This is a genomic window from Streptomyces sp. JHA26, assembly GCF_002005565.1.
GTDB lineage: Bacteria > Actinomycetota > Actinomycetes > Streptomycetales > Streptomycetaceae > Streptomyces.
In genome coordinates, this window is record NZ_BDJC01000004.1 from 56,273 (window position 1) to 112,436 (window position 56,164).

Consider the following 56,164-nt stretch of genomic DNA (forward strand, 5'->3'; position numbering starts at 1 on the left):
TGGACCCTGCCGTCCTTGGTGACGACCCCGTGGCACAGCGGTCCCGGCAGGCCCTCGTAGCCCTTGCGGCAGATGTCGACGGTCCGCGCGCTGCCCCTGGTGACCGTGTGGTGGATCATCACGCCGTGGACGGGGCCCCACGGGCCCTTGTGGTTGCGGTTGTGGTGCCGCCAGTCGCCGACCTCGACGACGGTGAGCCCCTCCGCCTTCAGGGCCTTGAGGAAACTGCTCGCGGACATGGGTGAGGCCATGGCCGGCTCCTTCACGCTGCGCGACGACCGCCGGGCGCGACCGCCTCGTACGGTGCTTGTACCGAAACGGAGCCGCCCCTATGACTTGTTCGGCCCGTGTGCGAGCCGATCCGGACAATCCCGGGGCGACGGCACGGCGCGGCCTCGCGCGCACGGGCGAGCCCTTCTCCCTGCCCCGGCCGGTGAAGGTCCATTCCCGCTCTTTCGGGTAATAGCACCGGCACACTCCGTGATGAAAGCTGGTTCCCGCACATCGATGCCGGGGCGCAGGCGCCCGGCATGACCGGGAGGGCAATTCCTTATGTCGGTAGGCGAAGAGGTCCGCACCGAGCAGACCAGGCCGCAGCAGAGCCTCGGCACGGCGGCCGCGCGGAACCTGGCCACCACGACCAAGTCCGTACCCCAGATGCAGGAGATCAGCTCGCGCTGGCTGCTGCGCACGCTTCCCTGGGTGGACGTCCAAGGCGGCACGTACCGCGTGAACCGACGTCTGACCTTCGCCGTCGGCGACGGCCGGGTGACGTTCGTGAAGACCGGCGACCGCGTCGAGGTCATCCCCGCGGAACTGGGCGAGCTGCCGGCCCTGCGGTCGTACGAGGACGACGAGGTGCTGTCGGAACTCGCCCAGCGCTGCGAGCAGCGGGAGTTCGGCCCGGGCGAGGTGATCGCCTCGTTCGGCGGTCGGGCCGACGAGGTCTACCTGCTGGCGCACGGCAAGGTCGAGAAGATCGGCACCGGTCCGTACGGCGACGACGCGGTCCTCGGAGTCCTCGCCGACGGCGCCTACTTCGGCGACCGGGCGCTGCTCGACGGGGACGCCATCTGGGAGTACACCGCCCGCACGGTGACCGCCTGTACGGTGCTCGTGCTGCCCCGCCAGGAGGTGGAGCGGGTCGCGGCGCGTGCGGACTCCCTGCGCGAGCACCTCCAGCGGCAGCGTTCGATCCCCGAGCAGCGCACCAACAAGCACGGCGAGAAGGCCATCGACCTCGCCGCCGGCCACCGCGGCGAGCCGGACATCCCGCACACCTTCGTCGACTACGAGGCGCGTCCCCGTGAGTACGAACTGAGCGTCGCCCAGACCGTGCTGCGCATCCACTCGCGCGTGGCCGACCTCTACAACCAGCCGATGAACCAGACGGAGCAGCAGATCCGGCTGACGGTGGAGGCGCTGAAGGAGCGCCAGGAGCACGAGCTCATCAACAACCGTGAGTTCGGGCTGCTGCACAACTGCGAGTACGACCAGCGGCTCCAGCCCCACGACGGCGTGCCCGGTCCGGACGACCTGGACGAACTGCTCAGCCGCCGGCGCGGCACCAAGCTGCTCCTGGCCCACCCGCGGGCGATCGCCGCCATCGGACGCGAGCTCAACAAGCGGGGCCTGGTCCCCGAGACGATCGACATCGCCGGCAACCGGATCCCCACCTGGCGCGGTGTGCCCATCTACCCCTGCAACAAGATCCCGGTCACCGAGGCCCGCACGACCTCGATCATCGCGATGCGTACCGGCGAGGCGGACCAGGGGGTCATCGGTCTGCGGGCCACCGGCATTCCGGACGAGATCGAGCCGAGCCTGTCGGTGCGGTTCATGGGCATCAACGAACAGGCCATCATCAAGTACCTGGTCACGGCCTACTACTCGGCCGCCGTCCTCGTGCCCGACGCGCTCGGCGTCCTGGAGAACGTCGAGATCGGCCGCTGGCGGTGACGCCTGTCTCCCGAACGCCGTGTTCCCGCCCGCCCGGGCGGGTACACCCCCGGGGTACGGAGGCGGACACATGGGGGAGGTGAGCCGATGACGGAGGCAGCGCACGGCGCCGCCGAGGCGCCCCGTCCCACCGGAACTCTGGAACGGCACGGCACCATCGGCGGGCAGCGGGCACAGGGGCCGGGCGCGGCCCCCGCGGGGCCCGGTCCGGTGGTGTCCGGCGGCCACGAGGACACGGCGCCCGACGGGCACGAGGCGGTGGAGCTCCTGCACCGGTCGAGGGCCTCGGTCGATCCCGAACTGCGGTCCGCCCTCGCGTCGCTCCCCACCGCCATGCGCCGGGTCGCGCTCTACCACTTCGGCTGGCAGCACGCGGACGGCACACCCGCCTCCGGGAACGCGGGCAAGGCGATCCGTCCCGCCCTCGTCCTCACGTCGGCCGCCGCGCTCGGCGGGGCCGGGGCCCGGGCGGCGGCGGTGCGGGCGGCGGCGGCGGTGGAGCTGGTCCACAACTTCACGCTGCTGCACGACGACGTGATGGACCGGGACGTCACCCGACGCCACCGTCCGACCGCCTGGACCGTGTTCGGCGACGCCGACGCGATCCTCGCGGGGGACGCCCTGCAGGCGCTGGCCCTGCGGCTGCTCGCGACGGACCCGCATCCGGCGGCCGCCGCGGCGGCCGCCCGGCTGGCGGACTGCGTCATCGAGCTGTGCGAGGGGCAGCAGGCGGACACCGCCATGGAGCGGCGCCGCCCCGACGAGGTCACCCTCGCCGAGACGCTCGCGATGGCCGAGGCGAAGACCGGCGCGCTGCTGGGATGCGCCTGCGCGCTCGGCGCGCTGTACGCCGGCGCGCCCGACGAGGACGTCAGGGCGCTGGACGCCTTCGGCCGCGAGGCCGGCCTGGCCTTCCAGCTCATCGACGACGTCATCGGCATATGGGGCGACCCGGGCCGCACCGGGAAACCGGTCGGTGCGGACCTGGCCGCCCGCAAGAAGTCGCTGCCCGTGGTGGCCGCCCTCGTCGACGGCACCCCGGAGGCCGCCGCGCTCGCCGAGCTGTACGCGGAACCGTACGCGGAGGACGAGGAGGACCTGGAACGCACGGCGCTGGCCGTGGAGCGGGCGGGCGGCCGGGACTGGGCGCAGGCCCAGGCGGCCGACCGGATGGCGCGGGCCGTGCAGGAGCTCGCCCGTGCGGTGCCCGAGCCGGAGGCGGCGGGCGGCCTGCTCGCGCTGGCCGAGTTCGTGACCCGGCGCAGCACCTGACGGCCGCGGCAGCGCAAGACCCCGGAGCCCGTACAGGGCCGTTCGGTACCTGACCGCCGTACGGCCGCACCGCCTGGGGCTCCGGTCCGGCGGGCCCCGCACTTCCCCACGGTGTGCGGGGCCCGCCACCCAGGCGTGCCGTTAGGCTCAACAGCCCTACATGCGGCTGCTGTTGAGGCGAGAGGGCGGGCGGGACATGGGTGTGGCGATCCGGACGGCGGGAGAGGACGACCGGGAGCTGGTCGTGCGGCTGCTGGACGAGGCGTTCCAGGACGACCCGGTGAGCGGCTGGGTCTTCCCCGGCGAGGAGTACCGCCGCAGGACCCACCACCGCCTCATGGCCGCCTTCACCGACGCCGTACTCGCGGACGGGTGGATCGACGTCACCGAGGACGGCGCGGCCTGCGCGCTGTGGCTGTCCGTGTCCGTGTCCGGGGACGGGGACGGGCACGAGGGCCCCGCCGGCGACGAGGACGCCGACGGGCCCGCCCAGGTGCGCGAGGCGGTGGACCCGGACAACGAGCGCGTCGAGCAGATAGCCAGGCTGACGGAGGGCGTCCACCCCTCCGGCCGCGCCCACGCGTACCTGTGGATGATCGGCGTGGCCCCCGGACGGCAGGGCGAGGGTCTGGGCACCGCACTCATCGAGTCGGTCCTCGAGCGCTGCGACCGTGAGGGACTGCCGGCCTATCTGGAGGCGAGCAGCGCCCGCAGCCGGGGGCTGTACGAACGCCTCGGCTTCGAGTTCACCGGCCGCGCCCTGGACCTGCCGGACGGCCCCCGGATGTGGCCCATGTGGCGCGAGCCGCGGCAGGAGGCGCGTCGGGCCCCGTCGTCCTAGACCTCCTCCTGGACCTCCGGCGCCACGTTCCGCTCCGCCGGCCCGTCCGGGACGTCCACCGTGGGCGGTACGCCGTTCGGGTGTCCGGCAGGGCCGGGTCCTCCAGGGCCGGCCCGGGCGCCGAGGGCGGACGACGAAGGGGCCCGGCCGCGCATGCGGCAGGGCCCCTCCGGGCTGTCCGTCGGCCTGCGATGGTGCACCGATCGCCGGCGTACGGAGACGTCGGCCGGACGTCAGGCCTTCTTGGTCTCCCAGAAGATCTTGTCGATCTGGGCGATGTAGTCCAGCGCCTTCTGGCCGGTGGCGGGGTCGGTCGACGCCTTGGCGGCCGACAGGGCCTTCAGGGTGTCGTTGACCAGCTGGTGCAGCTCCGGGTACTTCTCGAAGTGCGGGGGCTTGAAGTAGTCGCTCCACAGCACGGAGACGTGGTGCTTCGCGAGCTCGGCGCGCTGCTCCTTGATGACCGTGGCACGCGCCTGGAAGTGCGGGTCGTCGTTGCCGGCCATCTTCTCCTGGACGGCCTTCACCGACTCCGCCTCGATGCGGGCCTGGGCCGGGTCGTACACGCCGCAGGGCAGGTCGCAGTGGGCGCTGACCGTGACCTTGGGGGCAAACAGGCGGGAAAGCATGGAGCGTTCCTTCCTCGTGATCGTCTTCTCAGGGGGGACATTACTCCCTGGGAGGCCCGTTTTCGCGAGTGCCCCCGTGGGCTTAGGACAAAAGTCCGGGGTGAGACTGAGACTGGTGGAGGAAAGACCGGGGAGGTGCCGGGTGATGCCGGAGCTGTCGCAGGAGACCGAGCGGGCGAGAGGGCCGCTGCCGTTCGGGCCGGCCGAGGTGACCGGTCCGTCGATGGTGCCCACGCTGCACCACGGGGACGTGCTCCTCGTGCACTGGGGGGCCAGGGTCAGGCCCGGCGACGTGGTCGTGCTGCGGCATCCCTTCCAGCAGGACCTGCTGGTGGTCAAGCGGGCGGTGGAGCGGCGCGGGGCCGGCTGGTGGGTGCTCGGGGACAACGCCTTCGCCGGCGGCGACAGCACCGACTACGGGGTGGTCCCCGAGGACCTCGTGCTGGGCAGGGTGAGGTTCCGCTACCGGCCGCGGCGGTCCGGTCAGCGCTCGCCGTTCGCCGTGGCCCGCTGGGCCTTCTCGGCACTGAGGCCGGTGCTGTCCGACCGGTCCGCCTCCAGGCGTTTGCGGGCGCGGTAGGCCGCCACGTTGGCGCGGGTGGCGCAGCGGTCGGAGCAGTAGCGCCGGGAGCGGTTGGTGGAGGTGTCCAGGTAGGCGTTGCGGCAGGGGGACGCCTCGCACAGGCCCAGGCGGTCCACGCCGTACTCGGTGAGGTGGAAGGCGAGGCCCATCGCGGCGATGGCCGCGTACCCGGAGGTCGCGTTGGACGGGTGGTCCGCCAGGTGCATGTGCCACAGGGGGCGGCCGTCGTCGTCGCGGTGGTCGTGACCGGAGATCTGCGGGCTCACCGGGAACTCCAGCAGCAGGGAGTTGAGCAGGTCCACGGCGAGCGTCTCGTCGCCCTCGTCGGCCGCCTCGAAGACCGCGCGCAGCCGTCCCCGGACGGAACGGAACCGGGTCACGTCCGAGTCCGTGGCCCGGCGGGCCGCCGACTGGTTGGCGCCGAAGAGCTCGCGGACGGCCTCGACCGAGGTCAGGGAGTCCTGCCCCCGTGCCGGTTCCTCGGTGTTGACGAGACGCACGGCGTAGTCCGAGTAATAGGCCAGTTCCACTTGTAGTCCTTACGAAGGGGCTCTAGGGTCGTGCCTGCGGTCAGGTAACGGCTGATCGTGCCTACAGGGTATTACGCACACCGCCGCGACGGAGGGGTTCGATGACGGATGCGGGGATCACCGCGACCGGTGCCGACTGGAACGCCTGGCAGGAGAGCTGGGACCGGCAGCAGGAGTGGTACATGCCGGACCGCGAGGAACGGTTCCGGATCATGCTCGACATGGTCGAGGCGCTGACCGGCCCCGCGCCGCGGGTGCTCGACCTCGCCTGCGGCACCGGCACCATCACCGCGCGGCTGCTCGCCCGGTTCCCGGACGCCGTCAGCACCGGCGTGGACCTCGACCCCGCGCTCCTCACCATCGCCGAGGGCACCTTCGCGGGCGACGACCGGGTCTCCCTCGTCGCCGCCGACCTCGAGGACCCCGACTGGCCGGCGAAACTGCCGTACGACTCCTACGACGCCGTCCTGACCGCGACGGCCCTGCACTGGTTCCACGCCGAACCCCTCGCTGCCCTCTACGGTCGGGTCGCGGAGCTGGTCCGCGACGGCGGAGTCTTCATGAACGCGGACCGCATGATCGACGAGACCACGCCCCGGATCAACGCGGCCGAGCGCGCGCAGCGGCACGCCCGCATGGACGACGGCAAGCGGGACGGCGCCCTCGACTGGGCCGAATGGTGGCAGCTCGCCGCGAAGGACCCCGTCCTCGCCGAGCCCACGGCCCGGCGCTTCGAGATCTACGGCGAGCACGCCGACGGCGACATGCCCTCGGCGGCCTGGCACGCGCGCGTGCTGCGCGAGAAGGGCTTCGGCGAGGTGCGGCCGGTGTGGTGCTCGCCGTCGGACACGCTGCTGCTGGCGCTGAAGTAGGACCACGCGCCGAGGGGCGGTACGGAGATCCGTACCGCCCCTCGGCATGCGCGTGCGCTCAGAGGACCCTCAGAGGACCTTGGACAGGAACGACTTGGTCCGCTCGTGCTGCGGGTCGGTCAGCACGTCGCGCGGGTTGCCCGACTCGACCACCACGCCGCCGTCCATGAAGACCAGGCTGTCGCCCACCTCGCGGGCGAAGCCCATCTCGTGGGTGACCACGACCATCGTCATGCCGGACTCCGCGAGATCGCGCATGACGTCCAGGACGTCACCGACCAGCTCCGGGTCCAGCGCCGAGGTCGGCTCGTCGAACAGCATCAGCTTCGGGTCCATCGCGAGGGCCCGGGCGATGGCGACGCGCTGCTGCTGGCCGCCGGAGAGCTGCGAGGGGTAGTTGCCGGCCTTGTCGGCCAGGCCCACGCGGTCCAGGAGCTGCATGGCACGCTCCCGGGCCTGCGCCCTGCTGACGCCCTTGACCTGCACCGGCGCCTCCATGACGTTCTCCACGGCCGTCATGTGCGGGAACAGGTTGAAGCGCTGGAAGACCATGCCGATGTCCCGGCGCTTGAGGGCGACCTCGCTGTCCTTGAGCTCGTGGAGCTTGTCGCCCTTCTGGCGGTAGCCGACCAGCTCGCCGTCGACGTACAGACGCCCGGCGTTGATCTTCTCGAGGTGGTTGATACACCTGAGGAAGGTGGACTTGCCGGAGCCGGAGGGGCCGATGAGGCAGAACACCTCGCCCTGCTTCACCTCCAGGTCGATGCCCTTGAGGACCTCGACCGCGCCGAAGGACTTGTGGACGCCCTCGGCCTTGACCATGGCGTGGGAGGACTGCTTCATGCCGCGGCTCCCTTCGGGCGGCGCGTGGGCAGGACCGCGGCCTTGAAGCGCTGCAGCGGAGTCGGCGGCAGGGAGCGGCTCGACCCGCGGGCGTAGTAGCGCTCGACGTAGTACTGACCGACGCTCAGGATCGAGGTCATGATCAGGTACCAGGCGGCGGCCAGGAAGTACATCTCGACCGGGGAACCGGCGTTCTGGCCGATGTCCTGGGACTGCTTGAACAGGTCGTAGAACTGCACCGCCGAGACGAGCGAGGTCGTCTTCAGCATGTTGATGACCTCGTTGCCCGTCGGCGGCACGATGACCCGCATCGCCTGCGGGATCACGATCCGGCGGAGCGTCTTGGTGTGGCTCATGCCCAGGGCGTGCGACGCCTCGGTCTGCCCCTCGTCGACCGAGAGGAGACCGGCCCGGCAGATCTCGGCCATGTACGCGGCCTCGTTGAGACCCAGGCCGAGCAGCGCCGTCAGCAGCGGCGTCATGAAGGACGACCAGTAGTCCTTGTAGATCGGGCCCAGGTTGATGTACTCGAAGACCAGGCCCAGGTTGAACCAGACGAAGAGCTGGACCAGGACCGGGGTGCCGCGGAAGAACCAGATGTAGAACCACGCCACCGACGAGGTCACCGGGTTCTTCGACAGCCTCATCACGGCGAGCAGGATGCCGCCGGCGATGCCGATCACCATCGAGAGCACCGTGAGGACCAGGGTGTTCCAGACGCCGTCGAGGATGCGGTCGTCGAAGAAGTACTCGGGGATCGCGCCCCAGTTGATCTTGCCTTGCGCGAAGGCGTAGACGACCGAGGCCAGGAGGGCGAGCACGACGACCGCGGACACGTACCGCCCCGGGTGCCGGACCGGAACGGCCTTGATGGCCTCCGGTCCGGCGGGCGGCCTCGCGTCGGGACCGGTCGTCTTGTTGACGTCAACAGTCACGGATGGAGCCTTTCAGAGCCGCGTCTCAGAGCCGCGTCGAACGGGACGGTTCAGGAGCCGCCGTTGATCTTGGCCTCGGTGATCGCGCCGTCCGCGACACCCCACTTGTCGATGATCTTCTTGTACTCGCCGCTGTCGATGACGGCCTGCACGGCCGCCTGGAGCGCGTCGCGCAGCTGGGTGTTGTCCTTGGCGACGGCGATGCCGTACGGGCCCGCCTCGACCTGGTCGCCGACGATCTCGAAGTACTTGCCGCCGCCGGAGTTCTTCACCGAGTACGCGGCGATCGGGAAGTCGGCGGAGACGACGTCCGCGCCCTTGGAGCGCATCCGGGTCTCGGCCTCGGGGTTGGTCGCGAAGTCCTCGATCTTCAGGGTCTTCTCGCCGGCCTTCTCGCACTTCTGCGCCTGTTCCTTGGCGAGGTCGTGGGAGAAGGTGTTGCGCTGGACCGCCATGGTCTTGCCGCACAGGTCGTCCCAGGTCTTGATGCCCTGGTCGTCGCCCTTGTTGGTGTAGAGCGAGACGCCCGCGGTGAAGTAGTCGACGAAGTCGACACCGGCGCCGACCTTCTTGCCGGTGTCTTCGTCGATGCCCTCCTGCCGCTCCTTGGTGTCGGTCATGGCCGACATGGCGATGTCGTAGCGCTTGGACGCGAGGCCGCCGACGAGGGTGTCGAACGTGGCGTTCTGGAACTCGAACTTCACGCCGAGCTGCTTGCCCATGGCGGCCGCGAGGTCGGGGTCGATGCCGGCCGTCCTGCCGGAGTCGTCCTTGAACTCGACCGGAGCGTAGGCGATGTCGGATCCGACCCGGATGACGCCCTTGTCGCGTATTGCCTGCGGCAGCTTTTCGGCCAGCGGGGCGTTCGAGGCGGACTGGCTGTCGCCGCCACCGTCGTTCTTCTTGGTCTGGTCGCCGCATCCGGTGAGCAGCAGAGCGCCTGCGACCGCGATCGCACCGACCGCTGCTAGCCGGGACTGCGCGGCGGTCGTACGACGGGTGGAGCTTGCGGTCATGGTGGTTCCTCCGGCGGATGATGGAGTTGCCGATGGGACGGGACGCCGGCCGGGGACCGACAGACGCCGTGGGTCGACGAGAGCACACACCTTCGAGTGCCGCGACCTCGTGTGATTACGGCATCTTGCCATTCGGACTCGTCCATCCAGGGGAGTCGTCATGTCAAAATCGGATAACGGGTGACCCCCCGAACTGCACCAGGTCGGTACATCACGACCGAACCTTTACGGGAATCGGCCCTTCCAGCCGGAAGATCTTCGGTATTTCTCGATATGCGGACACGGTTCGCGACTATGCGCCCCTGTCGAGGTGTCGCCTTCCGGGATTGTCAAGAGGCTCCGGGAAGTTGACCGGATACCTCGCTATGAGTCATGTCACCGGCATGCGACGTGCGGGGTCCGGCATGTGAGCTCGCCCTTATCGGACTCGTCGCGGGAGGCGTCCGTCGGGTAAGAAGGTTCTTTACACCCCTCATCAGGGGCTCAGGGCGCGTGTGCGGCGCGCCCGTCGCGCAGGGACCCGTGCGCACCAACGTGCCCATGTCCCCGTGCGGTGCCCGCCCGCTCCTCACCAGGAGCGGACAAACCCTCAAACCATGAACACTTAAGGGGTAAGACAAAGTGGCAGCGGAGATCGTCAATCCTCGCAGCGACAGTGACGTCGGTACGGACCAGGAGGCCGGGGCCGAGCCCCTCGACCCCTTCGACCCGGCGTTCGCGCTGCACCGCGGCGGCAAGATGGCCGTGCAGGCCACCGTGCCGATCCGCGACAAGGACGACCTGTCCCTGGCGTACACGCCCGGCGTCGCGAAAGTGTGCAGCGCGATCGCCGAGCAGCCCGACCTCGTGCACGACTACACCTGGAAGTCCTCGGTCGTGGCGGTCGTGACGGACGGTACGGCGGTTCTGGGACTCGGGGACATCGGGCCCGAGGCCTCCCTTCCGGTGATGGAAGGGAAGGCGATCCTCTTCAAGCAGTTCGGCGGTGTGGACGCGGTTCCGATCGCGCTGGACTGCACGGACGCCGACGAGATCGTCGAGACGGTGGTGCGCCTCGCGCCCTCGTTCGGCGGAGTCAACCTGGAGGACATCTCGGCGCCGCGGTGCTTCGAGATCGAGCGCAGGCTCCAGGAGCGCCTCGACATCCCGATCTTCCACGACGACCAGCACGGCACGGCGGTCGTGACGCTGGCGGCGCTGCGGAACGCCGCGCGGCTGAGCGGGCGGACGCTGGGTGAGCTGCGGGCGGTGATCTCGGGCGCGGGCGCGGCCGGTGTCGCCATCGCCAAGATGCTGGTCGAGGCCGGCATCGGGGACGTCGCGGTCGCCGACCGCAAGGGTGTCGTCTCGGCGGACCGGGGCGACCTGACGCCGGTGAAGCAGGAGCTGGCCTCCTTCACCAACAAGGCCGGGCTCTCCGGCTCGCTGGAGGACGCCCTCGCGGGCGCCGACGTCTTCATCGGCGTCTCCGGCGGCACGGTGCCCGAGACGGCGGTGGCCTCGATGGCGAAGGGCGCGTTCGTCTTCGCCATGGCCAACCCGAACCCCGAGGTGCACCCGGAGGTCGCCCACAAGTACGCGGCGGTCGTGGCGACGGGACGGTCGGACTTCCCGAACCAGATCAACAACGTGCTGGCGTTCCCGGGCATCTTCGCGGGCGCGCTGCAGGTGCGGGCGTCGCGGATCACCGAGGGCATGAAGCTCGCGGCCGCGGAGGCGCTGGCCTCCGTCGTGGGCGACGACCTCGCGGCGGACTACGTCATCCCGTCCCCGTTCGACGAGCGCGTCGCACCGGCCGTCACGGCGGCGGTGGCGGCGGCGGCCCGCGCGGAGGGTGTCGCACGCCGGTGACGGTGTGATGCGTGTGCGGTGAACGGCCTCGTCCTCGGTGGGCGGGGCCGTTCGCTGTCGGGCGGGTGCGCGGGGGTGTGCGGTGCCGGTGCCGGGCGGGGTGACCGTCCGCAGTCCGCGTGGCGGTGTGGCAAGAGGGCGTGTGTCACAGGGCGGCGTGGTTCCGGTCGGCGGAGGCGGAACCTATCGTCAAGGTCATGTTCGCTGCCTACGCCGCCCGAATCGACCGCGACCAGCCGCTGAACGGACTGGAGCTGGGGGAGCGCCCGGCCCCCGAGGCCCGTCCCGGCTGGAGCGTCGTCGATGTGCGGGCCGCCTCCCTCAACCACCACGACCTGTGGTCCCTGCGCGGTGTCGGCCTTCCGGAGGACCGGCTGCCGATGATCCTCGGCTGCGACGCCGCCGGTGTCGACGCCGACGGCAACGAGGTCGTCCTGCACTCCGTGATCGGCCAGACGGGCCACGGGGTCGGACCCGAGGAGCCCCGCTCCATCCTCACCGAGCGCTACCCGGGGACGTTCGCCGAGCAGGTCGCCGTGCCGACCTGGAACATCCTGCCGAAGCCGAAGGAGCTCTCCTTCGAGGAGGCCGCCTGCCTGCCCACCGCCTGGCTGACGGCCTACCGGATGCTGTTCACCAACGCCGGGGTGCGCCCCGGTGACTCGGTGCTGGTGCAGGGCGCCGGCGGCGGGGTCGCCACGGCCGCGATCGTGCTCGGCAAGGCCGCCGGGCTGCGGGTCTTCGCCACCAGCCGGGACGAGGCCAAGCGGAAGCGGGCCCTGGAGCTGGGCGCCGTGGAGGCCGTCGAGCCCGGGGCGCGGCTGCCGCAGCGGGTCGACGCCGTCATCGAGACCGTGGGCGCCGCGACCTGGTCCCACTCGGTGAAGTCGCTGCGGCCCGGGGGCACGCTCGTCATCTCCGGCGCCACCAGCGGCGACCGGCCCTCCCACGCCGAGCTGACCCGGATCTTCTTCCTGGAGCTCAAGGTCGTCGGTTCCACGATGGGCACCAAGGACGAGCTGGAGGACCTGCTGTCCTTCTGCGCCGCCACCGGTGTCCGTCCGGTCATCGACGAGGTGCTCCCGCTGGACCGGGCCCGGGAGGGCTTCGAGCGGATGGCGTCCGGCGAGCTGTTCGGCAAGATCGTGCTCAACGCGTCCTGAGCCCTCCTTCCTCCCGAACGTCCGCGGCGGGTCCGGTTCCTCCGGGCCCGCCGTTCGCTTTCCCGCCCCTCGCGATCCAGTTGTCAACTGGGGTTGACGACACCGGTCGTGTCAACCTAAGTTGACTTTATGAGCGAAGCAACGGATCTCGCCGCGCGTGCGGGCGACCGCGACCCGCGAGTCGGGCTGCGGGCCGTCGCCGCACTGCGACGGCTGCTGGAGCAACTGGAGGCGGTGCAGGTGCGCAGCGCGCGTCATCAGGGCTGGTCGTGGCAGGAGATCGCCACGGAGCTCGGGGTCAGCAGGCAGGCCGTGCACAAGAAGTACGGGAGGCATTGATGTTCGAGCGGTTCACGAAGAACGCCCGCGCCGTGGTCCAGGGCGCCGTCGAGCACGCCGAACGGACACGCGCGGGGAGCGTCGGCGCCGAGCACCTGCTGCTCGCCCTGCTGGACCGTGAGGGGAGCCGTGCCTCCTTCGCGCTGACGGCGCTCGGGGGAGGCGAGGGCCGGGAGTCGGTGCGCCGGGCCCTGGAGGAGGCGCGGCGGCGCGCCGGTCTCTCGCAGGCCGAGGCCGACGCCCTCGCCGGGCTGGGCATCGACGTCACGGAAGTCGTCGCCCGGGTGGAGGAGACCCACGGCGTCGGTGCCATGTCCGGCGGGTGGTCGGGCCGGCGCTCGCGGTCGGGGCGCCCCGGCTTCGGCCGGGACGCCAAGGACGTCCTGGAGAAGTCCCTGCGGATGGCCCTCGCCCGGCGCGAACGGCACATCGGGGACGAGCACCTGCTGCTCGCCCTCACCGTCCGCCCGGGAGTGCCCGCCGAAGTGCTCGCCGACCACGGCGTGACCCACGATTCGCTGACCCGGGTGCTCGGCGGTGCGGGGGAGGCCTGCGCCTGACCCGGACGGACGGGTCCTGTGGCACGGGCAGGGGAGGGCGCCGCCCCTGCCCTCGCCGGGGGGTCAGTCCTTCGGTGCCCGCAGTATCGCCCCGATGCGGGCCGCCGCGGCCGACAGCTCGTCCCGGGCGTCCCGGAGCTGGTCGGCCGTGACGCCGTGGTCGCGGGCCGCGTCGCGGATGCCGTCCCGGAAGCGGTCCAGCAGCCGGTCCAGATCGCGTGCCGGGTCGCCGGTGGACTCCGCGGTGTCCCCGTGGGCCCACGCCGGCTCGTACCCCGCCGGGAAGTCCGCGGGGGTGCGGGAGTGGTCCGGCCGGGAGGCGGACGTGCCGGTGCCGGTGCCGGTGCGGCCGAAGCCCCAGTCCCTGCCGAGGTCCTTCCCGAAGTCCTTGCCGAACTCGCCGACCTCCTTGAGCAGTTCGCCCAGGCCCTCGCGCAGTCCGGTCGGCCAGTCGCCCCGCGAGAAGTGGTCCTGCATCTGCTCCTGGACCCGGTGGGCGATGCGCTGCACCTCCTCCTGCGCCTGGGCGCGGGCCCGCTCCTGCGCCTCCTTGGCCTGGCGGCGGGCCCGCTGGGCCTCGTCACGGGCGCGGCGGCTCTCGTCCTTGGCGCGGCGGGCCTGTTCCTTCCACTCCTGCTTGACCCGGCGCATCTCCTCCTTGGCCAGGCGCCACGCCTCCTTGTCCCCGAAGTCCGCGGTGTCGCCGAGGTCCCCGGCCCCTTCGGCCCAGGTGCCCGAGCCGGTGCCGCGGCGGGCCTCGCCGGCCGCCGCCCGCATCTCGCGGCGCAGGTCACCGGCCGCGCCGCGCACGTCGGCCCGGATCTCGGCCGCGAGCTCGGCGACCGAGTCACGGATCTCCAGCTCCAGGTCGGCCAGCTCGCCGCTGCGGTCGGCCAGCTCGGCGCGGCCCGCGTCGGTGATGGCGTACACCTTGCGGCCGCCCTCGGTGGTGTGGGTGACCAGGCCCTCGGCCTCCAGCTTGGCCAGGCGCGGGTACACCGTGCCCGCCGACGGCGCGTAGAGGCCCTGGAAGCGTTCCTCGAGGAGCCGGATCACCTCGTAGCCGTGGCGCGGGGCCTCGTCGAGCAGCTTCAGGAGGTACAGGCGGAGGCGGCCGTGGGCGAAGACGGGGGGCATGTCAGAGCACCTTCTTGTCGGTCGTGCCGTCGGCCGGGGCGCCGGGGACGCCGTCGTCCCGGCCGGAAGCGGAATGGTCCCCCGAGTCGCCCTGCGGACCGCCCGCCGGGCCGGTGTTCTCCGGCGCCGGCTCCCACGGCGTCTCCTCCGCCGGCGGCCGGCGCAGCAGGGCGATCGAGCCGGAGACCGTCGTGGCCTTCAGCCGGCCGTTGCCCGCGCCGAGCCGGCCGGTGATCCGCTTGGCGCCCCACTGGCCGGTCACCCGGAGGTCCTCGAAGGCGCTGGAGAGCGTACCGCCGGCGGTGTTCGCCTCCACCTGGGCGTCGGCCGGCTGGGGCAGCCGGATGGCGATCTCGCCCGAGACGCCGGTGAGGCTGATGTCGGTGGGCCCGCCGGCCGGGTCGAGGTCGACGATCATCGAACCGCTCACCGAGTCCGCCTTGACGGACGAACCGGCCTCCACCACGGTCAGGTCCCCGGAGACGGAGTTGAAGCGGAGCTCCCCGGTGAGCGCCTGGGCCTCCAGGCTGCCCGAGACCGTGGTCGCGCGCACCGGTCCCGTGAGGCCCACCAGCGTGGTGTCCCCGGTGACGCCTCTCACCTCCGTGCGGCCGTCGACGCCGGAGACGACGGCCGCGGCACCGACGACGCCCACCTCCACGCGGGTGCGGGAGGGGACGGTCAGGGAGACCACCGCGCGGCGGCGCCGGCTCTTGCGGTCGAGCCACGTGAGGAACTCCTTCCAGGGCAGGTCCTCGTAGGCCACCGTGAGCGTGCCGTCCTGGTGGGTCACGATCAGGGGCGGGCCCTCGATCTCGGACACCTCCAGGCGGGCGGAACCTTCGTCCGTGCCCACGACGTTCACCGTTCCGTTGACGATGCGCACCTGGAGCTCGCTCACGGACTCGTCGAAGGTGAGCTTCTCGGGCTCCGCGACGGACCACTCGGACATGGTGCAGACCTCCCGACCGAACGCGCCATATCGCGTCCCTCGTTAGTCACGATATATCTCGGTTAGGGAAAGTCAAGACACCCTTTCCGGTGAACGACGATCACCGGAAGACCGGCACGGGTCCGGTGCGCGGGCACGCCGAAAGGGGCGCCGCCTCCGCCCTGGGTCAGATGTTCTGTCGCGGCGGCACACCGCCGCACCGGCGCGCTGCCGTGTCGGCGTACCGCCGTACTGGCGCGCTGCCGTACCGAGCCGGTCGGGGTGCGCGCCGGCCGGGTCACGTCCGTACAGCCGGAATCCTGTGCGGCCCGCGCTCACGTGCGTGACCCGCTCTCGCGCCCCTCACGCGCGGAAGCCGCTCCCCCCGGGGGTACTCCCGGTGCCGCGCGGCCCCGGCTGCTCGCCGACTACTCGTCGTCGTCCTCGTCGTCCAGCCGCGCCAGCCACGTCGCCAGCCGCTCCACCGGCACCTCGAAGTCCGGATTGAGGTCGACGAAGGTCCGCAGCTGCTCGGCGAGCCACTCGAAGGTGACCTCTTCCTCGCCGCGCCGCTTCTCCAGTTCCTCGATGCCGCGGTCGGTGAAGTACAACGTGCTCTCCGTCGGATGGGTCGACTGGGTCGAACGGGTCGGATATCGGGTGTCGGTACCAGGATAGGGGCGGTCGGCGGCCGCCCGTCCCGCCGTGGGCGGGAGCACGCGGAGGGGCCCGTCCCGCGTTCGACGAACGCGGGACGGGCCCCTCCGCATCAGGCCGGTCCGGGGGATCAGGCCTCGAACACCTCACGCACCAGCTGCTCCTGCTCGGCCTGGTGCCGCTTGGCGGAACCCACGGCCGGGGACGAGCTGTGCGGACGCGAGATGCGGCGCAGGCGCTCGCCGTGCGGGACGTCGGCGCCGACCGCCAGGTCCAGGTGGTCGATCAGGTTGAGCGCGATGAACGGCCAGGCACCCTGGTTCGCCGGCTCCTCCTGGGCCCACAGGTACTTCTCGGCGTTCGGGTACTTGGCGATCTCCGCCTGGAGCTCGGCACCCGGCAGCGGGTACAGGCGCTCGATGCGGATGATGGCCGTGTCCGTCACGCCGCGCTTCTTCCGCTCGGCCTCGAGGTCGTAGTAGACCTTGCCGGCGCAGAAGACGACCTTCTTGACCGCGGACGCCTCGACCGAGTCGTCGCCGATGACCGGCTGGAAGCGGCCCGTCGTGAACTCCTCCGCCTTCGAGGCCGCCGCCTTCAGGCGCAGCATCGACTTCGGGGTGAAGACGACCAGCGGCTTGTGGTGCGGGTTGTGCACCTGCCACCGCAGGAGGTGGAAGTAGTTCGCCGGCGACGTCGGCATCGCGACCGTCATGTTGTTCTGCGCGCACAGCTGGAGGAAGCGCTCCGGGCGGGCCGAGGAGTGGTCCGGGCCCTGGCCCTCGTAGCCGTGGGGGAGGAGGAGGACCACACCGGAGGTCTGGTTCCACTTCTGCTCCGCCGACGAGATGAACTCGTCCACGACCGTCTGCGCGCCGTTGACGAAGTCGCCGAACTGCGCCTCCCACATGACCAGGGCCTCGGGACGGGCCAGCGAGTAGCCGTACTCGAAGCCCATCGCCGCGTACTCGGACAGCAGGGAGTTGTAGACGTTGTACCGGGCCTGGTCCTCGGCCAGGTACAGCAGCGGCGTGAACTCGTTGCCCGTCTCGCGGTCGATGATGACCGCGTGCCGCTGGCCGAAGGTGCCGCGCTGCGAGTCCTGGCCCGCCAGGCGCACCGGCACGCCCTCCAGCAGGAGGGAGCCGACGGCGAGGGTCTCGCCCATGCCCCAGTCGATCGTGCCGTCCTCGACCATGGCCGCCCGGCGCTGCAGCTGCGGCAGCAGGCGCGGGTGGACGGTGACGTGGTCGGGGATGTTGACCTGGGACTCGGCGATCCGCTTGACGACCTCGGCGGAGACCGCGGTGTTCACGGAGACCGGGAACTCGGCCTGCGGGTCGGAGGGCGCGGCGGCCGAGGGCTGCGAGGTGGCCTCGCGGACCTCGGTGAAGACCTTCTCCAGCTGGCCCTGGTAGTCCTGCAGCGCCTGCTCGGCCTCCTCCAGGGTGATGTCGCCGCGGCCGATCAGGGACTCGGTGTACAGCTTGCGCACCGAGCGCTTGCGGTCGATCAGGTCGTACATCAGCGGCTGGGTGAAGGCCGGGTTGTCGGACTCGTTGTGACCGCGGCGGCGGTAGCAGATGAGGTCGATCACCACGTCCTTGTTGAACGCCTGGCGGAACTCGAAGGCCAGGCGCGCGACGCGCACGACGGCCTCCGGGTCGTCGCCGTTCACGTGGAAGATCGGGGCCTCGATCATGCGGGCCACGTCCGTCGCGTACATGGAGGAACGCGAGGACTCGGGGGCCGCGGTGAAGCCGACCTGGTTGTTGATGACGATGTGGACCGTGCCGCCGGTGCGGTAGCCGCGCAGCTGCGACATGTTCAGGGTCTCGGCCACCACGCCCTGGCCCGCGAAGGCCGCGTCGCCGTGGATCGCCACCGGCAGGACGGTGAAGTCCGTGCCGCCCTTGTTGATGATGTCCTGCTTGGCGCGCGCGACGCCCTCCAGGACCGGGTCCACCGCCTCCAGGTGCGAGGGGTTGGCCACCAGCGAGACGCGGATCTGGTCGCCGTCCAGGCCGGTGAAGGTGCCCTCGGCGCCCAGGTGGTACTTCACGTCGCCGGAGCCGTGCATCGACTTCGGGTCGAGGTTGCCCTCGAACTCGCGGAAGATCTGCGCGTACGACTTGCCGACCACGTTGGCCAGCACGTTCAGCCGGCCGCGGTGGGCCATGCCGATGACGACCTCGTCGAGGCGGGACTCGGCGGCCGAGTCCAGTACGGCGTCCAGCAGCGGGATGACGGACTCGCCGCCCTCCAGGGAGAACCGCTTCTGGCCGACGTACTTGGTCTGCAGGAAGGTCTCGAAGGCCTCCGCCGCGTTCAGCCGGCGCAGGATGCGCAGCTGCTCCTCGCGCTCCGGCTTGGAGTGCGGGCGCTCCACGCGGTCCTGGATCCACTTGCGCTGCTTGGGGTCCTGGATGTGCATGAACTCGATGCCGGTGGTGCGGCAGTACGAGTCGCGCAGCACGCCGAGGATGTCGCGCAGCTTCATCATCGACTTGCCGGCGAAGCCGCCGACGGCGAACTCGCGCTCCAGGTCCCACAGGGTGAGCCCGTGCTCGGTGATGTCCAGGTCGGGGTGCTTGCGCTGCTGGTACTCCAGCGGGTCGGTGTCGGCCATGACGTGGCCGCGGACCCGGTAGGAGTGGATCAGCTCGAAGACGCGGGCGGCCTTGGTGACGTCGTCGTCGTGGCTGGCGTCGATGTCCTTGAGCCAGCGGACCGGCTCGTAGGGGATGCGCAGCGCCTCGAAGATCTCGTCGTAGAAGCCGTTCTCGCCGAGGAGGAGGTTGGCGACCTGGCGCAGGAACTCGCCGGAGGCGGCGCCCTGGATGACCCGGTGGTCGTAGGTCGACGTGAGCGTCATGACCTTCGAGACGCCGAGCTTGTTCAGGGTGTCCTGGCTGGTGCCCTGGAACTCCGCCGGGTAGTCCATGGAGCCGACGCCCATGATCACCGACTGGCCGGGCATCAGGCGCGGCACGGAGTGCACGGTGCCGAGGCCGCCGGGGTTGGTCAGGGAGACCGTGACGCCGGTGAAGTCGTCCATCGTCAGCTTGCCGTCGCGGGCGCGGCGGACGATGTCCTCGTAGGCCTGCCAGAACTCGAAGAAGTTCATGGTCTCGGCCTTCTTGATCGCCGCGACGACCAGCTGGCGGTCGCCGTTGGGCTTGACCAGGTCGATGGCGAGGCCGAGGTTGACGTGCGGCGGCTTGATGAGCGTCGGCTTGCCGTCCTTCTCGCCGAACGCGTAGTTCATCGCCGGCATGGCCTTGATGGCCTGCACCATCGCGTAGCCGATCAGGTGCGTGAAGGAGATCTTCCCGCCCCGGGCGCGCTTGAGGTGGTTGTTGATGACGATGCGGTTGTCGAACAGCAGCTTCACCGGGACGGCGCGCACGGACGTGGCCGTGGGCAGCTCCAGGGAGGCGTTCATGTTCTTGGCGACCGCGGCGGCCGGGCCGCGCAGCGTCACCAGCTCGGGGCCCTCGGGCGCCTCCTTGGCGGGCTCGGCCTTCGGCTGCGGCTTCGCGGCCTGCTGGGCGGCGGGCTTCGCGGCCGGGGCGGCGGGGGCCGCGGCGGCGGGCTTCGCGGGGGCGGCGGGCGGCTGGGGAGCCGCCGGCGCCTGGGCCGGGGCGGGCTGCGCGGGAGCGGCCGGGGCGGGAGCCTGTGCCTGGGGGCGCCGGGGGCGGCCTGCGGCGCGCTCGTGTCCGTGGCCGTCGCGGAGCCGGACGCGGCCTGGGCGGCGGGCGCCCCGGGCTTGTAGTCGGCGAAGAAGTCCCACCAGGCACGATCCACGGAGTTCGGGTCCTGGAGGTACTGCTGATAGATCTCGTCGACGAGCCACTCGTTGGCACCGAAGGCCGCGGCGGGGTTCTTGCCCGCTTGGTCGGTGTCGGTCGAGATGCTCGAGTTACTGGGGGACTGTGGCGACACGGCGAGAACCGCCCTCTTCCGCTTCACAAGGTGGTGGACAGCGGGAATCAAGGCTACGCCTCCCCGGACCGGAAGGTCAGACCGGGCCGGTTCAACGTCGTGCAAGTCACATTGCGGAGCGTGTTTCGGCGCTGGAAATGGCGGGAAACAAGCGAAGTTCTGTTGCGTCAGGGAAGGGGAGACCGGGGCCCGGCGCGAAGAAGGCGCGGGCCTGTGCCTGATCACACGTGTCCACCGGCGCGAACGCCCGTGGATCTTGGTGTTCCGTTTCGAACCCTACGTCAACTCGACGCCGACGGCAGGCCCGGAAGGGTGATGAGGATCCGGCAGCCCCGCTCGGATTCGGCCACACCGATCCGGCCGCCGTGCAGATCCACCGCCCAGCGGGCGATCGCCAGGCCGAGCCCGGTGCCGCCGTCGCTGCCCGGGCCGTGCGGCCGGGACACCGAACCCCGGTTGAACCGCTCGAACACCCGTCGCCACTCCGACCGCGGGATGCCGGGCCCCTCGTCCAGGACCTCCAGCTCGAGGGACTCCGGCTGTGCCCCGGCCCGCGCCCTGACCGTCACCCGGCCGTGCGGCGGGCTGTGCTTGACCGCGTTGTCGATGAGGTTGGCGACCACCTGGTGGATGCGCTCGGGGTCGGCGTGGGCGGTCAGGCCGGCCGGGAACACGTCGAGGGCCAGGTGCACGTCGGTGCGCGTGTGGCTGCCGGACCCGGAGGCGATGCCCGCGCGCGCCGACGCGACCATGTTGGCCTCCTTCAGCACGCCCGCCAGATACGGCCACACCTCGAAACGCCGCTTCTTCAGCGGGACGACGCCGTTGTCCAGGCGGGACAGGTCCAGCAGCGTCTCCACCAGCCGGCCGAGCCGCTCCGTCTGCTTGAGCGCGGTCCGCATGGTCTCCGGGTCGGCCTCGGTGACGCCGTCGACGATGTTCTCCAGCACCGCGCGCAGGCCCGCGATGGGCGTGCGCAGCTCGTGCGAGACGTTCGCCACCAGCTCCTTGCGCTGGAGGTCCTGGGCCTCCAGGTCGTCGGCCATGCGGTTGATCGTGACGGCCAGGTCGCCCAGCTCGTCGCGGCGGTTCTCGCGCACCCGGCGCGTGTAGTCGCCGTGCGAGATGGACCGGGTCACGGCGTTCATCTCGTCCAGCGGCGCGGTCAGCGAGTGCGCCACGAACTGCGTGATCAGCAGCGTGGCGATCATCGAGAAGACCGTGATGAAGCGCAGCTCCGTCTTGGTGTGCACCGCGATCACCGACAGACCGGTGGTGATGAGCACCGACGTGACGACCAGCGCGCCCAGCTTGGTCTTGATCGAGAACGGGCGTACGCCGCCCCAGGGTTCCCCGGGGCTCCTCCGTGCGGCTTCCCGTCCCTCGCTCATGGCGTCGGCGTCTCCAGCGCGTAGCCCACGCCGTGCACGGTGCGGATGCGCTCGGCCCCGATCTTGCGGCGCAGCGCCTTGATGTGGCTGTCGACGGTCCGGGTGCCGGAGGCGTCCGCCCAGTCCCAGACCTCGGCCAGCAGCTGCTCGCGGGAGAGCACCGCGCGCGGGGTGTTCGCCAGGCACACCAGCAGGTCGAACTCGGTGGGCGTCAGGTGGACGTCCTCGCTGCGCACCCGCACCCGGCGCTGCGCGTGGTCGATCTCCAGTTCGCCCAGGCGCAGGATGCCGCTGCGCGGCGTCGAGGCGGCCACGACGGCCCGCTCCACCCGGCGCAGCAGCACGTGCACGCGGGCGGCCAGCTCGCGCATCGAGAACGGCTTGGTCATGTAGTCGTCGGCGCCCACGCCGAGGCCGACCAGCATGTCCGTCTCGTCGTCACGCGCGGTGAGCATCAGCACCGGCACCGGCCGCTGGGCCTGCACGCGCCGGCAGACCTCCAGGCCGTCGAAGCCGGGCAGCATGACGTCGAGGATCAGCAGGTCGGGCTGCCAGGCCTCGGCCGTGTCGACGGCGGCCGGGCCGTCGCCCGCCGTTTGCACCAGGAACCCCTCGGCGCGCAGGCGGGTCGCGATGGCGTCCACGATCGTCTGGTCGTCCTCGACCACCAGCACCCGGCGCTGTGCGCCCTGGGTCGCCGTCGCCGTGCCGTTGTGGGAGGTCTGTGTCTGCTCCATCGCCCGCCCCTGAGGTGTGCTTTCCGGAATCCGTGGGGTGATCCCATGACTGCGCTCGACGCCTGGATGATCCGCGTCAGGTCAGCAGCGTACGGGGATGCACCGCGGCTTTGCTATCCAGGCCCGACGCCGAGGTGGACGACGTCCGGAACGCCCCGGGCAACGGGGATCTCTTCGGTACGCACCTGCTGGAACCCGGCATTACGCAAGGTTTCTTCGAATTCCGGAGAGGGCTGCGCGGACCATACGGCGAGTACCCCGCCGGGTCTCAACACCCTTGCGCAGCCAGCGAGTCCGGCCGGTGAGTACAGCCCGTCGTTGCCCTCGGTGACGGTCCAGTCGGGACCGTTGTCGATGTCGAGGCACAGCGCGTCGTACGTGGCGGATGTCTCATTGACGTGCTCCACCAGATCCGCCTCGACGATCTCCGTGCGCGGGTCGGCCAGCGCCCCGGCGGACAGCTCGGCCAGCGGTCCGGCGCGGTGCCAGTCGATGACGGCGCGTTCGCGTTCGACGACCGTGATCCGGCCCCAGCGGGGGTCGGCGGCCGCGTGGACGAGCGAGAAGCCGACGCCGAGCCCGCCGATGAGCACGTGCGGTGCCGCGCGGCCGTCCAGCGCCTCGGCCGCCGCGTCCACGAGCCGCCGCTCGGAGCGCCCGTCGGAGGTGTCCATCAGGAAGCAGCCGTTCGCGATGATCTGCAGCAGCGCCCCGTGCCGGCGCAGGACGACCTCGCCGTACGGGCCCTCGCGACGGTCCAGGACTTCCGGCGTGTCGGAGGAGTCGTAAGAGGTGATGGGCATCGGCCCATCCTGGCACTCCGGGCGGGGGGAATGGCCGGGGTTCCGGCCGTGCTGTGGTGCGTGAGGGCGGATTCCGCCCGGCACGCCCCCTTGATCGCTCACAGCGAACAGAGTCCCGGGAACAATCATCGACTCCCGAACATTGAGTCGGCATAACTCAACTTGACTGCCGAAGGGGAGATCATGGCTGCTGAGTCCACGGCGTTCACATCGCTCACCCTGCCCGTGCTGCCGCTCGACGACGAGATCGTGCTGCCCGGGATGGTGGTCCCGCTGGACCTGAGCGATTCCGAGGTGCGGGCCGCGGTGGAGGCCGCGCAGGCCGCCGCCAGGGACGAACCCGGCAAGCCCCGGGTCCTGCTGGTGCCACGCATCGACGGCACCTACGCGAAGACCGGCGTCCTCGGCACGGTCGAACAGGTCGGCCGCCTCGCCGACGGCGACCCGGGCGCCCTCATCCGGGGCCGGAGCAGGGTGAGGATCGGCGCCGGCACCACCGGCCCCGGCGCCGCGCTGTGGGTCGAGGGCACGGGGATCGAGGAGAACGTGCCCGAGCCGCTGCCCGGACAGGTCACCGAACTCGTCAAGGAGTACAAGGCCCTCGCCACCGCCTGGCTGCGCAAGCGCGGCGCCTGGCAGGTCGTGGACCGCGTCCAGGCCATCGACGACGTCTCGGCGCTCGCCGACAACTCCGGCTACTCGCCGTTCCTGACCACCGAGCAGAAGGTCGAGCTGCTGGAGACCGCCGACCCGGTGGCCCGCCTCAAGCTCGCCACGAAGCAACTGCGCGACCACCTCGCCGAGCAGGACGTCGCCGAGACCATCGCCAAGGACGTCCAGGAGGGCGTCGACAAGCAGCAGCGCGAGTTCCTGCTGCGGCGCCAGCTGGAGGCCGTCCGCAAGGAGCTGCGGGAGCTCAACGGCGAGCAGGAGGGCGAGGAGTCCGACGACTACCGCGCCCGCGTCGAGGCCGCCGACCTGCCCGAGAAGGTCCGGGAGGCCGCGCTCAAGGAGGTCGACAAGCTGGAGCGGTCCTCCGACCAGTCCCCCGAGGGCTCGTGGATCCGCACCTGGCTCGACACGGTCCTGGAGATGCCGTGGAACGAGCGCACCGAGGACGCCTACGACATCCAGGGCGCCCAGGCCGTCCTGGACGCCGAGCACGCGGGCCTGCAGGACGTGAAGGAGCGGATCACCGAGTACCTGGCCGTGCGCAAGCGGCGCAACGACCGCGGCCTCGGTGTCGTCGGCGGCCGGCGCGGCGGTGCCGTGCTGGCCCTGGTGGGGCCGCCCGGCGTCGGCAAGACGTCGCTCGGCGAGTCCGTCGCCCACGCCATGGGGCGCAGGTTCGTCCGCGTCGCCCTCGGCGGCGTCCGCGACGAGGCCGAGATCCGCGGCCACCGCCGCACCTACGTCGGCGCGCTGCCCGGCCGGATCGTACGGGCGATCAAGGAGGCCGGGTCGATGAACCCGGTGGTGCTCCTGGACGAGATCGACAAGGTGGGCTCCGACTTCCGGGGCGACCCGGCCGCGGCCCTGCTGGAGGTCCTCGACCCGGCCCAGAACCACACCTTCCGGGACCATTACCTGGAGGTCGAGCTCGACCTGTCCGACGTCGTCTTCCTGGCCACCGCCAACGTGCTGGAGGCGATCCCGGAGGCGCTGGCCGACCGCATGGAGGTCGTGCGGCTGGACGGCTACACCGAGGACGAGAAGATCGTCATCGCCCGTGACCACCTGCTCCCGCGCCAGCTGGAGCGGGCCGGTCTGGACGGGGACGAGGTCACGATCGACGAGAGCGCGCTGCGCAAGCTGGCCGGCGAGTACACCCGCGAGGCCGGCGTGCGCACCCTGGAGCGGTCGATCGCGCGGCTGCTGCGCAAGGTGGCGGCCCAGCACGAGCTGGGCGAGCGGGACCTGCCGTTCACCGTCACCGACGGCGACCTGCGCGCCCTGATCGGCCGGCCGCACCACGTGCCGGAGTCCGCGCAGGACCCGGCCGAGCGGCGCACCTCGGTGCCGGGCGTGGCCACGGGCCTCGCGGTCACCGGCGCGGGCGGCGACGTGCTGTACGTCGAGGCGTCGCTGGCTGACCCGGAGACGGGCGCGGCGGGTCTGACGCTGACCGGTCAGCTGGGCGACGTGATGAAGGAGTCCGCGCAGATCGCGCTGAGCTTCCTGCGCAGCCACGGCGCCGAGCTGGAGCTGCCGGTGGCCGACCTGAAGGACCGGGGCGTGCACATCCACTTCCCGGCGGGCGCGGTCCCCAAGGACGGCCCGAGCGCCGGCGTCACGATGACGACCGCGCTCGCCTCGCTGCTCAGCGGACGCCTGGTCCGTACGGACGTGGCGATGACCGGTGAGGTGTCGCTGACCGGCCGGGTCCTGCCCATCGGCGGGGTGAAGCAGAAGCTGCTCGCCGCGCACCGGGCCGGGATCACCACGGTGATCATCCCGAAGCGCAACGAGCCCGACCTGGACGACGTCCCGGCCCAGGTGCTGGACAAGCTCGACGTCCACACCGTCACCGACGTCCGCCAGGTCCTGGAGCTGGCCCTGGCACCGGCGACGAACGGTGCCGAGCCGGAGGTTCCGGTCGCGGCGGTGGGGGCACCTTCCGGGCTTTAGGCACCGGGAGAGGTGAGGGCCCGGGTCCCCGCGCGGGGACCCGGGCCCGGCCCCTGTGCGGGGCGAGCGCCCGGACCCGGTCCGGGGCGCCTTTCGCCGTGCTCGTCCGGGGACGGTCCCCGGGCCCGGCCGGGGGGCGTCGCTCAGCCGTTGGCGAGTGCCTGGACCCGGTCCAGGGCGCCGTTGAACTTGTCGTGGTCCCCGACCGTCGGGCCGGACGAGGTGTACTGCCACATCGTGTAGTAGCCCCAGCCGGCCGGCAGCGTCCCCACCGTGGAGGCGTACCGGGCGATCCACAGCGGGTTGTTCGCGGCGAAGCCGCCGTAGTTGCCGGTGCACTGGGTCCACCAGCTGGTGGCCGTGTAGATGACGGCGTCCCGGCCGGTGCGGGCCTTGTACTGGTTCAGGAAGTCCCGGATCCAGGTCACCATCGCGCTCTGCGACTTGCCGTAGCAGGCGGACCCGTACGGGTTCCACTCGATGTCCAGCGCGCCCGGCAGCGTCTTGCCGTCCCGGGACCAGCCGCCGCCGTGGTCGACGAAGTAGTTCGCCTGCGTGGCGCCGCTCGTCGTGTCCGGGGTGGCGAAGTGGTACGCGCCGCGGATCATCCCGACGCTGTAGGAGCCGTTGTACTGCTGGGCGAAGTACGGGTTCGTGTAGTACGTCCCCTCGGTGGCCTTCACGTAGGCCCACTTGACCCCGCTGTTCCACAGGGTCGACCAGGCGACGTTGCCCTGGTGGCCGGAGACGTCCACGCCCTCCGTCTGGGTGGCGTCGCCGGGGACCGGGGTGCCCTGCTGTCCGTCGTGGGCGAGGACGCCCATGCCCATGTGGGCGGAGCCGCGGGGCGGGACGTCCGCGGCCGACGAGGGCTGGGCGAGGAGGAGGGAGAGGGCGACGAGCAGAATCCCGGTGGCGGCGAGACGCCGGCCGCGGGCCGATCCGGATCTGTGCACGAGCATGAACGTGCCTCCGATGGCTCGGTGGTGCTCGGTGGGGGTTGCGTGGGTGGGGAGAACCCATGAGTGGCGTGAGCATGCCATTCATGGGCCTGGTGAAGACGCTACGCACGTAGAACCGGGGGTGGGAAGAGGGGTCGGAAGCCGCCGTTGGTCTAAGCCTGCGAAATACTTGCCGAGCTGCGGTGATGGCGGCCCGTGGCGGAAACTTTCAGGACCGGGAAAAACGAGGCAGGGGCTGACGTGCACGAAGACGGAAACGACGACGGTCGCCAGGGCGAATCCCGCCTGTCCGGAAGTGGTGTGAACCAACCGCAGTTCCTGGCGCTGGAGCGGGAGTTGACGGTGCTCTTCCGGCGCGCCCGGGCCAATCAGGGCGAGATGGCGCGGGAGGTCCACCCCGACCTGGAGTCGTCCGCGTACGGCCTCCTCGTCCGGCTCGGCGAGTCCGGCGGGCAGCGCGCCACGGACCTCGCCGCCTACATCGGGGTCGGCAAGGCGACGATGTCCCGCCAGTTGCGCGCCCTGGAGGAACTCGGCCTCGTCGCCCGCGAACCCGACCCCGCCGACGGCCGCGCCTGGCTGGTCACCCTGACCCCGGAGGGACAGGAGCGGGTCGGCAGGGTGCGGGAGGCCCGCCGGGCCCGGTACGCCCGCCGGCTCGGTGACTGGGACCCCCGGGAAGTGGCGGAACTGGCCCGCCTGCTGCACGAACTGAACCGGGGGATGGAGAAGTAGCGCCGGGGCGCCCCGCCCCTCAGAACTCCGCGTACACCACCGTCGCGTCGTCGTGCGTCTTGCTGCGGCCGAGGAACTCCCGCGCCCCCGCCGCGTCCCGGCGCTCCCGCTCCCGCACCCGGTCCACCAGCGCCTGCGCGCCCTGCTTGCGCACCAGGGCGAGGCAGTCCGCCCAGTCGCCCTCCCGGAACCTCTCCACCCAGCGCGCGGCCCCGTCCGTCAACGCCACCAGCGTCCGCACCCCGTCGCGCGGCAGGGTCCCCGTCACCGCCCGCGCCGCCACCGCCGGATCGGCCGCGGCCGTGAAGAAGCCGCCCTCCTTGTTGCGGAAGCCGGTGTCCACGATCGCGTCCGTGGCGAGGGCCGAGCGCGGCAGACGGGCCAGCCGGTCGTCGAGGACCGCCGTGACCGCGCCGTCGGGGGCCTCCACCAGCAGGACCGAGTCGGACAGCACCAGGTACTCGACCTGGTCGGGGGACCAACGCGCCAGGACCACGGTCGCCTGAGGCGTACGCGGGTGAGAAAGCTCACAGGTTTCCCCGTGCGCCGCCGAGGTACGCGCGATGGCGCGGGACAGGACGTCGGCGAGGGGAACATCCGCGAGTGAAACGGTCAGTTCGGTCAGCGCCCCACCGAGCCGCGCGGTGAACCAGGGCACGGAATGGAGACAGCCCGTCCCGTCCTTCGGCGGTGTCACCCCGTCCAGCACGACGAGTGAACCACCCTGTCCCGAGGCCGGTAGCGCGACGCTCGCGAAGTCCTCGTTGGGGCGGTCGGCGAGGCCTGGTTCCGAAACGAGTTCCGTACGCATCAGGCCAGTCTGCACGACCCCTTCACGGTGTCCACAAAAGGCCGACAGGCCTTCCCCGGGCGATGCGGCCACCCAGGTCAGCGGCCTGATTTGGGAGGGAATGCTTCACTCCGGCAACACGTGGTGGCACATGGTGCCATCGCCTGCCGCAGACGTCCAACCGGCGCACCGTCCGGGCCCGCCGCACGAGCCGCCGGAACTTGCCCGCCAACTCCCGTCCGGGGTTCACTCCTTCGGGTGGCGGGTCAGGTGATGCACGCCCACCGTCCACCGGCACTGGGAAGGTCGGGAACCGGTGGGGGGCCTGCCCTGCTCACGGGGTCTCCCCGTCCGGCGCGCGGCCGGTGGCGGAGAATCGGCCCAGAGCTCGGGAAAGGGTGCACGCGCCGACCGGACGGTCGACGGAGCGTCACCCGGCCCCACGGGTACACGAGTCAGGAATGCGAGCACCGGTGCAGAAGACGCGGCCTCGTCGTACAGGCAAGCAGGCGGCCCTCGTTGGGAGCGCGGAGCGAACGCCCGGCACCCCCTCCACCCCGGCGGCCGAGGCGCCGCCCGTCGGCAAGGGCCGTCCCACCCATGTGCGCAACCGGCTCATCGTCGCCGTGGCGGTCGTGGCCGCCGCCGTCGCCGGAGCCGGGGCCCCCTCGATCGTGGCCGCCTCCGGGCGACTGCACGACACGCAGGACCTGGTGACGCTCGCCGGGCAGACCCAGGACGCGCTGACCCTCGCCCACTCCCTCGCCGACGAACGGGACGAGGTCACCCCCTACATCGCCGCGGGCCGCCCCAGGTCCAAGGCCCCCTCCGAGCAGCGCAGCGCCCGCGTCGACCGGCAGGTGGAGGAGCTGCTCGCCGACACCGACACGCCCGCGTCCCTGCGCGAGGACCTGGAGGCCATCGCCGCGCTGCGCCGCTCGGCGCTCACCGGCAGGAGCACCGCCCTGGAGGCGCACGAGGCGTACTCCCGGGCGATCGCCGAGCTCCACGCCCTGGCCGAGGACCTGGCCGAGCGGATGCCGTCCCGCGCGGGCGCCGGCGCACACGCCCTCGCCGAACTGGACACCGCCGTCCAGCAGGCCGCCGCCACCCGGGGACTGCTGCTCGCGGCCCTCGGCGTGCCGAGCAGCACCGAGACCGTCATCGACCCGATCACGGGGCTGCCGACCGAGTCCGTCACCTCCTCGGACGCCGACGCCGAGCAGCGCGACGCCCTCGCCGCCGCCGCCCAGCAGGCCCGGGTGCGCTCCGACGCGGCCCTCGCCGGCTTCCGCGAGGGGGCGCCCAAGGCGGCGCGGGACAGCTTCGACGCCACGGTCACCGGACCGGAGGTCAACTCCGCGGAGAAGTACCTCGCCGGCCTCACCGACCGGCCCACCCTCTCCGACGACGACCTCGGCACCTCCGTCAAGAAGCTGGACGCCGCGCTCTCCGCCCGGATCGACGCCATGCGCGGCGCCGAGTCCGCCCTGTACGACAAGCGCACCCGGGCGCTCGAGCAGCTGCGCGACGACGACGTGACCGCGCTGGAGATCCGGATCGCCGCCCTCGGCGCGCTGATCCTGCTCGCCCTCGGCATCGCCACCGCCATGGCCCGCACCCTCACCCGCCCGCTCTCGGTGCTGCGCCGCGGCTCGGCCCGGCTGGCCGCGGCGCCGGACCCTTCCACCGAGGAGCCGGTGGCCTTCACCGGCCGCAACGACGAGTTCGCCCAGGTCGTCCGCTCCGTCAACGCCCTGCACACGCACGCCGCCACCCTCGCCGAGCGCGTCAACACGCTGGAGGCCGACCGCAAGCACCTGGTCGGCCAGCGGCAGAAGATGGCCGACGCCCGCGAGGAACTGCGCGCCGAGCTCGCCGAGTCCGCCGCCCAGCTGGAGATCGTCCGCAAGAGCATCGGCTCCACCTTCGTCAACCTCGCGCTGCGCACCCTCGGCCTGGTCGAGCGGCAACTCGCCGTCATCGAGGGCCTGGAGGAGCGCGAGCAGGACCCGGACCGCCTCGCCACCCTGTTCAAGCTCGACCACTTCGCCACGGTCATGCGCCGGCACAGCGAGAACCTCCTCGTGCTGGCCGGCACCGAGCACATCCAGCACAGCGCCGGTCCGGTGCCGCTGGTCGACGTGGTCCGGGCCGCGGTCAGCGAGATCGAGCGGTACGAACGGGTCCGCATCGCCGCACTGCCACCGCACGCGCACGTGGCCGGGTTCGTCGCCGACGACCTCTCCCACCTGCTCGCCGAGCTGATGGAGAACGCCACCTCCTTCTCGCCGCCCGACCTGCCCGTCGAGGTCTCCGGCTGGCTGCTGGAGAACGGCGAGGTGATGCTCTCCGTCCAGGACGAGGGCATCGGCATGGCCACCGATCGGCTCCAGCGGCTCAACGCCCGCCTCACCGACTTCGACCCGGAAGCGCCCTACGACCAGGAGGGCGAGGACGGGCTCGGCCTCGGCCTGTACGTGGTGGCCCGGCTCGCCCACCGGCACGGGGCGCGGGTGCGGCTGCGGGAGCAGAAGCAGGGCGGTGTCGCGGCCGTCGTGGTCCTGCCGAGCACGCTGCTCGCGGCGGCGCCCCCGGCGGCCCTCGCCCCGGTCGCGCCGGTGTCCGAGGGCACGGGCTCCTTCACCCTGCCGGGCGCCGACGCGGAGGCCAACTCCAACGTCCTGCACGGTCGTGCGGAGAAGGGGACGCGACAGGACGCCGACCCGCTGGTGGCCTCGGCGGAACAGGCCGTACGGCGCGCCGAGGCCGAGGCGGAGCCGGTGGCGGAGGCCGAAGCGGAGCCAGTGGCGGACACCGTCGAGCCGGCGGAGACGGAGGCGGAGACCACCGTCGAGACGGCGGAGACGGGGACGGCGGCCACCACGGTGACCGAGCCGGTGTCGGCCCCCGCCCCGCAGGAGCCCGCCGACGAGGCCACGGAGGCCGGTGAGGCGCAGGAGGCTCCCGGGACCCAGGAGGCTCCGGAGGCCGAGAGGCCGCACGGTGTCAGGGACTTCCCCGACGACACCACGATGGAACTCCTGCTCCCGGCACAGGACCAGGCCCGGCCCGAACCCGAGCCCCAGGCCCGGCCCGAACCCGACCCCCAGCCCGAACCCGAGGCACCGGCCCCGCCCCCGGCAGCCGAGCCCGCCCCGGCGGAGCCCCTCGCCCAGGAGGAGGCCACCGCCCCGCAGGAGCGCCCCGCTCCCGCCGACCCCTACGCCATCGGACCCGAGACCCACGAACGCAGCGCGGACGAGGGCACCGGGCCGGGCGGTGGCGCCGTCACCGCCAAGGGTCTGCCCAAGCGGACCCCGAAGCTCACCACACCCGCAGCGGTCCCACGGCCGCGCACGGCGGGTTCCGTCGACGCCGAGGCGCTGCGCCGTCGCCTGGGAGGGTTCCGCCGGGGGGCGGAGGCCGGGCGACGCGACGTCGAGGCGGAGATCGCCGAGCGGACGGAACGGAACCAGGTGCCGCCGGCCGCTGGGACGACCGAAGAAGCCACGGGGGGCACTGTCGAGGAGGCAAGCAGTTGACCGCTCCCAGTACGTTCGGACTGAGCAGTGAAGCCCGTAATCTGCACTGGCTGCTGACCAACCTCGTCGAGGAGGTCCCCGGCATCCTGTCCGTCGCCGTGGTCTCCTCCGACGGCCTGCTCCTGCTCTCCTCCGACCAGGACAGGAACGAGGCGGCCCGGGTGGCGCGGGGCGAACGGCGCACCGGCCCGCGCGGCTCCGCCGCCGACCTCGCCACCGTCGTCTCCGGCGTGGGCAGCCTGACCGTCGGCGCCGCCCGGCTGATGGACTTCGGCGGCGTGAAGCACACGATGGTCACCATGGACGAGGGCAGCCTGTTCGTGATGTCCATCAGCGACGGCTCGCTGCTCGGCGTGCACGGCTCCGCGGACGCCGACATGAGCGTCATCGCGTACCACATGGCGCTGTTCGTCGGCCGCGCCGGCCACGTCCTGACCCCCGAACTCCGCAGCGAACTGCGGAAGTCGCTGGAGTCCGAGTCGACGGGGAGCGCCCGATGAGCAGTGGCCCCGGCAGGAAGCCGAAGCACCCGACGAGCCTCCCCGTGCGCGGCGCGGACCGCAGGCCCGCCCGCGTCCGCCCCTACTCGCTCACCGGCGGCCGCACCCGCTTCGGCCACGTCCTGCTCGTCGAGACGTTCGTCGGCGCCACCGCGGGCACCGCCGCGCTCGAAGCGGCCGAGCAGCGGAAGGAGTTGACCAACGGCGGTCTCACCTCCCGCGTGATGCCGGAGATGCGGGCCATCGTCGAACTGTGCCGCCGTATGCGTACGGTGGCCGAGATCGCCGCGCTGCTGAAGATGCCGCTCGGCGTGGTCCGCGTGCTCCTCAGCGACCTCGCGGACCAGGGAAAGATCCGTGTGTACGGCACCGGGACCGGCCACGGCACGGGCCGCCCGGACCGCGCTCTGCTCGAAAGGGTGCTCAGTGGACTCCGTCGTCTCTGACGCCGCCTACGGCGTCTCCCCCCTCGTCGACCCGGACGAGACCCTGCAGCCCTGGCAGACGGACCGCACCCGTGCGCCGATCGCCACGAAGATCGTCGTGGCGGGCGGCTTCGGCGTCGGCAAGACCACGCTGGTCACCGCCGTCTCGGAGATCACGCCCCTGCAGACCGAGGCACTGATGACCGAGGCGAGCGAGGACACCGACGACCTCACCGCCACCCCGGACAAGATCACCACCACCGTGGCCATGGACTTCGGCCGCATCACGCTCGACGACGACCTGGTGCTCTACCTGTTCGGCACGCCGGGCCAGCAGCGCTTCTGGTTCATGTGGGACGACCTGGTGCGCGGCGCGATCGGCGCCGTCGTCATGGCCGACACCCGCCGCCTGGAGGACTGCTTCCCGGCGCTGGACTACTTCGAGAGCTGCGGACTGCCGTACATCGTGGCGGTGAACCACTTCGACGGCAGCGAGCTGTTCGAGGCGGAGGACGTGCGGGAGGCGTTGACGATCCCCGCGCACATACCTGTAATGATCATGGATGCGCGCCGCCGGATCTCGGCCATCGAGACCCTCTTGTCCCTCGTGGGCCACGCGCTCGACGAAACCCCCGAGTAGGAGACGTACCCCGCATGCGGAAGATACTCGTCGTCGGAGCCGGCCAGTCCGGTCTCCAGCTCGCCCTCGGCCTCCAGTCGCACGGCTACGAGGTCACCCTGATGTCCAACCGGACCGCGGACGAGATCCGCACCGGCCGGGTCATGTCGACGCAGTGCATGTTCCACACGGCACTCCAGCACGAGCGCGATCTCCAGCTGAACTTCTGGGAGTCCCAGGCCCCGAAGATCCAGGGGCTCGGCGTCTCGGTGGCGGCCCCCGGCTCCTTCGACCCGGGTCCCTCGCAGCGGGCGATCGACTGGCTGGGACACCTGGACGGCTACGCGCAGTCGGTCGACCAGCGGGTGAAGATGGCCGGCTGGATGGAGACCTTCGCGCAGCGCGGCGGCCAGCTCGTCATCCACGGCGCGGCCGTCGGCGACCTGGACTACTTCTCCCGCGCCTACGACCTCGTCCTCGTCTCCGCCGGCAAGGGCGAACTGGTGCAGATGTTCGGCCGGGACGCCTCCCGCTCCCCGTACAGCACGCCGCAGCGCGCCCTCGCCGTCGCCTACGTCCACGGGCTGGGCCCGCGCCCCGAGCACCCGGACACGGAGGCCGTGCGCTGCAACCTGGTCCCCGGTGTCGGCGAGATGTTCATCATGCCGACCCTCACCACCTCGGGCCGCGCCGACATCCTGTTCTGGGAGGGCATACCCGGCGGCCCGCTCGACGCCTTCAAGGACGTGAAGGACCCCTCGGAGCACCTCTCCCTGACCCTGGAACTCATGGAGAAGTTCCTCCCCTGGGAGTACGCGCGGGCCACCAAGGTCGAACTGACCGACGCCGGCGGCACCCTCGCCGGCCGCTACGCCCCCACCGTCCGCAACCCGATCGGGCGCCTGCCCGGCGGCGGTGCGGTCCTCGGGGTCGCCGACGTGGTCGTCGCCAACGACCCGATCACCGGACAGGGCTCCAACTCCGCGTCCAAGTGCGCCGCCTCCTACCTCGCCTCGATCCTGGAGCGCGGCGACGAGGAGTTCGACGAGGCCTGGATGCAGCAGACCTTCGACCGCTACTGGGAGACGGCCCAGCACGTCACCAAGTGGACGAACACCATGCTCGCCCCGCCGCCGGAGCACGTCCTGAACCTGATCGGCGCGGCCGGTCAGCTCCAGCCGGTCGCCGACCGCTTCGCCAATGGCTTCAATAACCCGGCGGACTTCGAGAACTTCTTCTACGACCCGAAGAGGACCGAGGCCTACCTGATGGAGGTCTCCGGCGCGGCCGGCGCCTGAGCCGCGGCGTACCCCTCGTCGGATCCGCCCGTCGCCCCCACGGGGAGCCTCGGCGGCGTGTACCGCGGCAGAGGCTTCCCGAGGGGATCGGGCCGTACGGCGCCCAGCACCGGGTTGGCCGCGATCGGTGACACCTTGACCTCGGCCCCCGGCCGCGGGGCCTGGACGACCAGGCCGTCACCGAGGTACATCGCCACATGGGTGGCCTCGGGGAAGTAGACGACCAGGTCGCCGGGCCGCAGCCGGTCCAGCGGGACGCGCTCCAGCCGCGCCCACTGCTCCTGGCTGGTCCGCGGGATCGGCGTCCCGGCCCGCTCCCAGGCCACGGAGGTCAGCCCCGAGCAGTCGTACGACGCGGGGCCCTCCGCGCCCCACTGGTACGGCTTGCCGAGCTGCTCCACCGCGAAGCGCACCGCCCGGTCGCCCTCCGCGGACGGCCTGTCGTCCTCGCCGATCGCGCCGGACGCCAGGAACCGCTGCTGGGCCTCGGCGATGCCGTTCTTCTCGGCGGCGGCCAGCTCGGCCAGCTGTTCGGTGCTGAGCGAGGCGAGCAGTTCCTCCACGGCGCGCAGCCGGACGCGTACGCCGTCCCGGTCCTTCTTCTGCCGTTCGGCGAGGGCGATCTGCTCGTCGAGGGCCGCGCGGGCCCGGCGGGCCAGGTCGTCGGCCTTCTTCTCGTGCTCGGCCAGGCGGTCCACCGTCCCGGCGCGCTCCCGGGCCAGCTGCCCGATCACGTGCCCCTGGTCGAGCGCGTGCTGGGGATCGCGGGCCAGCAGCAGCCGCAGGTAGGGGGAGAGGTCGCCGCTGTCCCGGTACTGCTGCCGGGCCAGCCGGCCCACCGCGCCGCGGCCCTCGCGCAGGGACAGCCGGGCCCGGGCCAGCTCGGTCTCCAGCCGCTGCACCTTCGCACGCTGCCTGGTCAGCTTCTCCTCGGTTCCGTTGTAGGCCTCCGTGGCCTTCTCGGCCTCCCGGTACAGCCCCTGAAGGTCCGTCAGCAGCTCGGCCACGGACCGCTCGCCGGGCGCGGGCCCGGGTTCCGCCGCGGCGGACACGGGCGCGAGCACGATCCCCGCCGTCACCGCCGCCGTACAGGCCAGTCGGAGAAGCCTTCCTGACACGTTGTCACCTCCGGTGCGGCGGCCCCTTCGTCCGCTCCGCACCGCGAGCATCGGGCCGGCTCCCGGAACCCGCGCGCCGAATGTGCGCGGTTCGGCGCAATGCCGTCACCCGTCGGCGTCGTCCGGCTTGCCGCCCGGCGTGGCGTCCGGACGGGACCACGGCCAGCGCGGGCGGCTCCTCGCGCCGCCCTCGGGGTCGTGCACGTACTTCCAGCGGGCGAACACCTTCCCCCCGGCCGGGCGCGGCACGCGCCGGTAGACGAGCACGGTGGGCGGCCCGCCGTCCGGGTCCGGGACGGGGATGCGGTACGTCTTCGGCGGGTGCCCGGTCATCCCGACCAGGACGGGCAGCACCCGTCCGTCCATGGGGCCGCCCTCGAAGGGGGTGTCTTCGCTCTTCACGGCACCAGTGTCAGACATCCTCCGCCAGCGCCTCGACCAGCGCCGCGGTCTGCGGGTCGCGCCGCGCGGTGACCGACAGCGCGGCCAGGAACTGCTCCACGAGCCAGTCCCGCAGCTCGTCGACGGGCGGCTGCTTGCCCTCGTCCAGCCAGATCAGCGAGGCCGCCTCCACCGCCGTGATCCACATCCGCACGGTCATCCGCAGCCGTGGGCCGACCTCGGTGACCTCCAGGTGGCTCATGATGTGCTCGGCGGCGGCCCGGCGCACGCCGTCCACGATGGCCGACGTCCGCGTGGTCTCGGCCACGCTGCCGCCCCGCAGCAGGGCGCTGAAACCGGTGTCGTGCTGGTCGACGAAGGCCAGGTAGCGGTCCAGGGCGCGGGACAACCGGGCCGGCATCGGCCCCTCGCGGGGTTCGTCGAAGCACTGCCGCAGCTCGTCGGCGGCCGACCTGAGCGCGGCCTCGTAGAGCTGCTGCTTGCCGCCGGGGAAGTACCGGTAGACCAGCGGACGCGAGACCCCGGCCTGCTCGGCCACGTCGTCCAGGGAGACCTCCTCCGGCGGCCGGTGGGCGAAGAGGGCGAGCGCGGCGTCGAGCAGCTGACCGCGGCGCTCCTCGACGCTGAGCCGGCGGTAGGCGGGGGTGGGGGCCTGCGGGGTCATGGACCGCAGCGTAATCGCTCCGCAGGGCGGGGCCGGGGGGCCGGTGGGGCCGACGGCGTCCGGATCGTGCCGTCCGGTGCGGCGGGGCCGGGGCGGGGCGGGCCGCGCGGCCCGGCGCCGAGGGGTGCCCGGCACCGGGGCGACCCGGGTGGGACGCGGCGCCCGGCCCCGCGGCTGCGCGCGTCCCTACGCCAGCAGGCCCGAGGACTTCCACAGGCGGCGGCCCACTCCGCGCAGGACGCCGATGTCGTCCAGGAAGTCGGTCAGGCGCTTCGCACCGGTCTGCATGACCTCCTTGCGGTGGCCGCTGGCCCTGACCTGGGCCATGGCCTCGCGCTTGTCCAGGCCGACGTTCGTGTAGACCTCGGGGTTGACGAAGGCGACGGAGAAGACGCGGGCGAACTCGCCGGAGGTGATCCGGGTGAACTCCTGCGACCACTTCGGGGCCGTCACCATCTGGCGGCGCAGCTCCTCGCGGGCGTAGCGCACGTGGCGGGCCTCCTCCACGACGTGGATGCGCGTGACGCCCCGGATCAGTGTCTGGACCCGCTCGTCCGGGAAGGTCAGCCGCTGCATCCAGTCCAGGACCTCCTCGCCGAGCAGCGTGGCGGTGAAGGAGCCGGGCGTGGTGGAGATCGTCTTGAACAGACGGCCCAGGTGCTGGTGGACCGGGCTGACCGGGTACCACGGGGTCTCACCGCGCGATATCAGCCGGGCGAACATCTTGGAGTGCCGGCACTCGTCCTCGATCTCGGTGAGCGCGTAGCGCACGTGGGCGCTCGTCGCGGCCTTGTCGTAGATGTGCCGCACCAGCAGCTGCATCAGGATCAGCTCGAACCAGATGCCGAGCGAGGCGAGCGCCGCGGCCTCGTGCTGGGAGAGCAGGATGCGCTGCTCCTCGCTCATCCGCTTCCACATCGGGGTGTCGTACAGCGACACCAGCTCCGGCGGCCAGAACCACTTGCCCTCCTCGAAGGGCGCGTCCCAGTCCAGTTCCTTGTCCGGGTCGAAGGAGTGCTTGGCGGACGAGTCGAGGAGCCGTTCGGCCACCTGCTCCCGGTCCTTGAGCAGGCCGAGCGCGTCGCGCAGGCCCTCGAGCGCGTCGGCTTCCGTCAGCGTCGTCATGGTTGTGTCCCACCTCGTCGAACAGATCGTGTCACCCGCGGTCGCTCCAGCGTGCTCCGACTTATGAGACTGCCTGTCAGCAAGCTCGTCAATCCCCTGCGCGGAACTTGTTGACCGCGAGTAAAGAAGCGGGACGTGATCGGATCCCTAGCGGGAGCGGTCCAGCCCCTGCGGCACCTCGCCGGGCACGGGCTCCGACGCCCCCGCCGGGTAGGAGGTCCGCAGCGTGAAGGCGTACGGCGTCGGCCCGTGGGTGCGCAGGTGGAGCAGCCGGGCCTCCGCCTCCGCGACCGTGGGACGGTGGCCTGCCGGCACCCACCACAGGGTCGTGACGGCCTCCGCCGGGCGCTCGAACCACTCGCGCCGCCGCGCGAGCACCTCCCGGTGCCGCCCCTGGTACATGAACGCCGTCAGCGCGTCGGCGTCCCGCCACACGGACAGGTTGACGATCAGCCAGGAGTCCCCGAAGACGGGGACGTCGGTCGCGTCCCCGCCCTCGCCCTGCAGGCGCCACACGAACCCGTCCGCCGCGTCGGCGGACGCGTTCACCGGATCGAGGGCGTCCACGAAGTCCTTCAACTGCGGTGAGTCCAAAGGGGCCTTGAGACGGGCGATGTTGACCTGGGCGAGTTCGTGCACGGCGTCGTCAGTCATGGACCGAACGGTAGGTCGGGAGCCTTGCGGCGCGGTATCCCCGTCTCAGCGGGTGAGCACCGCCTCCATCACCGCCCGTGCGATCGGCGCCGCCAGCCCGCCGCCGCTGACCGTCTCCCGGCCGTCCGGGGAGCCCTCCACCACCACCGCCACCGCGACCTTCGGCTCCAGGTCCCCGTCGGCCTGCGCCCAGGAGACGAACCAGGCGTACGGGGTGCCCGAGTTGCCCACGCCGTGCTGGGCCGTGCCGGTCTTGCCGCCGACCGTGGCACCCGGGATCGCCGCGTTCGCGCCGGTGCCGTCCTCCACCACGCCGGTCATCAGCTCCTTCAGCCGCTTGGCCGTCGACGGCCGCATCGCCTGCCGGGCGGGCCGCGACCCGGCCGTCGCCACCACGCTGCCGCCCGCCCGCACCGTCCGCTCCACCAGGTACGGCGCCCGCACCTGCCCGCCGTCGGCCACCGCGGCCGCCACCATCGCCATCTGGAGCGGGGTGGCCCGCGTGTTGTACTGACCGATCGACGACAGCCCGAGCTGCGCCCGGTCCACCGAGGTGTCGAAGGTGGACCGCGCGACCGAGAAGGGGATGCGCAGCCCGTCGTCGTTGAAGCCGAACGCCTCCGCCGTCGCCGCCATGCCCGCCACGCCCACGTCCACGCCGAGCTTGGCGAACACCGTGTTGCAGGACCACTCGAAGGCCTCCCGCAGCGAGGCGTCCCGGCACCCCTCGCCCTCGTTCGTCAGCCGCGTCCGCGTTCCGGGCAGCGTGTACGGGTCGGGGGAGCGGGTCGGCGCGTCGAGGTCCCGGACCACGCCCGCGTCCAGCGCCGCCGCCGCGGTGACCACCTTGAACGTCGAACCCGGCGGATAGGTCCGGCGCACCGCCCGGTTGAGCATCGGTTTGTCCGGGTCGCCGTTCAGCCGGGCCCAGGTCCGGACGGCGGCCGTGCTGTTGCCGGAGAGCGCCTGGGGGTCGTAGGACGGGGTGGACACCAGGGCCAGGATCCGCCCGGTGGACGGCTCGATCGCGGCCACCGCCCCCTTGCGCCCGCCGAGCCCCTCGAACGCCGCCCGTTGCGCGGCCTCGTCGATCGTCGTCACCACGTCGCCGCCCGGGTTGCGGACGCCCGTGACGTCGTTCCACAGCGGGAGCGGCGCGAGCATCGGGTCGGCGCCGGACAGCAGGCCGTCCTCGGCGTGCTCCAGCAGGGTCGTCCCGTACACCTGAGAGGCGAAGCCGGTGACCGGCGCGTACATCGGGCCGTTCGCGTACGTCCGTTCGAAGCGCAGGTGCTCGCCGGTGTCCCGGGAGCCGGTGACCGGCTCGTCGCCGACCAGGATGTCGCCGCGCGGCTGCTGGTACCGGGCGATGTCCGGGCGGCGGTTGGCGGGGTTGTCGTCGTACTCCGGCGCCTGGACGATCTGCACGCGGGCGGCGTTCACCAGCAGGGCGACCAGCAGCAGGGCGCAGAAGGCGGCGGCGTGCCGGATGTGCCGGGTCACCGCGGCCCCTCCCCGCTCACGGCGCCGACCGCCCGTCGCCCAGGCTGCGGGCCGCGTGGCTGACCCGGAGCAGCAGCGCCACGATCGCCCAGTTGGTGACCACCGACGAACCGCCCTGGGCGAGGAACGGCATCGCCATGCCGGTCAGCGGGATCAGCCCGGTCACGCCGCCCGCGATGACGAACACCTGGAGCGCCACGATCGAGGAGAGGCCGACCGCGAGCAGCCGGCCGAACGGGTCGCGGGCGGCGAGGCCCGCCCGGAACCCGCGCTCCACCAGCAGCGCGTACAGCAGGAAGATCGCGGTCAGGCCGAGGAAGCCCAGCTCCTCCCCGGCCGTCGCCAGGATGAAGTCGGACTTGACGGCGAATCCGATCAGCACGGAGTGCCCGAGACCGAGGCCCGTGCCGGTCACCCCGCCCGCCGCGAAGGCGAACAGCGACTGGGCGAGCTGGTTGGCACCCCCTCCGGCCTCGATCGACGCGAAGGGGTGCAGCCAGTCCTCCACCCGGTTGTGCACGTGCGGCTCCAGCCAGCCCACGGCGACCGCGCCGAGCGAGGCCAGCAGCAGGCCGACGGCGATCCAGCCGGTGCGGCCGGTGGCGACGTAGAGCAGGACGACGAACAGGCCGAAGAACAGCAGTGAGGTGCCGAGGTCGCGTTCCAGGACCAGGACGCCGACGCTGACCAGCCACACGGCGACGATCGGGCCGAGCACCCGGCCGGTGGGCAGCTGCAGCCGCCACACGTGGCGGCCCGCGTACGCCAGGGCGCTGCGGTTGGCGGCCAGGTACGCGGCGAAGAACACGGCGAGGAGCACCTTGGCGAACTCGCCGGGCTGGATGGAGAAGTCCTCGATCCGGATCCAGATGCGGGCGCCGTTCACGGCCGGGAACAGGATGGGCACGGTGAGCAGGACGAGGGCCGCGGCGACGCAGACGTAGGCGTAGCGCTGCAGGGCGCGGTGGTCGCGCAGGAGCAGGACGACGACGATGAACAGCGCGACGCCCAGCGTGGACCACACCAACTGGGCCGGGGCCGCCCGGTCGCCCGGCGTCTCCAGGTCGAGCCGGTAGATCAGCACCAGACCGAGGCCGTTGAGCAGCACCCCGATGGGCAGCAGCAGCGGATCGGCGCAGGGGGCGCGCAGCCGTACCGCCAGGTGCGCGAGCACCGCGAGCACCCCGAGTCCGGCACCGTAGCCCGCGGCGCCGGGCGGCAGGGCGCCCTGCTGGGCGAGGCCGACGTTGCAGTAACCGAACACCGACAGCAGGACGGCCATGACGATGAGGGCGAGTTCGATGCCACGGCGCCGGGGGAGGCGGGCGGCGGGAGCGGGGGTGTCCGCCTGTGCCACGGTGATTCCGGTCTCGGTTCCGGCCTTGGTCATGTCCGGTATTTACCCACATGGTGCGGTGCGCGGGCCGACGGTGTCAGCACCAGCGCGGCGCGGGACCGATGTTCGCGATGTAGCGGGCCGACCCCCAGGCCCAGGTGCCGTCCGCGAGGAGGTACCAGCGCGGGTTGCCCTGCACCGTGTCGCCGGGGGTCTTGCAGTAGATGTGGACGATCTCGCCCCGGCGGGCGTACCGGACGACCTCGGAGCCGCGGGACGGCGAGGTGCGCAGGGCGAGCCGCTCGGCCGTGACGCGGCCCAGGTAGTCGCCCTGCGGCCGGCCGTCCTGCCCGGCGGCGTCGCCGCCGTCGCCCCCGGCGGGCCGGTCGGCGACGGCGCCCGAGCCGGGGTCCCCGCCGCCCCGGTGGTCGTCCGCGGCGGCGGGCGTGACGGCGACGGCGGCGGCGAGCGCGCCGGCGGCGGCCGTCACGGCGATGCGCCGGGTCAGGGCGGAACGGGCGTTCAGCAGCGACATGGGTACCTCCCGGGAGGCGAGGGCGCCGACGCGGTCGAAGGTGCCGACGTGGTCGAAGGTGACTAACCGCCACATTAGGAGCGGTGCGCGGGGGCCGCCCGTCGCACTGCGCCATCGGGGAAGGAACGGGAGGGCCCGCCGGTCAGGCCCGCTGAGGCAGCGTCAGGGACGCCAGCGCCCCGCCGCCGGGCGGATTGGCGAACTCCAGCCGCGCGCCGAGCACCTCCGCCTGCCCGAGCGCGATCGTCAGCCCGAGCCCGTGCCCCTTCGTGCCGCTCTCGGTGCGGAACCGCTGCGGCCCGTGCGCGAGGAGGTACTCCGGATAGCCGTCCCCGTGGTCCCGCACGGTGATCACCGGGCCGTCCACGGTGACCACCACCGGCGCCCGCCCGTGCCGGTCGGCGTTCGCGACGAGATTGCCGAGCACCCGCTCCAGCCGCCGCCGGTCCGTCTCCACCCGCGCGTCCCGCACGACGTCCACGCGCGCCTCGGTGCCGGAGCCCCGCACGACCCGCCGGACCAGCGCGCCCAGCTCCTCCGGATCCGCCTCCAGGCGCTCCCGCCCGGTGTCCAGCCGGGAGATCTCCAGCAGGTCCTCGGTGAGCGTGCGCAGGGCGGCCACCCGGTCGCGCACCAGCTCGGTCGGGCGGCCCGGCGGCAGCAGCTCGGCCGCCGCGTGCAGCCCGGTCAGCGGGGTGCGCAGCTCGTGCGCCACGTCCGCGGTGAACCGCTGCTCGGCGAGCAGCTTGCCCTGCAGCGACGCCGCCATCGAGTCCAGCGCGGCGGCGACCGAGGCCACCTCGTCCTGCGGACGCGTCGGATCCTTCGTCCGGGGGTCGCCGACCCGCGCGTCGAGGTCGCCGGCGCTGATCCGCCGCGCCACGCGCGCCGTCGCGTGCAGCCGGCGCGTCACCCGGGTCACCGCGAACGCGCCCACCACCAGCGTCGCCCCGATCGCCAGCCCCGACGACCACACGATCGCCCGGTCCAGGCCGTCGATGGTGCGCTCGCCCTGGGAGTGGTCGACCCGCACCGCGAGGACCCGACCGCCGTCGGCCGGGCCCGCCGCCCACATCGTGGGGCCCCCGTCGCCCTCGTCGACCATCGTCCCGCGCCGGCCGGAGACGGCCAGCTCCCGCAGCGGCCGCGGCAGCCCCGGCGGGTCGACGCCCGCGCCCCGGCGCAGCGGGTCCCCCGCCTCGTACGCCTCCGTCGCCTCCCGCAGCCGGGCCAGGGCGGTCTTCCGGGCCTGTCCCACGGTCTGGTCGGTCACCGAGACGTGCACCAGGACGCCGAGCAGCGCGGCGAGCGCGCAGCACATCACGGTGATGAAGACGGCGGCCTTCAGGGCGAGCGGGCCGGCCCACCGCGCGAGGGCGCCCCTCACCGGGTGCCCGCCGACGGGGAAGGGGAGACGGAGGGGCGTTGCGCGCCCGCTCCGTCACCGGTGCGCAGCATCTCGTCGCGGGTGAGGAGCATCGCGTCCTGGTCGGGGTCCCAGGTCCACTGGAGCCGGTACTCGTAGCCCGCCACCTCCGACGGCGACCGGACGACCACCGACCGCCCGGCCAACTCGACCGCGCTCACGGCGTCCTCGTAGGACATGACCCGTACGAGCCGGCCCTTCTCCACGCCGTAGACGCGCACGGCGGTCATCTTCTCGGGCAGCAGCCGGAAGCCCAGCGTCATCTCGGGGCGCCCGTCACCGGTCAGGTCCCGGTAGTACGGCCGGAGCACGGGGCAGCGGGCGCTCTCGCCGGCCGCCGCGCAGTCGGCCATGCGGCGGGCCGTCTCGCGGTACGGGGCCTTGTCGCCCGCGTAGTCGTCCGGGTGCGCGGCGATCTCCGCCCGCACGGCGGCCACCGGGTCCGCACGGCGGATGTCGCCGCCCGGTACGGCGACGCCCTCGACGACCTCGTGGTCCACCTCGCCGATGTCGTAGGCCGGGGACGACGCCGGCGTCAGGTCCGGCCACAGCCGGAGGGGGCTGACCGCGGTCGGTGCGGCGCCCGCGCTCCGCAGCCCGCCCGTGTCACCGCAGCCCGCGACCGTCACCGAGGCCGTCGCGGTCGCCAGCAGCAGTACGCAGGCGGCGGGGACACGGGCCGGGCGCCCACGGCGGCTGGGGAGCACGGCACTCCTGCGGTTCGGTGAGGTCGTCGGTGGCCCGCACCCTCGTTCGTACGGGAGTCCATTTTGCCTGCCCGGCCGCGTCCGGGGCCACCTGGCCGGCTTCCCGGCCCGCCCGAGGACCCGCCCCGCCCCCGTGCCGCGGCGGCCCGGTCTTGCCCCCGGGGCACCCTCCTGGTCCCATGGTTCCGGGGTGATGGTGCATGAGCGGACTGCGCGTCGTACCGACCCGGCGGCACGGCCGGGAGCGGCTCTACGTCCGCCTCGCGGACGGCCGGGACATCGCCTGGTACGACCGTGAGGCGGCCCGGGTCAGCCTGCTGAGCGACGAGTGCGAGGACGAGGTGCTCGACGCCCTGGCGCCCTTCGTCACCGGCCCCGTCACCGTCGGCCCGCCCCCGGTCCCCACCCCCGCCGAGCTGGCCCGGCTCTTCCTCCACCCGGACGACGACCTCGCCCCCAACCGGCCCGGCGAGGCGCTCCTGGTCGCCCTGGACCGCGCCCCCGGCCCGGCGCACCGGCTGCGCCGCGACCCGCGCCGCCGGGAGCTGGCGGCCGAACAGCTGACCGGGCAGGTCCTCGACCGGCTCGACGGCGCCGGCTGGCGCACCCTGCACTCCGTCCCGCTGCCCGGCGGCGACCGCATCCACCACCTGGTGATCGGGCCCGGCGGCCTCTTCGCCGTCCACGTGCAGCCCGCCCGCAGGCAGCGGGTGCGGATCGCCGACCCGCTGGTCACGCTGGGCCGCCGCGCGCCGTGGCCCCTGCTGGACCGGGTCCGCGCCGACGCCGACCGCGCCTCCCGCGCCCTGACCGCCGAGGTCCGTCCGGTCCTGGTCCTCGTCGGCCCGGCCGGCGTCGAGGCCACGGTCCCGCCGCGCGGGGTCCGCGTCCTCACGGCCGAGGAGCTGCCCGGCCTGGCCCGCCCGGGCGGGGTCCTCAAACCGGCGGACGTGGAGGCCCTGCACGCGACGGCACGCGACCGCACCGCGTGGACACGGGCCTGACCACCCGGACCGCCGGCCGCGGTCAGGGGGACGGCGTCGGTGTCGGTGAGGCCGTGTTCACGTTCAGGTCGGGGCGCGGCCTGAGGACGAGGACCCGTTCTCCCGGCCGGGGCGGGGGCGGGGTGACCTTCTCCTTCGGGAGCTTCGCCGGGCCGGTCTGCTGGAAGGTGACCCGGTCGTACTCGACCAGCCCGGTCCTCTCCAGGACCGTGATGTGGTCCAGGACGGTGTCGTTGGCCAGGTCGGCCAGCCGCCGCACGAGCGTGTTCTTGGTGGTGGCCCGGATCCTGGCGATGGCCGGGAAGATCTGGCCGTGCGTCACGCGCATGATGTTGACCGCCGAGGAGTCGAACTCCTTGCCGTTCTTGGCGTCGACGGTCGCCACGAAGCCCTGCTGCTGCGGGGAGGCCTCGTTGGGCAGGGTGATGCCCAGCTCGGGGGCGATCTCGCGGCACATCGCGTCGAGGCCGGCGTGCCCGACGACCAGGTGCTCGCCGGCCGTGCGCATCTCCTCGGTCGTCCCGCGCCGCATGGCCATCTCGCCCAGCGGGTACTCCCACAGCCCGGCGGCCCGGACCTTGACGACGAAGTCGCGGTCGGCCTCGGTGAGCGGACCGTACTTCGTGCTCGCGACGACGCGGTCCTGACCGCCGTCGGGCCTGTCCACACCGAGCAGGGCCGGGAAGGCCAGTGCGGTGAGGGTCAGGGTCATCGCGGCGAGCAGGACGACGACTCCGATCCTGCCGCGGGACAGCCGCATGATGCCTCCAGGGCGACGCGTGGGACTCGTACGCCAGGAAGTACGCGAACGGCGGCCGGATCGATCACCGTTCCGGCAGGAAAATCGGACCGGCCCGCCGCCCCGCCCCGTCCCACCCCGCCCGTTCAGCCGAGATCGGCCCCGTAGACCCGGTCGACGGTGATCGTGACCAGCACCCGGCGGTCGGACACCATGGCCGCGCGGTACTCGTCCCAGTCCGGGTGCTCCCCGGCGGCCGCCCGGTAGTACTCCACGAGCGCGTCGACCTCGGGCCCGTGCGGGTCGGTGCCCGGCCCGGTCAGGGTCGCCGTGCCCTCGGCGGTGGCCCAGGACCTGCCGTCCGGGGCGGTCACCTCCAGCGCGGCCCGCGGGTCCCGGCGCAGGTTGGCCGTCTTGGCCAGGCCCTCACGGGTCGAGACGCGGACGACGCCCGCCCCGGGGTCGTAGGACGGGGAGACGGGGGACAGCTGCGGGCGGCCGTCCGCCTTGATCGTCGCGAGCACGCCGAGCCGGCTCTGCGCCAGCAGGGCGCGGGGGTCGAAGGAGGGTGTGGTGGTTATGGAGCGATCATCACCCCTCGCCCCGCCGCCTGTCCCGCGGACCGCCCGACGAGGGGGGCCGACCGTGGTCAGGGAACCGAGGGACCGCCCAGGTAGTCGCCGTCACGGTCGTAGGGCCAGGCATTGGCGACGCAGCCCTTGAGGCCCTTGATCTGCTGCATCATCGCGGGGGCGGGCCGGCCGGCGCCGGGGCAGGTCTCGTGGCCGTGGCCGATGCGGTGGCCGACCTCGTGGTTGATGATCAGTGCCCGGTAGTCGCCGATCGGACCGTCGAACTCCGGGGAACCGAGCACCCAGCGCTTGAGGTTGACCACGACGTCCTTGCCGACGCTGCAGTTCACCTCGCCCCGGGTGAGCAGGCCCGCCGCGCCGCAGATCTCGTCGACGGTGCCGGGCGTGGCGATCCTCACCACGAAGTCGTACGAGCCCGAGCCGACGAGCCGGAAGGAGTCGGTGCCGTTGCGGGTCCAGCCGCGGGGGTCGGCGAGCACGTCGGCTATCTCGGCCGCCGCCGCGCCCGGCCGGATGTCGATGCCCTCCTCGACGAGCACCTTGTACCGCCGGACGCGGCCGCCGGTGCCCACCGTCGTGCCGTCGGCCCGCGCCGTGGTGAAGGTGCCGGGGCCGGTCGCGGGGACGGCGACGGTGGAGGCGGACGGGGACGCGGAGGCGCCGGGGGACGCGGAGGCGGACGCGGAGGCGTCGGCGGACGGGGACGCGGACGGCGGACCGCCGGCGGTGCGGGGCCCGGCCGTCCGCTCGGCGGCCTCCACCGCGTCGGTCACGTCGGCCGCCTGATCGTCCGTCACCGCGGACCGGCCGTCGCGCCAGTGGGCGACGGCGGCACCGGCGCCGACCAGCACGGCGCCGAAGGCGACGCCGGCCAGGGCCACGCGGAACGGACGCCGTCGCCGTGCCCGGCCGTGGCGCCTCGGCCCGGCACCACCCGACGCGGATCCGTGACGGGGCCGGCGGGCGGTGGATCGACCCACGACGTGCTACCTCTCTCCTGGTCGGCGGGGCGGCGGATCGTGGTCCGGCCGCCGCGGGGACCCGGCACGGCAGAGGTGCCGGGCGGTGACACGGGTGCGGCGCACCCCCCTCGACACCCCTGGGCGTCGATGTGTCACAAAGATCAAACCGGAAGTGCGTGCGAAACCGTCGCAGGTCCTCGCGTGGGGCTTCTCACGCCGGTGCCCGGCCCCGGCGGGGCAACCCTCGGCCGTCCTCGGAGGTCCGCGCGTACCTCCGGCACACGCGTCGGGGCCGCCCGCGGAAGGCGGGCGGCCCCGACGCTCGACGGACCGGCGTCAGCCGGCGCTGGTCCGGTCCCAGGTGTAGAAGCAGCGCGCCATCGCGTCCTTGGGACTGCGCCAGGTCGCCGGGTCGTACGCCGACACGTACGGTTCGAGCCGCTCGCTGACACGGCGGAACTCCGGATGCCCGGTCAGCCGGCCGATGGTCGGGGCCGGGTCCTCGTCGCTCTCGATGAGGTGCAGGTACACACCGTCACCGAACTCGAAGAGACTGCGCCGGTTGACGCCCACCAGGTGGGGCAGCTCGCCGCGGTCGGACTCGGCGAACACCTTCGCGATGTCCGGTGCCGCGCCCGGTGCCATCCGGGCGACGATCAGGGTGTGGTGCATGGGGAGGTGCCCTTCGTCGGTGCCAGTCGGTTCGGCGGGGTCAGTCGGCGAGCACCGCGGTGGTCCGCCGCTCGCCCGCGGCCTGCTCGATCCGGTCCCGGATCAGCTCCATCTGCGTACGGGAGTTGCGGTTGATGTGGTCCGTCATCCCGGCGTCGTCGACGGGCGCCTCCGGCTTCATCGCGAAGTCCTGGACCCAGCGCATCCGGGTCCCCTCCGCGGTCTCGGTGTACTCCCAGACGATGTTCATGTACTGGAAGGGACCGGTCTCCACCCGGTGGGCGCGCACGGTACGGGTCACCGGGTCGGCGACGCGCTCGGACACCCAGCTCCACACCCGTCCCTCCTCGTCCGGGTGCATGGTGAGCCGGAAGGTGACCCGGTCGCCGTCGCGTTCGAGGACCTCCACGGAGGCGTACTCGCTGAACAGTCGGGGCCAGTTCTCGATGTCGTTGGTCATGTCCCAGACCAGCGGCATCGGCGCGGCGATGGTGATCTCGTTGTCGGTGTGCCCTGCCATGTCACACTCCCGTCTTCAGTGCGCCGTTGACCAGCGCGAGGAAATCGGCGGGCGTCTTGCAGCGCTCGGCCTGCTCCGGCAGGCCCAGCCCGTACCGCTTCTCCAGCTCGGCCACGATGCCCAGCAGGCCGAGGGAGTCCAGGCCGAAGGCGTCGAAAGCGGCGTCGGCCTGCTGCTGGAGGGTGACCGGGTCGACGTGCACACCGGCGGTGCGCTTCATGAGCGCCGACAGTTCCTCGACGGTCACCTGGTAATCCACTTGGTCGGTCATGCGAGGTACTCCTTCACTCGGATCGGCGCGCACCGGGGGCGGCGCCCGCTCGGGATGGTGGTGGCTCGGGGCGGGGTGGGACGGGTCCGGCCGGCGCTCAGCCGGTGGGCGCGCCCTGCCGCAGGACCAGCGCCGAGTTGCCGCCCATGAGCCCCCGGCCGAGGACCAGGGCCGTGCGCGGCTCGGCGGCCCGGGCCCGGCCGGCCACCAGGTCCAGGTCGTGGCAGACGTCGTACACGTTCGGGGTGGGCGGGATCAGCCCGTGCTCCATGGCGAGCACCGCGGTCGCCACGTCCAGCACCGGTGCCGCGCAGTACGCCCGCCCGGTCCCGGTCTTGGGCGCGGTGACCGGCACCCGCCGCGCGTGCGGCCCGAGGGCGTCGGCGAGCGCGAGGGCCTCGGCCCGGTCGGCCTCCGGCACCCCGAGGGCGTCCGCGAACACCACGTCCACCTCCTCGGGCCGGCAGCCGGCCTCCGCCAGCGCGCCCTCGATCGCCCGCGCCAGCCCGGCCCGCGACTCCTCCCAGCGGGAGGCGCCGGTGAAGGTCGCCGCGTGCCCGGCCACCGTCGCCCGCACTTCGGCCCCGCGCTCGCGCGCCGCGCCCTCCTCCTCCAGCAGGAGCACGGCCCCGCCCTCGGCCGGCGCGAACCCGCAGGCCGCCTGCGTGAACGGGCGGTAGGCACGGTCCGCCTCGGTCGCCCGGCTCAGCTCGGGGTAGCCCAGCTGGCAGACGATCGAGTACGGGGCCAGCGGCGCCTCCGTCGCACCGCACACCACCGTGTCGGTACCGCCCCGCACGGTCAGTGCCGCGTGCGCCAGGGCGTCCAGACCGCCCGCCTCGTCGGCGGCGACGACACCGCAGGGACCCTTGAAGTCGTTGCTGATGGAGATCTGGCCGGTGCTGGCCGCGTAGAACCAGGCGATCGACTGGTACGGGCCGACGTACCGCGAGCCCTGGCCCCACAGGTTCTGCAGCTCCCGCTGCCCGAACTCGCCGCCGCCCGACCCCGCCGCGGTGACCACGCCCACCGAGTACGGCGAGGCGACGTCACCGCGGCCGAACCGCGCGTCGGTGAGCGCGAGCTGCGTGGCGCTCATCGCGAAGTGCGTGAACCGGTCGGTCTGGACGAGATACCGCTCGTCGATCAGTTCCGACGGGTCGAAGCCGCGTACCTCGCCCGCCACCTTCAGCGGCAGGTTCCCGCAGCCCTCCCGGGTGACGGGCCCGAGACTGCTGGTGCCGTCCGCGACCGCCTTCCAGTGCGCCTCCGCCCCGATGCCGTGCGGGGACACCACGCCGAGGCCGGTGACGACCGCCCGCCGGGGCCGTTGCCGTCCGCTCATCGCGGCCCTCCTTCCAATCCGGGACCAGAACCGGAACCGCTGAGTACGACGGCGGACTGGAAGCCGCCGAAGCCGCTGCCCACCGACAGCACGTGCCGAAGCGAACGCTCCCGGGCCTCGCGCGGCACGTAGTCCAGGTCGCACTCGGGGTCGGGGGTCGTGTAGTTGGCCGTGGGCGGCACCACCTGGTGGTGCATCGCCAGCACGCACGCGGCCAGCTCGATCGAGCCGATCGCGCCGAGCGAGTGGCCCACCATGGACTTGATCGAGCTCATCGGCGTCCTGTACGCGTGCTCGCCCAGCGACCGCTTGACCGCGGCGGTCTCGTGCCGGTCGTTCTGCTGGGTGCCGGAGCCGTGCGCGTTGACGTAGTCGACGGCGGTGGGGTCCAGCCGGGCCATGTCCAGCGCGGTGTCGATCGCCCGCGCCATCTCCAGGCCCTCCTTGGTGAGCCCGGTCATGTGGTAGGCGTTGCCGAAGGTCGCGTAGCCGGAGATCTCGCAGTACACGTCCGCGCCGCGGGCCCGGGCGTGCTCCAGGTCCTCCAGGACGAGCACCGCCGCGCCCTCGCCCATGACGAAACCGTTGCGGTCGGCGTCGAAGGGCCGGGAGGCGTGCTCCGGGTCGTCGTTGTTCGGCGAGGTCGCCTTGATGGCGTCGAAGCAGGCCATGGTGATCGGCGATATCGGGGAGTCCGCCGCGCCCGCCAGGCACACGTCGACACGTCCCTCGGCGACGGCGTGGTAGGCGTACCCCACCGCGTCCAGACCGGACGTGCACCCGGTGGACACGGTCTGCACCGGCCCGCGCACCCCGAACTCCTCGGCCACGGCCGACGAGAGCGTCGCCGGGGTGAAGGCCCGCTCCAGGTGCGGCTCGGCCCGCCGGTCGTCCACGTCCCACCGCGAGCCGCGCTCGCTGACCAGGACGTAGTCGTGCTCCAGCCGGGTCGTGCCACCGACCGCGGTGCCCAGGGTGGCACCGGCCCGCCACGGGTCCAGCCGGCCCGGGTCGAGCTCCGCGTCGCGCACCGCCTCGGCGGCGGCGACGAGCGCGAACTGCACGTACCGGTCGCACCGCTGCACGGTGGCGAGGTCCAGCCCGAACGCGGACGGATCGAAGTCGCACTCGGCGGCGATCTGCGACCGCAGCCCGGCCGGATCGAAGAGGGAGATGCGGCGTGTCGCCGTACGGCCGTCGGACAGCAGGCCCCAGAACTGGGGCACGCCGATCCCGCCCGGGGCGACGACGCCTATGCCCGTGACGGCGACCCGTCGCCGCGTCATGACACCACCTCGGCCGCGGCGGCGGGACGCCCGTGCCCGGCGCACCCCGCGTGGCCGTCGAGCGGCAGGGCGTTGCCCTCCGCGTCCTCCGTGTCGACGTGGCCGAGCTCCGGCCGCGGGGCCAGCGGCCCCAGGTGGAACACGATCCGCGCCTCGACGTCGCCGACGTTGCGGAAACGGTGGCGCACGTTCTGCGGGATCAGCACTCCCTGCCCGACGGAGAGCGCGTGCGGCGCCCCGTCCAGGTCCACCTCGAGCGCGCCGTCGGTGACGTACACGAACTCCTCGGAGTACGGGTGGTAGTGCTCGGCGATGCGGTCGCCGGGCTGCACGATGGCCACGCCCATGAAACCGCTGGTCGACCCGGCGGTGGTGGGCGTGAGAAGGGCGCGGAGGTCTCCGCCGCGGCGCGTGTTGGGCGGGATGTCGCCGAGGGAGACGATGCGTACCTGCTGGTCTGTCATGTCGGTCACTCCGGAAGGACGGAAGGCGGTGGGGAAGACCGGCGCGCGGCCCGGCCCGCGGGCCGCGCGCCGACGGGTCAGGAGGGGAGCGAACGCCGGTCGGTCAGCGGGGTCATGCGGGCCCGCGCGAGCAGCCGCGACAGCGTCCCGGCGTCCGACAGGGGCCCGTCGATGCCGACCGAGGCGGTGTCCAGCAGCCGCTCGGCCACCGCGACACCGGCCGCGTCGGCCGACCCCTCGCGGTCGTGCAGCCCCAGGACGAACGCGGGCGCCTCGTCCGGGTCACCGGCCACGTCGACGAGCCGTACGACCAGGTCGTCGCGGTGGAAGACGGTGGCGGCGAGGACCGGACCGTCCGGGGTGTACACGGCGGACGCGTCCTGCCGGGCCAGCAGCCGGGCCAGTTCCGGCCCCGCACCGGCCCGGACCGGATAGAGCAGCGCACACCGCTGCGGGCGCGCCTCGGCCCCCGTCGCGGACGCCACGTGGTGGACGGCCGGCATCGCGGCCAGGGTGAAGAACCGCCGGGCGGAGTGCGGGTCCTTCAGGTCGCGGTCCTGTTCCAGGTACGGGTTCAGGGCCTCCTCGACCGCCCGCACCCCGGGCTGCCGGGCGACGTGGCGCAGCGCGGTCTGCAGATCGCCCCGCACCTCCACCGCCCGCACGATCCGGTTGCCGTGCATGAACAGCGAGGTGCGCAGCAGCCGGGTGTTCTCGTCGACCTGCGCCTCGGGGGAGGCGTAGTTGGACAGCAGCTCGGCGACCTTGGCCTCGCTGCCGGGCCGCACCGTGAAGGTCAGGGCGTGCCGGACGACGTTGCCCCCCACCCGGGGAGCGGCGCGCAGCGCCTCACCGGCCGCGGCGGACGCCCCGGCACCGTCGGCCGCGGTCTCCCGCAGCACGCTGTAGCGCAGGGAGCGGGTGTCGCGGACGCAGTCCTGCAGGGGCTCGACGGCCGTCAGGTGCTCGTCGCTGTTGACCCACGCCAGGAAGGGCGCCGCGCTCTCCCACTCACTGGTGAGCAGCCACTGCGTCGGGTTCTCCAGGGACTGGCACAGCTGGTCGCTGACATGACCCGGCACGGCCGCGACCCGGTGACGGATGCGCTCGTAGGCGTCGAGGAACTCCTGCTGCATGCCGTCGTGGATGTCCAGCATCAGCACGACCCGCACGCGCGATCCGTCGAACGCGGATATCGAGACGCCGCCCGCGTCCGCGGACACGGCGGCCGTCGCCCCGGCACCCGTGGCTGCGGCATTCGTCGATCCGGTGTCCGACGACACGACGGGAGAGACCGTCATCCGGCCCACCTCTTCTCAGGGGAACTTCCTCGTGTATGTGGGGATGCGACCGCCGCTGCGCGTGCCGTGTGCGGCGGGATGCGCCGGTCGCGTAAGCACGATCGTGGGCCGTGCCCGCGGGGACCGCGAACCAGACGGGTTAAGCGGGTGAAGCCTGAGCCGTCGCAGGCGTCGCGGGGCATGCATGAGAGCCCGGCCCCCTGCATGTCACGGGACCTGCCACTCGACGACGGCCCGACCGGGGCCCGACGCAATGGAGGAACGCACGATGAAAGAAAGAGCCGATCGATCGGAACCCGGGGGCCACCGCGTCCCGGTGCTGATCGTCGGAGGTTCCCTGGTCGGCCTGTCGACCTCGGTTTTCCTGGGCCGGCTCGGCGTTCGGCACACCCTGGTGGAACGGCACGCCGGCACCTCCATCCACCCCCGGGGACGAGGCAACAACGTCCGCACGATGGAGCTGTTCCGGGTGTCGGGCACCGAGCCGGCCATCCGGCGGGCCGCCGCCACGCTGGCCGACAACCACGGCATCCTCCAGACCCCGACGCTGGTCGGCGACGCGGGGGAGTGGCTGTTCAGGAAGATCGACCCGGGCAACGGACTCGCCCGGTTCAGCCCCAGCGGGTGGTGCCTGTGCAGCCAGAACGACCTCGAGCCCGAACTGCTCGCCCACGCCCGCGAACTCGGCGGCGACCTGCGCTTCGGCACGGAACTGCTGTCGTTCGACACGGACGCCGACGGGGTCACGGCGGTCGTCGGGAACCGGGAGACCGGCGAGCGCACCACGATCCACGCGAACTACCTGGTGGCCGCCGACGGCCCCCGCAGCCCCGTCCGCGAGCGGCTCGGCATCGGCCAGAGCGGCCCCGGCGACCTCTTCCACAACATCAGCATCACCTTCCGCTCCCGCCGGCTCGCCGACCTCGTGGGCGACCGCCGCTTCATCGTCTGCTACCTCACGGACCCGGACGCGGACGGCGCCCTGCTCCCGGTGGACAACCGCGTGGACTGGGTCTTCCACGCCCCCTGGCACCCGGAGAACGGCGAAACGGTGGAGGACTTCACCGACGAGCGCTGCGCCGACCACATCCGCCGCGCGGTCGGCGACCCGGACCTCGACATCGAGATCACCGGCAAGGCCCCCTGGCACGCCGCCCAGCGCGTCGCCCGCAGCTACCGCTCGGGCCGCGTCCTGCTGGCCGGCGACTCGGCCCACGAGATGTCCCCCACCGGCGCGTTCGGCTCCAACACCGGCATCCAGGACGCCCACAACCTCGCCTGGAAGCTGGCCGCCGTCCTCGACGGCTGGGCCGGCGACGGCCTCCTCGACACCTACGACGCCGAACGCCGCCCGGTCGCGGAGGCCACCAGCGCCCGCGCCGCCGCCCGCTCCGCCGAGCACAGCCACCCCGGCTTCGCCCCGCCCCCGGCGGCCGGAGGCGGCGGCGGCCCGCAGCGCGGCATCCTCAACGTCGCCCTCGGCTACCGCTACCCCCAGGGCGCGGTCGTCGGCGCCGACCCCGCGACGCCGGTGGTCCCGGAGGAACTCTCGCTGACGGGCGAACCCGGCAGCAGGGCCCCGCACCTGTGGCTGCTCCGCGGCGACGACCGCATCTCCACGCTCGACCTCTACGAACGCTCCCTCGTCCTGCTCAGCGACGCGACGGAGCCCAGCGGCTGGCACGAGGCGGCGACGCGGCTGGCCGACGAGATGCGGATCCCGCTGGCGTCGTACCGGGTGGGCAAGTCCCCGGACGCCGACCTGCTGCCCGAGAACGACGACACCGACTGGGCGAAGGCCCACGGCGTGACGCGCGGCGGGGCGGTCCTGGTGCGCCCCGACGGCTTCGTGGCGTGGCGCGCCCCGGGACCGGCGCCGGACCCCGCGGCGATGCTGCGCCAGGTGGTGACGTCGGTCCTGTCCCTGGCCTGACACCCCGGGCCCCGCTCGACCGGACCCGGGCGACAGGGTTCACGCCGACGGGTGAATACCCGCAGGTACGTCCGGTCCGCCCCCGCCCGGTGCGCTGTGCCGAGTCCGCCGGGACACGGCGCACCGTCATCGGGCAGGAGGAACGGAACACGTGGACGGGGTCGTCCCGGGCGCCTGGCTGCCGGCTGCCGGCTGCCGACCACGGCCCCGGGCGCCTGCCTCGCCACCGTCATCGGACCGGCCGCCACCCACAGGCCACCGGCACGGCGGAACGCCCCTTCCCGCCGACCGGGGTGGTCGCCCACGGCACGAGCGCGGGCGCGACGGTGCTCCCGGTCGTCCCGGTGGTGCTCCGCCAGGCCTGAGGACGGGGCCGGGCGCTGCCGACGGCCGCGCGGCCGGGCGGGCGCAGGGGACGGCCGGGGACGACCGGGGCACGGCCGACCGCGTTGTCAGTCCCCCCTGTCATCATCCCGCCATGCCGAACGACACCTTGGTGACCCGGCCCCACGGCCACGACTCGCCCGACGACGCGAGGCGCACCGCGCCCCGGACCGGGGAGGACGGGCGGCCCACGGCCGGGAGGGGTGCCCGATGAGCCACGCCGCCCGGCTGATGCGCGCGCTGACCGACCCGGAGTCCACCGACGAGGACGAGCGCCCGGACCCGTCCCGGGTCACCGACGAGGAGCTCGGCGACCTGTTCGTCGCGGCCTACCGGGTGGACACCTCGGACGCACTCGTGCGGCGTACGGCAGCCGCCGCGGTCCGGGCCGCGGCCGGGGAACGGCAGCCGCGCTACACGCCCGCCGCGTGCCGCCGGATGTTCGACCTGCTCGTCGAGGAGTGCGAGGAACACGGCTGGGCCGACCTCACCCTGGGGCTCGACGCACTGCGGCACTGCACCGGACCGCGGCCCGACGTGTCCGAACCGGCCCGCGCCCTGGTCGGGTTGTGGCAGGACAAGGCCTCCGTGCGCCAGCCGTACGCGCTGCTCGCGGTCGCGGCGCTCGCCGGGGACGAGACGTCGGCGGCGGCCGTGGAGTGGCTCTCCCGCGACGTCGGCCCGATCGTCGCCGACGAGACGGCCGTCATCGCCCGACTCGCCC

Annotated in this window: 53 protein-coding genes and 1 pseudogene (2 of these 54 cut by a window edge); 19 read left to right on the plus strand and 35 right to left on the minus strand. The window is 72.8% G+C overall.

Translation table 11 applies throughout. The features are described 5' to 3' along the window. Window positions 1–251, minus strand: partial view of an N-acetylmuramoyl-L-alanine amidase gene (locus JHAT_RS03555; RefSeq protein WP_171990731.1) — the 5' portion only. It extends 340 nt beyond the left edge of the window; the window shows 251 of its 591 coding nt (coding positions 1–251); it begins with the start codon at window positions 249–251; the stop codon falls past the left edge of the window. 301 nt (window positions 252–552) lie between these two features. Between JHAT_RS03555 and JHAT_RS03560 the strand changes: the two genes are divergently transcribed. The 3 genes from JHAT_RS03560 (at window position 553) to JHAT_RS03570 (ending at window position 4,072) form a co-directional block, all read left to right on the plus strand. Next, window positions 553–1,959: a family 2B encapsulin nanocompartment shell protein gene (locus tag JHAT_RS03560; RefSeq protein WP_077796549.1), complete on the plus strand. Its 1,407-nt coding sequence runs from the start codon at window positions 553–555 to the stop codon at window positions 1,957–1,959. 87 nt (window positions 1,960–2,046) lie between these two features. Further along, complete coding sequence (locus tag JHAT_RS03565) at window positions 2,047–3,231, plus strand: family 2 encapsulin nanocompartment cargo protein polyprenyl transferase (protein ID WP_077796550.1); 1,185 nt, start codon at window positions 2,047–2,049, stop codon at window positions 3,229–3,231. A gap of 196 nt (window positions 3,232–3,427) precedes the next feature. Further along, window positions 3,428–4,072 (plus strand): GNAT family N-acetyltransferase, encoded by a 645-nt coding sequence (locus JHAT_RS03570; protein ID WP_077796551.1) that lies wholly within the window; start codon window positions 3,428–3,430, stop codon window positions 4,070–4,072. A 233-nt stretch (window positions 4,073–4,305) separates the two neighbouring features. Here the strand turns inward: JHAT_RS03570 and sodN are convergent, their stop codons facing one another. Further along, window positions 4,306–4,701 (minus strand): superoxide dismutase, Ni, encoded by a 396-nt coding sequence (gene sodN / locus JHAT_RS03575; protein WP_077796552.1) that lies wholly within the window; start codon window positions 4,699–4,701, stop codon window positions 4,306–4,308. Window positions 4,702–4,846: 145 nt separating this feature from the next. Here sodN and sodX point away from each other — a divergent pair, with 145 nt between their 5' ends. Continuing rightward, the gene (sodX, locus tag JHAT_RS03580; RefSeq protein ID WP_171990732.1) at window positions 4,847–5,281 is read left to right on the plus strand and encodes a nickel-type superoxide dismutase maturation protease; all 435 of its coding nucleotides are present in this window, start codon (window positions 4,847–4,849) and stop codon (window positions 5,279–5,281) included. Here sodX and JHAT_RS03585 read toward each other — a convergent pair. After that, window positions 5,185–5,814: an ABATE domain-containing protein gene (locus JHAT_RS03585; RefSeq protein ID WP_077796554.1), complete on the minus strand. Its 630-nt coding sequence runs from the start codon at window positions 5,812–5,814 to the stop codon at window positions 5,185–5,187. The genes sodX and JHAT_RS03585 overlap by 97 nt on opposite strands. Before the next feature lie 101 nt (window positions 5,815–5,915). On the opposite strand from JHAT_RS03585, the gene JHAT_RS03590 reads away from it, so the two are divergent. Further along, entirely contained in the window at window positions 5,916–6,686 is a 771-nt protein-coding gene (locus JHAT_RS03590) for a trans-aconitate 2-methyltransferase (protein WP_077796555.1), read from the plus strand. Window positions 6,687–6,755: 69 nt separating this feature from the next. Here the strand turns inward: JHAT_RS03590 and JHAT_RS03595 are convergent, their stop codons facing one another. From JHAT_RS03595 to JHAT_RS03605, 3 genes are read right to left on the minus strand one after another with little or no spacing between them, the layout of a single operon-like run. Beyond that, window positions 6,756–7,529, minus strand: a complete 774-nt coding sequence (locus JHAT_RS03595; RefSeq protein ID WP_077796556.1) for an amino acid ABC transporter ATP-binding protein — start codon at window positions 7,527–7,529, stop codon at window positions 6,756–6,758. Beyond that, window positions 7,526–8,464, minus strand: a complete 939-nt coding sequence (locus JHAT_RS03600; RefSeq protein ID WP_077796557.1) for an amino acid ABC transporter permease — start codon at window positions 8,462–8,464, stop codon at window positions 7,526–7,528. Before JHAT_RS03600 ends, JHAT_RS03595 begins: the two co-directional genes overlap by 4 nt. A gap of 50 nt (window positions 8,465–8,514) precedes the next feature. Further along, complete coding sequence (locus JHAT_RS03605) at window positions 8,515–9,480, minus strand: ABC transporter substrate-binding protein (RefSeq protein ID WP_077796558.1); 966 nt, start codon at window positions 9,478–9,480, stop codon at window positions 8,515–8,517. 621 nt (window positions 9,481–10,101) lie between these two features. Between JHAT_RS03605 and JHAT_RS03610 the strand changes: the two genes are divergently transcribed. The 4 genes from JHAT_RS03610 to JHAT_RS03625 all read left to right on the plus strand — a co-directional run bounded on the left by JHAT_RS03610 (window position 10,102) and on the right by JHAT_RS03625 (window position 13,393). After that, window positions 10,102–11,331 carry an NADP-dependent malic enzyme gene (locus tag JHAT_RS03610; protein WP_077796559.1) on the plus strand — a complete coding sequence of 410 codons (1,230 nt, stop codon included), beginning with the start codon at window positions 10,102–10,104 and terminating at the stop codon, window positions 11,329–11,331. A gap of 197 nt (window positions 11,332–11,528) precedes the next feature. Further along, window positions 11,529–12,494 (plus strand): zinc-binding dehydrogenase, encoded by a 966-nt coding sequence (locus JHAT_RS03615; RefSeq protein WP_077796560.1) that lies wholly within the window; start codon window positions 11,529–11,531, stop codon window positions 12,492–12,494. Window positions 12,495–12,623: 129 nt separating this feature from the next. Further along, the gene (locus JHAT_RS03620) at window positions 12,624–12,833 is read left to right on the plus strand and encodes a helix-turn-helix domain-containing protein (RefSeq protein WP_077796561.1); all 210 of its coding nucleotides are present in this window, start codon (window positions 12,624–12,626) and stop codon (window positions 12,831–12,833) included. Further along, a complete protein-coding gene (locus JHAT_RS03625; protein WP_077796562.1) occupies window positions 12,833–13,393 on the plus strand; it encodes a Clp protease N-terminal domain-containing protein in 561 nt (186 codons plus the stop codon). The genes JHAT_RS03620 and JHAT_RS03625 overlap by 1 nt, the downstream gene beginning before the upstream one ends. Before the next feature lie 63 nt (window positions 13,394–13,456). On the opposite strand, the gene JHAT_RS03630 is transcribed toward JHAT_RS03625, so the two are convergent. From JHAT_RS03630 to JHAT_RS03660, 7 genes and pseudogenes are all read right to left on the minus strand, one after another. Beyond that, window positions 13,457–14,530 carry a PadR family transcriptional regulator gene (locus tag JHAT_RS03630; protein ID WP_077796563.1) on the minus strand — a complete coding sequence of 358 codons (1,074 nt, stop codon included), beginning with the start codon at window positions 14,528–14,530 and terminating at the stop codon, window positions 13,457–13,459. A gap of 1 nt (window position 14,531) precedes the next feature. Further along, on the minus strand, window positions 14,532–15,482 hold the full coding sequence (locus JHAT_RS03635; RefSeq protein WP_077796564.1) for a DUF4097 family beta strand repeat-containing protein: 951 nt from the start codon (window positions 15,480–15,482) through the stop codon (window positions 14,532–14,534). A 407-nt stretch (window positions 15,483–15,889) separates the two neighbouring features. Further along, window positions 15,890–16,072: a DUF6104 family protein gene (locus JHAT_RS03640; RefSeq protein ID WP_019075209.1), complete on the minus strand. Its 183-nt coding sequence runs from the start codon at window positions 16,070–16,072 to the stop codon at window positions 15,890–15,892. Window positions 16,073–16,248: 176 nt separating this feature from the next. Then, window positions 16,249–20,063: pseudogene (locus JHAT_RS03645) on the minus strand (multifunctional oxoglutarate decarboxylase/oxoglutarate dehydrogenase thiamine pyrophosphate-binding subunit/dihydrolipoyllysine-residue succinyltransferase subunit). Window positions 20,064–20,344: 281 nt separating this feature from the next. Further along, a complete protein-coding gene (locus JHAT_RS03650) occupies window positions 20,345–21,454 on the minus strand; it encodes a cell wall metabolism sensor histidine kinase WalK (RefSeq protein WP_077796565.1) in 1,110 nt (369 codons plus the stop codon). Beyond that, window positions 21,451–22,191 (minus strand): response regulator transcription factor, encoded by a 741-nt coding sequence (locus tag JHAT_RS03655; protein ID WP_077796566.1) that lies wholly within the window; start codon window positions 22,189–22,191, stop codon window positions 21,451–21,453. The genes JHAT_RS03650 and JHAT_RS03655 overlap by 4 nt, the downstream gene beginning before the upstream one ends. Window positions 22,192–22,304: 113 nt before the next feature. Then, on the minus strand, window positions 22,305–22,994 hold the full coding sequence (locus JHAT_RS03660; protein WP_077796567.1) for a spermidine synthase: 690 nt from the start codon (window positions 22,992–22,994) through the stop codon (window positions 22,305–22,307). Between the two features lie 183 nt (window positions 22,995–23,177). On the opposite strand from JHAT_RS03660, the gene lon reads away from it, so the two are divergent. Beyond that, on the plus strand, window positions 23,178–25,622 hold the full coding sequence (gene lon / locus JHAT_RS03665; RefSeq protein WP_077796568.1) for an endopeptidase La: 2,445 nt from the start codon (window positions 23,178–23,180) through the stop codon (window positions 25,620–25,622). A 143-nt stretch (window positions 25,623–25,765) separates the two neighbouring features. Here the strand turns inward: lon and JHAT_RS03670 are convergent, their stop codons facing one another. Then, window positions 25,766–26,584 carry a lysozyme gene (locus JHAT_RS03670; protein WP_077796569.1) on the minus strand — a complete coding sequence of 273 codons (819 nt, stop codon included), beginning with the start codon at window positions 26,582–26,584 and terminating at the stop codon, window positions 25,766–25,768. A 240-nt stretch (window positions 26,585–26,824) separates the two neighbouring features. On the opposite strand from JHAT_RS03670, the gene JHAT_RS03675 reads away from it, so the two are divergent. Then, a complete protein-coding gene (locus JHAT_RS03675; protein WP_077796570.1) occupies window positions 26,825–27,319 on the plus strand; it encodes a MarR family winged helix-turn-helix transcriptional regulator in 495 nt (164 codons plus the stop codon). 19 nt (window positions 27,320–27,338) lie between these two features. On the opposite strand, the gene JHAT_RS03680 is transcribed toward JHAT_RS03675, so the two are convergent. Then, on the minus strand, window positions 27,339–28,130 hold the full coding sequence (locus JHAT_RS03680) for a protein phosphatase 2C domain-containing protein (RefSeq protein WP_077796571.1): 792 nt from the start codon (window positions 28,128–28,130) through the stop codon (window positions 27,339–27,341). Window positions 28,131–28,570: 440 nt separating this feature from the next. Here JHAT_RS03680 and JHAT_RS03685 point away from each other — a divergent pair, with 440 nt between their 5' ends. The 5 genes from JHAT_RS03685 to JHAT_RS03705 are packed head-to-tail and all read left to right on the plus strand — an operon-like array spanning window position 28,571 to window position 34,496. Continuing rightward, the gene (locus tag JHAT_RS03685) at window positions 28,571–31,654 is read left to right on the plus strand and encodes a nitrate- and nitrite sensing domain-containing protein (protein WP_077796572.1); all 3,084 of its coding nucleotides are present in this window, start codon (window positions 28,571–28,573) and stop codon (window positions 31,652–31,654) included. Then, window positions 31,651–32,154: a roadblock/LC7 domain-containing protein gene (locus JHAT_RS03690; protein ID WP_077796573.1), complete on the plus strand. Its 504-nt coding sequence runs from the start codon at window positions 31,651–31,653 to the stop codon at window positions 32,152–32,154. Before JHAT_RS03685 ends, JHAT_RS03690 begins: the two co-directional genes overlap by 4 nt. Next, entirely contained in the window at window positions 32,151–32,600 is a 450-nt protein-coding gene (locus JHAT_RS03695) for a DUF742 domain-containing protein (RefSeq protein WP_077796574.1), read from the plus strand. Before JHAT_RS03690 ends, JHAT_RS03695 begins: the two co-directional genes overlap by 4 nt. Beyond that, the gene (locus JHAT_RS03700; protein WP_107481813.1) at window positions 32,581–33,219 is read left to right on the plus strand and encodes an ATP/GTP-binding protein; all 639 of its coding nucleotides are present in this window, start codon (window positions 32,581–32,583) and stop codon (window positions 33,217–33,219) included. Before JHAT_RS03695 ends, JHAT_RS03700 begins: the two co-directional genes overlap by 20 nt. Window positions 33,220–33,233: 14 nt before the next feature. Next, on the plus strand, window positions 33,234–34,496 hold the full coding sequence (locus JHAT_RS03705) for a styrene monooxygenase/indole monooxygenase family protein (RefSeq protein ID WP_077796575.1): 1,263 nt from the start codon (window positions 33,234–33,236) through the stop codon (window positions 34,494–34,496). On the opposite strand, the gene JHAT_RS03710 is transcribed toward JHAT_RS03705, so the two are convergent. The 10 genes from JHAT_RS03710 to JHAT_RS03755 form a co-directional block, all read right to left on the minus strand. Further along, window positions 34,460–35,614: a C40 family peptidase gene (locus tag JHAT_RS03710; protein ID WP_077796576.1), complete on the minus strand. Its 1,155-nt coding sequence runs from the start codon at window positions 35,612–35,614 to the stop codon at window positions 34,460–34,462. The genes JHAT_RS03705 and JHAT_RS03710 overlap by 37 nt on opposite strands. A 105-nt stretch (window positions 35,615–35,719) precedes the next feature. After that, complete coding sequence (locus JHAT_RS03715; RefSeq protein WP_077796577.1) at window positions 35,720–36,016, minus strand: hypothetical protein; 297 nt, start codon at window positions 36,014–36,016, stop codon at window positions 35,720–35,722. 10 nt (window positions 36,017–36,026) lie between these two features. Further along, the gene (locus tag JHAT_RS03720) at window positions 36,027–36,680 is read right to left on the minus strand and encodes a TetR/AcrR family transcriptional regulator (protein ID WP_077796578.1); all 654 of its coding nucleotides are present in this window, start codon (window positions 36,678–36,680) and stop codon (window positions 36,027–36,029) included. A gap of 186 nt (window positions 36,681–36,866) precedes the next feature. Continuing rightward, window positions 36,867–37,805: a diiron oxygenase gene (locus JHAT_RS03725; protein WP_077796579.1), complete on the minus strand. Its 939-nt coding sequence runs from the start codon at window positions 37,803–37,805 to the stop codon at window positions 36,867–36,869. Window positions 37,806–37,952: 147 nt separating this feature from the next. Continuing rightward, entirely contained in the window at window positions 37,953–38,459 is a 507-nt protein-coding gene (locus JHAT_RS03730; RefSeq protein ID WP_077796580.1) for a DUF3291 domain-containing protein, read from the minus strand. A 45-nt stretch (window positions 38,460–38,504) separates the two neighbouring features. Then, window positions 38,505–39,962, minus strand: coding sequence for a penicillin-binding transpeptidase domain-containing protein (locus tag JHAT_RS03735; RefSeq protein ID WP_077796581.1), 1,458 nt, complete (start codon window positions 39,960–39,962; stop codon window positions 38,505–38,507). A gap of 16 nt (window positions 39,963–39,978) precedes the next feature. After that, window positions 39,979–41,352, minus strand: coding sequence for an FtsW/RodA/SpoVE family cell cycle protein (locus tag JHAT_RS03740; RefSeq protein ID WP_171990733.1), 1,374 nt, complete (start codon window positions 41,350–41,352; stop codon window positions 39,979–39,981). A 43-nt stretch (window positions 41,353–41,395) separates the two neighbouring features. Beyond that, a complete protein-coding gene (locus JHAT_RS03745) occupies window positions 41,396–41,833 on the minus strand; it encodes an SH3 domain-containing protein (protein WP_077796698.1) in 438 nt (145 codons plus the stop codon). Window positions 41,834–41,975: 142 nt separating this feature from the next. Then, the gene (locus tag JHAT_RS03750; protein WP_077796582.1) at window positions 41,976–43,220 is read right to left on the minus strand and encodes an ATP-binding protein; all 1,245 of its coding nucleotides are present in this window, start codon (window positions 43,218–43,220) and stop codon (window positions 41,976–41,978) included. Then, window positions 43,217–43,966 carry a hypothetical protein gene (locus JHAT_RS03755; RefSeq protein ID WP_077796583.1) on the minus strand — a complete coding sequence of 250 codons (750 nt, stop codon included), beginning with the start codon at window positions 43,964–43,966 and terminating at the stop codon, window positions 43,217–43,219. Before JHAT_RS03755 ends, JHAT_RS03750 begins: the two co-directional genes overlap by 4 nt. Before the next feature lie 200 nt (window positions 43,967–44,166). Here JHAT_RS03755 and JHAT_RS03760 point away from each other — a divergent pair, with 200 nt between their 5' ends. After that, entirely contained in the window at window positions 44,167–44,970 is an 804-nt protein-coding gene (locus JHAT_RS03760) for a nuclease-related domain-containing protein (RefSeq protein ID WP_077796584.1), read from the plus strand. 22 nt (window positions 44,971–44,992) lie between these two features. Here the strand turns inward: JHAT_RS03760 and JHAT_RS03765 are convergent, their stop codons facing one another. From JHAT_RS03765 to JHAT_RS03810, 10 genes are all read right to left on the minus strand, one after another. Further along, window positions 44,993–45,730, minus strand: a complete 738-nt coding sequence (locus JHAT_RS03765) for a DUF4142 domain-containing protein (RefSeq protein WP_077796585.1) — start codon at window positions 45,728–45,730, stop codon at window positions 44,993–44,995. A 125-nt stretch (window positions 45,731–45,855) separates the two neighbouring features. After that, entirely contained in the window at window positions 45,856–46,290 is a 435-nt protein-coding gene (locus tag JHAT_RS03770; protein WP_077796586.1) for a PPOX class F420-dependent oxidoreductase, read from the minus strand. A 68-nt stretch (window positions 46,291–46,358) separates the two neighbouring features. Beyond that, the gene (locus JHAT_RS03775; protein ID WP_077796587.1) at window positions 46,359–47,282 is read right to left on the minus strand and encodes a DUF3152 domain-containing protein; all 924 of its coding nucleotides are present in this window, start codon (window positions 47,280–47,282) and stop codon (window positions 46,359–46,361) included. 318 nt (window positions 47,283–47,600) lie between these two features. Beyond that, window positions 47,601–47,936 carry a TcmI family type II polyketide cyclase gene (locus JHAT_RS03780; RefSeq protein WP_077796588.1) on the minus strand — a complete coding sequence of 112 codons (336 nt, stop codon included), beginning with the start codon at window positions 47,934–47,936 and terminating at the stop codon, window positions 47,601–47,603. A gap of 40 nt (window positions 47,937–47,976) precedes the next feature. Continuing rightward, window positions 47,977–48,456: an SRPBCC family protein gene (locus JHAT_RS03785; RefSeq protein ID WP_077796589.1), complete on the minus strand. Its 480-nt coding sequence runs from the start codon at window positions 48,454–48,456 to the stop codon at window positions 47,977–47,979. Window position 48,457: 1 nt separating this feature from the next. Next, window positions 48,458–48,727 (minus strand): acyl carrier protein, encoded by a 270-nt coding sequence (locus JHAT_RS03790; RefSeq protein WP_077796590.1) that lies wholly within the window; start codon window positions 48,725–48,727, stop codon window positions 48,458–48,460. Between the two features lie 97 nt (window positions 48,728–48,824). Further along, entirely contained in the window at window positions 48,825–50,072 is a 1,248-nt protein-coding gene (locus tag JHAT_RS03795) for a ketosynthase chain-length factor (RefSeq protein WP_077796591.1), read from the minus strand. Beyond that, the gene (locus JHAT_RS03800; protein WP_077796592.1) at window positions 50,069–51,358 is read right to left on the minus strand and encodes a beta-ketoacyl synthase; all 1,290 of its coding nucleotides are present in this window, start codon (window positions 51,356–51,358) and stop codon (window positions 50,069–50,071) included. The genes JHAT_RS03795 and JHAT_RS03800 overlap by 4 nt, the downstream gene beginning before the upstream one ends. After that, window positions 51,355–51,822, minus strand: coding sequence for a cupin domain-containing protein (locus JHAT_RS03805; protein WP_077796593.1), 468 nt, complete (start codon window positions 51,820–51,822; stop codon window positions 51,355–51,357). Before JHAT_RS03805 ends, JHAT_RS03800 begins: the two co-directional genes overlap by 4 nt. Before the next feature lie 77 nt (window positions 51,823–51,899). Next, window positions 51,900–53,123 (minus strand): SchA/CurD-like domain-containing protein, encoded by a 1,224-nt coding sequence (locus JHAT_RS03810; protein WP_077796594.1) that lies wholly within the window; start codon window positions 53,121–53,123, stop codon window positions 51,900–51,902. Window positions 53,124–53,391: 268 nt separating this feature from the next. Between JHAT_RS03810 and JHAT_RS03815 the strand changes: the two genes are divergently transcribed. Together JHAT_RS03815 and JHAT_RS03820 are read left to right on the plus strand one after the other, a co-directional pair. Then, window positions 53,392–55,056, plus strand: a complete 1,665-nt coding sequence (locus JHAT_RS03815; RefSeq protein ID WP_077796699.1) for an FAD-dependent monooxygenase — start codon at window positions 53,392–53,394, stop codon at window positions 55,054–55,056. 594 nt (window positions 55,057–55,650) lie between these two features. After that, window positions 55,651–56,164 carry the 5' portion of a DUF4132 domain-containing protein gene (locus tag JHAT_RS03820; protein ID WP_077796595.1) on the plus strand. The gene runs 1,805 nt beyond the window's last position, so the window shows 514 of its 2,319 coding nt (coding positions 1–514); its start codon is at window positions 55,651–55,653; the stop codon falls past the right edge of the window.

Coding starts and splice junctions, on each gene's coding strand:
- JHAT_RS03590 (WP_077796555.1), top strand. CDS start 5,916: ATGACGGATGCGGGGATCACCGCGACCGGTGCCGACTGGAACGCCTGG.
- JHAT_RS03595 (WP_077796556.1), bottom strand. CDS start 7,529: ATGAAGCAGTCCTCCCACGCCATGGTCAAGGCCGAGGGCGTCCACAAG.
- JHAT_RS03780 (WP_077796588.1), bottom strand. CDS start 47,936: ATGCACCACACCCTGATCGTCGCCCGGATGGCACCGGGCGCGGCACCG.
- JHAT_RS03705 (WP_077796575.1), top strand. CDS start 33,234: ATGCGGAAGATACTCGTCGTCGGAGCCGGCCAGTCCGGTCTCCAGCTC.
- JHAT_RS03680 (WP_077796571.1), bottom strand. CDS start 28,130: ATGCGTACGGAACTCGTTTCGGAACCAGGCCTCGCCGACCGCCCCAAC.
- JHAT_RS03655 (WP_077796566.1), bottom strand. CDS start 22,191: ATGGAGCAGACACAGACCTCCCACAACGGCACGGCGACGGCGACCCAG.
- JHAT_RS03785 (WP_077796589.1), bottom strand. CDS start 48,456: ATGGCAGGGCACACCGACAACGAGATCACCATCGCCGCGCCGATGCCG.
- JHAT_RS03615 (WP_077796560.1), top strand. CDS start 11,529: ATGTTCGCTGCCTACGCCGCCCGAATCGACCGCGACCAGCCGCTGAAC.
- JHAT_RS03570 (WP_077796551.1), top strand. CDS start 3,428: ATGGGTGTGGCGATCCGGACGGCGGGAGAGGACGACCGGGAGCTGGTC.
- JHAT_RS03650 (WP_077796565.1), bottom strand. CDS start 21,454: ATGAGCGAGGGACGGGAAGCCGCACGGAGGAGCCCCGGGGAACCCTGG.
- JHAT_RS03810 (WP_077796594.1), bottom strand. CDS start 53,123: ATGACGGTCTCTCCCGTCGTGTCGTCGGACACCGGATCGACGAATGCC.
- JHAT_RS03740 (WP_171990733.1), bottom strand. CDS start 41,352: ATGACCAAGGCCGGAACCGAGACCGGAATCACCGTGGCACAGGCGGAC.
- JHAT_RS03565 (WP_077796550.1), top strand. CDS start 2,047: ATGACGGAGGCAGCGCACGGCGCCGCCGAGGCGCCCCGTCCCACCGGA.
- JHAT_RS03760 (WP_077796584.1), top strand. CDS start 44,167: ATGAGCGGACTGCGCGTCGTACCGACCCGGCGGCACGGCCGGGAGCGG.
- JHAT_RS03560 (WP_077796549.1), top strand. CDS start 553: ATGTCGGTAGGCGAAGAGGTCCGCACCGAGCAGACCAGGCCGCAGCAG.
- JHAT_RS03630 (WP_077796563.1), bottom strand. CDS start 14,530: ATGCCCCCCGTCTTCGCCCACGGCCGCCTCCGCCTGTACCTCCTGAAG.
- JHAT_RS03720 (WP_077796578.1), bottom strand. CDS start 36,680: ATGACCCCGCAGGCCCCCACCCCCGCCTACCGCCGGCTCAGCGTCGAG.
- JHAT_RS03805 (WP_077796593.1), bottom strand. CDS start 51,822: ATGACAGACCAGCAGGTACGCATCGTCTCCCTCGGCGACATCCCGCCC.
- JHAT_RS03795 (WP_077796591.1), bottom strand. CDS start 50,072: ATGAGCGGACGGCAACGGCCCCGGCGGGCGGTCGTCACCGGCCTCGGC.
- JHAT_RS03790 (WP_077796590.1), bottom strand. CDS start 48,727: ATGACCGACCAAGTGGATTACCAGGTGACCGTCGAGGAACTGTCGGCG.
- JHAT_RS03660 (WP_077796567.1), bottom strand. CDS start 22,994: ATGCCCATCACCTCTTACGACTCCTCCGACACGCCGGAAGTCCTGGAC.
- JHAT_RS03670 (WP_077796569.1), bottom strand. CDS start 26,584: ATGCTCGTGCACAGATCCGGATCGGCCCGCGGCCGGCGTCTCGCCGCC.
- lon (WP_077796568.1), top strand. CDS start 23,178: ATGGCTGCTGAGTCCACGGCGTTCACATCGCTCACCCTGCCCGTGCTG.
- sodX (WP_171990732.1), top strand. CDS start 4,847: ATGCCGGAGCTGTCGCAGGAGACCGAGCGGGCGAGAGGGCCGCTGCCG.
- JHAT_RS03695 (WP_077796574.1), top strand. CDS start 32,151: ATGAGCAGTGGCCCCGGCAGGAAGCCGAAGCACCCGACGAGCCTCCCC.
- JHAT_RS03605 (WP_077796558.1), bottom strand. CDS start 9,480: ATGACCGCAAGCTCCACCCGTCGTACGACCGCCGCGCAGTCCCGGCTA.
- JHAT_RS03625 (WP_077796562.1), top strand. CDS start 12,833: ATGTTCGAGCGGTTCACGAAGAACGCCCGCGCCGTGGTCCAGGGCGCC.
- JHAT_RS03725 (WP_077796579.1), bottom strand. CDS start 37,805: ATGACGACGCTGACGGAAGCCGACGCGCTCGAGGGCCTGCGCGACGCG.
- JHAT_RS03685 (WP_077796572.1), top strand. CDS start 28,571: ATGCGAGCACCGGTGCAGAAGACGCGGCCTCGTCGTACAGGCAAGCAG.
- JHAT_RS03815 (WP_077796699.1), top strand. CDS start 53,392: ATGAAAGAAAGAGCCGATCGATCGGAACCCGGGGGCCACCGCGTCCCG.
- JHAT_RS03620 (WP_077796561.1), top strand. CDS start 12,624: ATGAGCGAAGCAACGGATCTCGCCGCGCGTGCGGGCGACCGCGACCCG.
- JHAT_RS03765 (WP_077796585.1), bottom strand. CDS start 45,730: ATGCGGCTGTCCCGCGGCAGGATCGGAGTCGTCGTCCTGCTCGCCGCG.
- JHAT_RS03800 (WP_077796592.1), bottom strand. CDS start 51,358: ATGACGCGGCGACGGGTCGCCGTCACGGGCATAGGCGTCGTCGCCCCG.
- JHAT_RS03745 (WP_077796698.1), bottom strand. CDS start 41,833: ATGTCGCTGCTGAACGCCCGTTCCGCCCTGACCCGGCGCATCGCCGTG.
- JHAT_RS03730 (WP_077796580.1), bottom strand. CDS start 38,459: ATGACTGACGACGCCGTGCACGAACTCGCCCAGGTCAACATCGCCCGT.
- JHAT_RS03635 (WP_077796564.1), bottom strand. CDS start 15,482: ATGTCCGAGTGGTCCGTCGCGGAGCCCGAGAAGCTCACCTTCGACGAG.
- sodN (WP_077796552.1), bottom strand. CDS start 4,701: ATGCTTTCCCGCCTGTTTGCCCCCAAGGTCACGGTCAGCGCCCACTGC.